This window comes from Bradyrhizobium ganzhouense, from assembly GCF_049949285.1.
GTDB lineage: Bacteria > Pseudomonadota > Alphaproteobacteria > Rhizobiales > Xanthobacteraceae > Bradyrhizobium > Bradyrhizobium ganzhouense.
In genome coordinates, this window is record NZ_CP181318.1 from 1022694 (window position 1) to 1077350 (window position 54657).

General features: G+C 62.7%; 55 protein-coding genes and 1 tRNA gene (2 of these 56 running past the window's edge). 26 read left to right on the forward strand and 30 right to left on the reverse strand.

Annotation, left to right across the window (positions count from 1 at the left end):
* Nucleotides 1-229 carry the start of an MBL fold metallo-hydrolase gene (locus ACLFLU_RS04730; RefSeq protein ID WP_426411178.1) on the reverse strand. 620 nt of this gene lie to the left of the window's left edge, so 229 of the gene's 849 nt are visible here — the first part of the coding sequence; it begins with the start codon at nt 227-229; its stop codon lies beyond the left edge, outside the window.
* A gap of 130 nt (nt 230-359) precedes the next feature.
* On the opposite strand from ACLFLU_RS04730, the gene ACLFLU_RS04735 reads away from it, so the two are divergent.
* A complete protein-coding gene (locus ACLFLU_RS04735; protein ID WP_426411179.1) occupies nt 360-791 on the forward strand; it encodes a DUF3775 domain-containing protein in 432 nt (143 codons plus the stop codon).
* Nucleotides 792-875: 84 nt separating this feature from the next.
* Here the strand turns inward: ACLFLU_RS04735 and ACLFLU_RS04740 are convergent, their stop codons facing one another.
* From ACLFLU_RS04740 to ACLFLU_RS04755, 4 genes are all read right to left on the reverse strand, one after another.
* Nucleotides 876-1658, reverse strand: coding sequence for an SDR family oxidoreductase (locus ACLFLU_RS04740; protein ID WP_254134770.1), 783 nt, complete (start codon nt 1656-1658; stop codon nt 876-878).
* A gap of 197 nt (nt 1659-1855) precedes the next feature.
* The gene (locus ACLFLU_RS04745; protein WP_426411180.1) at nt 1856-2368 is read right to left on the reverse strand and encodes a CvpA family protein; all 513 of its coding nucleotides are present in this window, start codon (nt 2366-2368) and stop codon (nt 1856-1858) included.
* A 216-nt stretch (nt 2369-2584) separates the two neighbouring features.
* Nucleotides 2585-4177: a GMC family oxidoreductase gene (locus ACLFLU_RS04750; RefSeq protein ID WP_426411181.1), complete on the reverse strand. Its 1593-nt coding sequence runs from the start codon at nt 4175-4177 to the stop codon at nt 2585-2587.
* A gap of 134 nt (nt 4178-4311) precedes the next feature.
* Nucleotides 4312-5691, reverse strand: a complete 1380-nt coding sequence (locus tag ACLFLU_RS04755; RefSeq protein ID WP_426414222.1) for a coniferyl aldehyde dehydrogenase — start codon at nt 5689-5691, stop codon at nt 4312-4314.
* Nucleotides 5692-6071: 380 nt separating this feature from the next.
* Here ACLFLU_RS04755 and ACLFLU_RS04760 point away from each other — a divergent pair.
* Both ACLFLU_RS04760 and ACLFLU_RS04765 read left to right on the forward strand, forming a co-directional pair.
* Nucleotides 6072-6148: transfer RNA gene (locus ACLFLU_RS04760), tRNA-Met, on the forward strand.
* Between the two features lie 185 nt (nt 6149-6333).
* The gene (locus tag ACLFLU_RS04765) at nt 6334-7209 is read left to right on the forward strand and encodes a PhzF family phenazine biosynthesis protein (RefSeq protein ID WP_426411182.1); all 876 of its coding nucleotides are present in this window, start codon (nt 6334-6336) and stop codon (nt 7207-7209) included.
* A 29-nt stretch (nt 7210-7238) separates the two neighbouring features.
* Here ACLFLU_RS04765 and ACLFLU_RS04770 read toward each other — a convergent pair whose 3' ends face one another.
* Nucleotides 7239-8195 (reverse strand): LysR family transcriptional regulator, encoded by a 957-nt coding sequence (locus ACLFLU_RS04770; protein WP_426411183.1) that lies wholly within the window; start codon nt 8193-8195, stop codon nt 7239-7241.
* 69 nt (nt 8196-8264) lie between these two features.
* Nucleotides 8265-8405 (reverse strand): hypothetical protein, encoded by a 141-nt coding sequence (locus ACLFLU_RS04775; protein WP_426411184.1) that lies wholly within the window; start codon nt 8403-8405, stop codon nt 8265-8267.
* A gap of 296 nt (nt 8406-8701) precedes the next feature.
* Between ACLFLU_RS04775 and ACLFLU_RS04780 the strand changes: the two genes are divergently transcribed.
* Entirely contained in the window at nt 8702-9124 is a 423-nt protein-coding gene (locus tag ACLFLU_RS04780; protein ID WP_426411185.1) for a DoxX family protein, read from the forward strand.
* A 136-nt stretch (nt 9125-9260) separates the two neighbouring features.
* Here ACLFLU_RS04780 and ACLFLU_RS04785 read toward each other — a convergent pair whose 3' ends face one another.
* From ACLFLU_RS04785 to ACLFLU_RS04800, 4 genes are all read right to left on the reverse strand, one after another.
* Nucleotides 9261-9854 carry a DUF1349 domain-containing protein gene (locus tag ACLFLU_RS04785; RefSeq protein WP_426411186.1) on the reverse strand — a complete coding sequence of 198 codons (594 nt, stop codon included), beginning with the start codon at nt 9852-9854 and terminating at the stop codon, nt 9261-9263.
* Nucleotides 9855-10004: 150 nt separating this feature from the next.
* Complete coding sequence (locus tag ACLFLU_RS04790; protein WP_426414223.1) at nt 10005-10928, reverse strand: substrate-binding domain-containing protein; 924 nt, start codon at nt 10926-10928, stop codon at nt 10005-10007.
* A 37-nt stretch (nt 10929-10965) separates the two neighbouring features.
* The gene (locus tag ACLFLU_RS04795; RefSeq protein WP_426411187.1) at nt 10966-12303 is read right to left on the reverse strand and encodes an ABC transporter permease; all 1338 of its coding nucleotides are present in this window, start codon (nt 12301-12303) and stop codon (nt 10966-10968) included.
* Nucleotides 12300-13940 (reverse strand): sugar ABC transporter ATP-binding protein, encoded by a 1641-nt coding sequence (locus ACLFLU_RS04800; protein WP_426411188.1) that lies wholly within the window; start codon nt 13938-13940, stop codon nt 12300-12302. The genes ACLFLU_RS04795 and ACLFLU_RS04800 overlap by 4 nt, the downstream gene beginning before the upstream one ends.
* Nucleotides 13941-14107: 167 nt before the next feature.
* Between ACLFLU_RS04800 and ACLFLU_RS04805 the strand changes: the two genes are divergently transcribed.
* Nucleotides 14108-14821 (forward strand): GntR family transcriptional regulator, encoded by a 714-nt coding sequence (locus ACLFLU_RS04805; RefSeq protein WP_426411189.1) that lies wholly within the window; start codon nt 14108-14110, stop codon nt 14819-14821.
* Between the two features lie 180 nt (nt 14822-15001).
* Here ACLFLU_RS04805 and ACLFLU_RS04810 read toward each other — a convergent pair whose 3' ends face one another.
* A complete protein-coding gene (locus ACLFLU_RS04810; protein WP_426411190.1) occupies nt 15002-15313 on the reverse strand; it encodes an ArsR/SmtB family transcription factor in 312 nt (103 codons plus the stop codon).
* Between the two features lie 95 nt (nt 15314-15408).
* Here ACLFLU_RS04810 and ACLFLU_RS04815 point away from each other — a divergent pair, with 95 nt between their 5' ends.
* Nucleotides 15409-16161 (forward strand): SDR family NAD(P)-dependent oxidoreductase, encoded by a 753-nt coding sequence (locus ACLFLU_RS04815; protein ID WP_426411191.1) that lies wholly within the window; start codon nt 15409-15411, stop codon nt 16159-16161.
* Nucleotides 16162-16300: 139 nt separating this feature from the next.
* On the opposite strand, the gene ACLFLU_RS04820 is transcribed toward ACLFLU_RS04815, so the two are convergent.
* Both ACLFLU_RS04820 and ACLFLU_RS04825 read right to left on the reverse strand, forming a co-directional pair.
* On the reverse strand, nt 16301-17035 hold the full coding sequence (locus ACLFLU_RS04820) for an AbiV family abortive infection protein (protein WP_426411192.1): 735 nt from the start codon (nt 17033-17035) through the stop codon (nt 16301-16303).
* 160 nt (nt 17036-17195) lie between these two features.
* A complete protein-coding gene (locus ACLFLU_RS04825; RefSeq protein ID WP_426411193.1) occupies nt 17196-17378 on the reverse strand; it encodes a hypothetical protein in 183 nt (60 codons plus the stop codon).
* Nucleotides 17379-17478: 100 nt separating this feature from the next.
* Between ACLFLU_RS04825 and ACLFLU_RS04830 the strand changes: the two genes are divergently transcribed.
* Nucleotides 17479-19845, forward strand: a complete 2367-nt coding sequence (locus ACLFLU_RS04830; protein WP_426411194.1) for a hypothetical protein — start codon at nt 17479-17481, stop codon at nt 19843-19845.
* Between the two features lie 158 nt (nt 19846-20003).
* Here ACLFLU_RS04830 and ACLFLU_RS04835 read toward each other — a convergent pair whose 3' ends face one another.
* The gene (locus ACLFLU_RS04835; RefSeq protein WP_426411195.1) at nt 20004-20546 is read right to left on the reverse strand and encodes a hypothetical protein; all 543 of its coding nucleotides are present in this window, start codon (nt 20544-20546) and stop codon (nt 20004-20006) included.
* 241 nt (nt 20547-20787) lie between these two features.
* Between ACLFLU_RS04835 and ACLFLU_RS04840 the strand changes: the two genes are divergently transcribed.
* The 3 genes from ACLFLU_RS04840 (at nt 20788) to ACLFLU_RS04850 (ending at nt 25870) form a co-directional block, all read left to right on the forward strand.
* A complete protein-coding gene (locus ACLFLU_RS04840; protein WP_426411196.1) occupies nt 20788-23841 on the forward strand; it encodes an ATP-binding protein in 3054 nt (1017 codons plus the stop codon).
* Nucleotides 23842-24113: 272 nt separating this feature from the next.
* A complete protein-coding gene (locus ACLFLU_RS04845; RefSeq protein ID WP_426411197.1) occupies nt 24114-25334 on the forward strand; it encodes an OpgC domain-containing protein in 1221 nt (406 codons plus the stop codon).
* A 41-nt stretch (nt 25335-25375) separates the two neighbouring features.
* Complete coding sequence (locus tag ACLFLU_RS04850; RefSeq protein WP_426411198.1) at nt 25376-25870, forward strand: DUF2059 domain-containing protein; 495 nt, start codon at nt 25376-25378, stop codon at nt 25868-25870.
* A 9-nt stretch (nt 25871-25879) separates the two neighbouring features.
* On the opposite strand, the gene ACLFLU_RS04855 is transcribed toward ACLFLU_RS04850, so the two are convergent.
* The 7 genes from ACLFLU_RS04855 to ACLFLU_RS04885 all read right to left on the reverse strand — a co-directional run bounded on the left by ACLFLU_RS04855 (nt 25880) and on the right by ACLFLU_RS04885 (nt 34893).
* Nucleotides 25880-27376 (reverse strand): sugar ABC transporter ATP-binding protein, encoded by a 1497-nt coding sequence (locus tag ACLFLU_RS04855; RefSeq protein ID WP_426411199.1) that lies wholly within the window; start codon nt 27374-27376, stop codon nt 25880-25882.
* The gene (locus ACLFLU_RS04860; RefSeq protein WP_426411200.1) at nt 27373-28470 is read right to left on the reverse strand and encodes a hypothetical protein; all 1098 of its coding nucleotides are present in this window, start codon (nt 28468-28470) and stop codon (nt 27373-27375) included. The genes ACLFLU_RS04855 and ACLFLU_RS04860 overlap by 4 nt, the downstream gene beginning before the upstream one ends.
* Entirely contained in the window at nt 28467-30590 is a 2124-nt protein-coding gene (locus tag ACLFLU_RS04865; protein ID WP_426411201.1) for an ABC transporter permease, read from the reverse strand. The genes ACLFLU_RS04860 and ACLFLU_RS04865 overlap by 4 nt, the downstream gene beginning before the upstream one ends.
* Nucleotides 30591-30671: 81 nt before the next feature.
* Nucleotides 30672-31688: a sugar ABC transporter substrate-binding protein gene (locus ACLFLU_RS04870; RefSeq protein ID WP_426411202.1), complete on the reverse strand. Its 1017-nt coding sequence runs from the start codon at nt 31686-31688 to the stop codon at nt 30672-30674.
* A 40-nt stretch (nt 31689-31728) separates the two neighbouring features.
* Nucleotides 31729-32700, reverse strand: coding sequence for an ABC transporter permease (locus tag ACLFLU_RS04875; RefSeq protein ID WP_426411203.1), 972 nt, complete (start codon nt 32698-32700; stop codon nt 31729-31731).
* Between the two features lie 20 nt (nt 32701-32720).
* Nucleotides 32721-33473 carry a TetR/AcrR family transcriptional regulator gene (locus tag ACLFLU_RS04880; RefSeq protein WP_426411204.1) on the reverse strand — a complete coding sequence of 251 codons (753 nt, stop codon included), beginning with the start codon at nt 33471-33473 and terminating at the stop codon, nt 32721-32723.
* Between the two features lie 214 nt (nt 33474-33687).
* Nucleotides 33688-34893, reverse strand: a complete 1206-nt coding sequence (locus tag ACLFLU_RS04885) for an ABC transporter substrate-binding protein (protein ID WP_426411205.1) — start codon at nt 34891-34893, stop codon at nt 33688-33690.
* Between the two features lie 164 nt (nt 34894-35057).
* On the opposite strand from ACLFLU_RS04885, the gene ACLFLU_RS04890 reads away from it, so the two are divergent.
* From ACLFLU_RS04890 to ACLFLU_RS04935, 10 genes are all read left to right on the forward strand, one after another.
* Entirely contained in the window at nt 35058-35825 is a 768-nt protein-coding gene (locus ACLFLU_RS04890) for a FadR/GntR family transcriptional regulator (protein ID WP_426411206.1), read from the forward strand.
* Nucleotides 35826-35964: 139 nt separating this feature from the next.
* A complete protein-coding gene (locus tag ACLFLU_RS04895; RefSeq protein ID WP_426411207.1) occupies nt 35965-37578 on the forward strand; it encodes an acyl-CoA synthetase in 1614 nt (537 codons plus the stop codon).
* 344 nt (nt 37579-37922) lie between these two features.
* Nucleotides 37923-38150, forward strand: coding sequence for a hemin uptake protein HemP (gene hemP, locus ACLFLU_RS04900; protein WP_426411208.1), 228 nt, complete (start codon nt 37923-37925; stop codon nt 38148-38150).
* Between the two features lie 150 nt (nt 38151-38300).
* Nucleotides 38301-39299: a hypothetical protein gene (locus ACLFLU_RS04905; RefSeq protein WP_426411209.1), complete on the forward strand. Its 999-nt coding sequence runs from the start codon at nt 38301-38303 to the stop codon at nt 39297-39299.
* An 11-nt stretch (nt 39300-39310) separates the two neighbouring features.
* Nucleotides 39311-39757, forward strand: coding sequence for an FMN-binding protein (locus ACLFLU_RS04910; RefSeq protein ID WP_426411210.1), 447 nt, complete (start codon nt 39311-39313; stop codon nt 39755-39757).
* The gene (locus ACLFLU_RS04915) at nt 39754-40590 is read left to right on the forward strand and encodes an FAD:protein FMN transferase (protein ID WP_426411211.1); all 837 of its coding nucleotides are present in this window, start codon (nt 39754-39756) and stop codon (nt 40588-40590) included. The genes ACLFLU_RS04910 and ACLFLU_RS04915 overlap by 4 nt, the downstream gene beginning before the upstream one ends.
* A 30-nt stretch (nt 40591-40620) precedes the next feature.
* Nucleotides 40621-41010, forward strand: a complete 390-nt coding sequence (locus tag ACLFLU_RS04920; protein WP_426411212.1) for a hypothetical protein — start codon at nt 40621-40623, stop codon at nt 41008-41010.
* Nucleotides 41011-41123: 113 nt separating this feature from the next.
* Nucleotides 41124-41927 (forward strand): MBL fold metallo-hydrolase, encoded by an 804-nt coding sequence (locus ACLFLU_RS04925; protein WP_426411213.1) that lies wholly within the window; start codon nt 41124-41126, stop codon nt 41925-41927.
* 144 nt (nt 41928-42071) lie between these two features.
* A complete protein-coding gene (locus ACLFLU_RS04930; protein WP_426411214.1) occupies nt 42072-43091 on the forward strand; it encodes an alpha/beta fold hydrolase in 1020 nt (339 codons plus the stop codon).
* A 15-nt stretch (nt 43092-43106) separates the two neighbouring features.
* The gene (locus ACLFLU_RS04935) at nt 43107-44054 is read left to right on the forward strand and encodes a fatty acid desaturase (protein WP_426411215.1); all 948 of its coding nucleotides are present in this window, start codon (nt 43107-43109) and stop codon (nt 44052-44054) included.
* 57 nt (nt 44055-44111) lie between these two features.
* On the opposite strand, the gene ACLFLU_RS04940 is transcribed toward ACLFLU_RS04935, so the two are convergent.
* Complete coding sequence (locus tag ACLFLU_RS04940; RefSeq protein WP_426411216.1) at nt 44112-44348, reverse strand: hypothetical protein; 237 nt, start codon at nt 44346-44348, stop codon at nt 44112-44114.
* Nucleotides 44349-44485: 137 nt separating this feature from the next.
* A complete protein-coding gene (locus tag ACLFLU_RS04945; protein ID WP_426411217.1) occupies nt 44486-45466 on the reverse strand; it encodes a helix-turn-helix transcriptional regulator in 981 nt (326 codons plus the stop codon).
* A gap of 87 nt (nt 45467-45553) precedes the next feature.
* Here ACLFLU_RS04945 and ACLFLU_RS04950 point away from each other — a divergent pair, with 87 nt between their 5' ends.
* Both ACLFLU_RS04950 and ACLFLU_RS04955 read left to right on the forward strand, forming a co-directional pair.
* Complete coding sequence (locus tag ACLFLU_RS04950; RefSeq protein ID WP_426411218.1) at nt 45554-46198, forward strand: glutathione S-transferase family protein; 645 nt, start codon at nt 45554-45556, stop codon at nt 46196-46198.
* A 106-nt stretch (nt 46199-46304) separates the two neighbouring features.
* Nucleotides 46305-46649, forward strand: coding sequence for a DUF6157 family protein (locus ACLFLU_RS04955; protein WP_426414224.1), 345 nt, complete (start codon nt 46305-46307; stop codon nt 46647-46649).
* 3 nt (nt 46650-46652) lie between these two features.
* Here the strand turns inward: ACLFLU_RS04955 and ACLFLU_RS04960 are convergent, their stop codons facing one another.
* The 3 genes from ACLFLU_RS04960 to ACLFLU_RS04970 all read right to left on the reverse strand — a co-directional run bounded on the left by ACLFLU_RS04960 (nt 46653) and on the right by ACLFLU_RS04970 (nt 50142).
* Nucleotides 46653-47438, reverse strand: coding sequence for an enoyl-CoA hydratase/isomerase family protein (locus tag ACLFLU_RS04960; RefSeq protein ID WP_426411219.1), 786 nt, complete (start codon nt 47436-47438; stop codon nt 46653-46655).
* 11 nt (nt 47439-47449) lie between these two features.
* Nucleotides 47450-48559: a cyclic nucleotide-gated ion channel gene (locus tag ACLFLU_RS04965; protein ID WP_426411220.1), complete on the reverse strand. Its 1110-nt coding sequence runs from the start codon at nt 48557-48559 to the stop codon at nt 47450-47452.
* Between the two features lie 134 nt (nt 48560-48693).
* Nucleotides 48694-50142, reverse strand: a complete 1449-nt coding sequence (locus tag ACLFLU_RS04970; RefSeq protein WP_426411221.1) for a TAXI family TRAP transporter solute-binding subunit — start codon at nt 50140-50142, stop codon at nt 48694-48696.
* 404 nt (nt 50143-50546) lie between these two features.
* On the opposite strand from ACLFLU_RS04970, the gene ACLFLU_RS04975 reads away from it, so the two are divergent.
* Both ACLFLU_RS04975 and ACLFLU_RS04980 read left to right on the forward strand, forming a co-directional pair.
* Entirely contained in the window at nt 50547-50894 is a 348-nt protein-coding gene (locus tag ACLFLU_RS04975; RefSeq protein ID WP_426414225.1) for a DUF3307 domain-containing protein, read from the forward strand.
* Nucleotides 50895-51165: 271 nt separating this feature from the next.
* Nucleotides 51166-51561 carry a hypothetical protein gene (locus tag ACLFLU_RS04980; RefSeq protein ID WP_426411222.1) on the forward strand — a complete coding sequence of 132 codons (396 nt, stop codon included), beginning with the start codon at nt 51166-51168 and terminating at the stop codon, nt 51559-51561.
* Here ACLFLU_RS04980 and ACLFLU_RS04985 read toward each other — a convergent pair.
* Nucleotides 51558-51881, reverse strand: a complete 324-nt coding sequence (locus ACLFLU_RS04985) for a YkgJ family cysteine cluster protein (protein WP_426411223.1) — start codon at nt 51879-51881, stop codon at nt 51558-51560. The genes ACLFLU_RS04980 and ACLFLU_RS04985 overlap by 4 nt on opposite strands.
* A gap of 18 nt (nt 51882-51899) precedes the next feature.
* Entirely contained in the window at nt 51900-52598 is a 699-nt protein-coding gene (locus ACLFLU_RS04990; RefSeq protein ID WP_027530661.1) for a helix-turn-helix transcriptional regulator, read from the reverse strand.
* Between the two features lie 112 nt (nt 52599-52710).
* On the opposite strand from ACLFLU_RS04990, the gene ACLFLU_RS04995 reads away from it, so the two are divergent.
* Both ACLFLU_RS04995 and ACLFLU_RS05000 read left to right on the forward strand, forming a co-directional pair.
* The gene (locus ACLFLU_RS04995; protein ID WP_426411224.1) at nt 52711-52986 is read left to right on the forward strand and encodes a hypothetical protein; all 276 of its coding nucleotides are present in this window, start codon (nt 52711-52713) and stop codon (nt 52984-52986) included.
* A gap of 38 nt (nt 52987-53024) precedes the next feature.
* The gene (locus ACLFLU_RS05000; RefSeq protein WP_426411225.1) at nt 53025-53753 is read left to right on the forward strand and encodes a glutathione S-transferase family protein; all 729 of its coding nucleotides are present in this window, start codon (nt 53025-53027) and stop codon (nt 53751-53753) included.
* A 77-nt stretch (nt 53754-53830) separates the two neighbouring features.
* On the opposite strand, the gene ACLFLU_RS05005 is transcribed toward ACLFLU_RS05000, so the two are convergent.
* Nucleotides 53831-54657, reverse strand: the 3' portion of a protein-coding gene (locus ACLFLU_RS05005) for an ABC transporter substrate-binding protein (protein ID WP_426411226.1). Its footprint extends 325 nt past the window's final position; 827 of the gene's 1152 nt are visible here — the last part of the coding sequence; the start codon falls outside the window, past its right edge; the stop codon is at nt 53831-53833.

The following is a 54657-nucleotide window of genomic DNA, read 5'->3' on the forward strand; positions in this document are numbered from 1 at the left end:
TGTCGTTGCCAAGGCCGGTATCGACCACGATCCGGCGCGACGGCGTCTCCACCACCAGCGAATGGATCGACATTTTCAGCCGGCCTTCCTCGGTGGCGAAATGCGGGATCAGCCAGGGCAGCTTCTGGATCTCGTCGTTGCTGGCCAGAGGCAGGATGAAGCGGGTCGAGCCGACCGTCTCCAATTCCACCACCTTGGTGATTTTGACTCGGCCTACCTTCCACTGCATGGGCGTGCCCCTCATTTTCTTGCTTTCGCGAAAGATGCGGTCTTCCGCCGTCGAACGCAATGGATCATCTGTCGTGATGTTGCGTTATCCGGGAAGCTGGAACCATCCAAATGACGAGCAGGGGGAGCCCATGCCAGAGCTTGCGATTTCCGCCGACAAGGTCGCCTTCATCATCGAGAAGGCCCGCGAATTCGACGTCAAGGAAGCGGACTCCGATCCGGATTCCGGCTCCAACGCCGCCGACGACGGCGAGATCGACGTGTTGGAGGACAATTCGTCCGATCCGGTCGCAGCCGAGCTTGCGGGCTTCATCGGGGCGCTGAACGAAGACGAGCAGCTCGACCTCGTTACGCTGATGTGGCTCGGCCGCGGCGATGGTGATGTGGAGGAGTGGGACGATCTGCGCGAACGCGCCGTGGAAGCGCGCAGCGAGTTCAAGGCACCCCGGCGTGAGGCCGTGCAATATCTGCTGGGCGAGCCGATGCTCGGAGATCTCCTGGCCGACGGCATGGATGAGCTCGGCATCGACTGGAGCGACGAGCGGACGACGCCGGTTGTGTAGAATGGAATCGCTCTGGGTATTCGATCGGGCCGCGGGCTTCGCCTAACCTCTCCCCGCTGGGGAGAGGTTGAAGCGCGATCGCCGTTACAGCGTGCCGGGGAAGGCGCCGCCGTCGAGCAGGATGTTCTGGCCGGTGATGAAGCCGGCCTTGGCGCCGCACAGGAAGGCGCAGGCATAGCCGAACTCGTCGGGCTGGCCGAAGCGGCCGGCCGGGTTGAGTTTGGCGCGCTCGGCCAAGATCTGCTCCGGCGTCGTGCCGCGCTTGTCGGCCTCGGCCTTCGCGGTGCCGGTCAGACGGTCGGTCTCGAACGGGCCCGGCAACAGGCCGTTGATGGTGACGTTATTGATCACGGTCTTGCGCGACAGGCCGGCGATGAAGCCGGTGAGGCCGGCGCGCGCGCCGTTGGAAAGGCCGAGAATGTCGATCGGCGCCTTCACCGCGGCCGAGGTGATGTTGACGATGCGGCCGAACTTGCGCGCCATCATGCCGTCGACCGTCGACTTGATCAGCTCGATCGGCGTGAGCATGTTGGCGTCGATCGCCTTGATCCAGTCGTCGCGGGTCCAGTTGCGGAAATCGCCGGGCGGCGGGCCGCCGGCATTGTTGATGAGAATGTCGGGCTCGGGGCAGGCCTTGAGCACGGCTTCGCGCCCCGCAGGCGTGGTGATGTCGCCGACGATCTCGGTGACCTTCACGCCCGGATAGGCCTTGCGGATGTCGTCGGCCGTCTTCTTCAGGGCGTCGGCGCCGCGCGCGGTCAGCGTGACGTCAACGCCGGCTTCGGCCAGCGAGATGGCGCAAGCGCGCCCCAGGCCCTTGCTGGATGCGCAGACGATGGCGCGGCGACCTTTGATCCCAAGATCCACAGTTTCACTCCCGTAATGTCAGGCAGGTTTTTGGACGGCCGGCACTCTAGCCAACCTCGGCGGTCCTGATAAGGGATCGAGCCGCGTCAAAATGCATGGCGCGGGCTGCGGCGATGCAAACGAGCATGATCCGGAGCCGAAGGGCGCGTTAGCGAAAAGTGTGTAGCGGTTTTCCGAAGAGATCATGCCCAAACACGTCAGATGCGCCGCTCCTGCTTGAGCCGGTCGATTGCGGCGGCGGCCTCCGGCGGCAGCGACTTGAAGCCCATTTGCCCGACCGCCGAGAACAGCGGCCGCAGCTGCGAGCCGGCGAGGAAGGGCGGCTGGTGATTGGCCGGCACGATCTGGTCGAACACCAGCACCAGCGTGGTGGCGACGAGGCCGACACGGATAGCGCCGAGGGCAGCACCGCCAAGCCGGTCGCCGATCCCGGCATCGCGGATGGTGTCGTCCAGCACGAAGCGGCCGATATATCCGAGCAACATGCCGACCACCAAAAAGATGCCGAAGAACCAGATCCAGTTCTGGACCAGCGGCGCATTCGGATTGCCGGCGACCTGCGGCGCGATCATCGGCATCAGCGAAACCGCAATGGGGGCCGCGAGGAGATAAGCGAGAATGGTCATGGCGCTGCGCAGCAGGCCGGTCTTGAAGCCGAAACCGATCGCGATGGCGAGCGCCGCATAGACCGCGAGATCGAAGCTATTCATGAGCGCAACCCTGCCGATGGAACGAATGAACGCTGAACCGATCGTTCCGGTTTCAGATCGCTAAAATCGTCGGTATTTTTTGGCTCCGAAAGCTGAGAGGGGCGTCTATTTCAGGCTTATTCGAGGCGTGTAAAGAAACCATCCTCTCCGCTGTTGTCCCGGACAAGCGGAGCGCCGATCCGGGACGCCAGCGGAGAATGACGCGGCAGCCTTACGCTACCGCACCTCCGCCCGGATCATGTCCGCCGCCTTCTCCCCGATCATGATGGTCGGTGCATTGGTGTTGCCGCCGATCAGCGTCGGCATGATCGAGGCGTCGACGATGCGCAGGCCGTCCACGCCATGCACCTTCAGCTTCGGATCGACCACGGCCATCGCATCAAGGCCCATCTTGCAGGTGCCGACCGGGTGATAGACGGTGTCGACGCGATTGCGCAGGATGGCGCGGATGTCATCGTCCGTTCGCACATCGGACGTGAACATGTCCTTCTTCTGCAACGCGCGCAGCGCAGGCGTCTCCATCAGCCGCCGCGTGGTCTTGAAGCCCGCGACCATGGCCTCGAGATCTTCCGCTTCCCCTAAGAAATTCGGATCGATCATGGGTACCGCGAGCGGGTCGGCGCTCTTCAGCCAGACGCTGCCGCGGCTCTTCGGCCTGAGCAGGCAGACATGGCATGAAAAGCCTGCCTCCTTGTGCTTCTTGCGGCCGTGGTCGTCGAGCATCGCGATGACGAAGTGGAGCTGAATGTCTGATACTTCGAGATCCGGCCGGGTCTTCAGGAAGCCGCCACACTCGGCGAAATTGGTGGTCATCAACCCGCGCCGCTCCTTACGGTACTGCTGGATGGCGCGGAGCAGGGACGGCAACCGACCAAGCGATGCGTGCACGAAGTGCGGATAGTCGGAGGCGTAGACGAACACGAAATCCGGATGGTCCTGCAGATTGCGCCCGACGCCCGGCAGATGATGCACGACGTTGATACCGTGCTTGCCAATTGCATCGCTATCGCCGATGCCCGACAGCATCAGCAATTGCGGTGACTGGAAGGCGCCGCCGGCGAGGATCACCTCGCGGCGGGCGCGCAGCTGTTTGGTCTGCTTGCCCTGCACATATTCGATGCCGACCGCGCGCCCGCCTTCGAACAGGATTTTCGTGGCATGCGCCCCCGTCTCGACGCGCAGATTCGCGCGCTTGTCCATGTGCGGCTGCAGATAGGCGCGCGCCGCGCTCCAGCGCTCGCCCTTGTGCTGCGTCACCTGGTAGCTGCCGAGCCCTTCGTGATCCTCTTCATTGAAGTCCTCGCGGATGCGGAACTGCGCCTCGCGCGCGGCCTGATGAAAGACGTCATGGATCGGATTGTCCGAGCGCAGCCTGTTGACATGCAGCGGGCCGCCCTTGCCGTGATACTCGCCGTCGAAGTCGCTGTTGTTCTCCGAACGCTTGAAATAGGGCAGCACGTCCGCATACGACCAGCCGGTATTGCCGAGCGAGGCCCAGTGGTCGTAATCCCATTTGTGGCCGCGGATGTAGACCATGGCGTTGATCGCCGAGGAGCCGCCGAGGCCCTTGCCGCGCGGCTGATAGCCGATGCGGCCGTTCAATCCCTTTTGCGGCACGGTGTCGAAGGCCCAGTTGGCCGCCTTGTATGGCAGAGCCAGCCCGAACGGCGTGGTGATCCGCCAGCTGTCGTTGCGTCCGCCGGCATCGAGCAGCGCCACGGATGTTGCCGCATCCTCCGACAGCCGCCCCGCCACCGCACAACCGCCGGAGCCCGCGCCCACGACCACGAAATCGAATGTCTCAGTCACTGATGTTTCCCCCTGCGAATGCTTTTTGTTGTTCTTGTCATTGCGAGCGAAGCGAAGCAATCCAGAATCTTTCCGCGGTGACGATCTGGATTGCTTCGTCGCTTCGCTCCTCGCAATGACGGTGTTTGTAGCTCCTACGACATGAACCGCATCATCTTCTCCAGCCGCGCGATCTTGCCGCCATAGGGCGGATAGAGATCGGCGAGGCGGTTGAACTTGGAGCGGTAAAACACCGGCTTCAGCTTGCTGAACGTCCGAAAACCCCATTCGCCGTGATAGGCGCCGGTGCCGGATGCGCCGACGCCGCCCATCGGCTGGTTGGTTTGCGCGAAGTGAAACAGGCAGTCGTTGATGGTGACGCCGCCGGAGATTGTGCGCGCCAGCACCTCGTCGCGCGCATCGCGGTCCCTGCCGAACCAGTACAGCGCGAGCGGCCGTTCGCGGCGGTTGATGAAGGCAATCGCTTCTTCCGCCGGATCGCGATAACCGAGCACTGGCAGCACGGGGCCAAAGATCTCCTCCTGCATCGCCGCCATCTCCTCGGTGGCACCGACGATCAGCGTCGGCGGAAATTTGCGATGCGCCTTCCAGTTCGGATCGTCAGCCTTGGCCGGTTGCAGGATTTTTGCGCCGCGCTGCGCGGCATCTGCGACCAGCGCTTCGAGCCGTGCGTAATGACGGTCGGAAATAACAGAGGTGTAGTCCTTGTTGGCGGGATCGGCGCCGAACATGCGCCGCATCTGCGCGCGGACCTTTTCGGCAAAGGCCTGCAATGAGCCCTCCGGCACCAGCACGTAATCCGGCGCGATGCAGGTCTGCCCCGCATTGAGCAGTTTTCCGTAGGCGATGCGTTCGGCCGCCTCGTCGAGATCGGCTGACACATCGATGATCGCCGGCGACTTGCCGCCGAGCTCGAGCGTGACAGGCGTGAGATTGCGCCCCGCGGCTTCCGCGACCAGCCGCCCGACCCGGGTCGAACCGGTGAACACGAGGTGATCGAACGGAAGCGTCGCAAAGGCTTTTGCGATCTCGTCCTCTACCCCGGTGACCAGCAACTCCGTCGCATCGAATTTTTGCGCGACGGTCTCCTTCAGCAGCGCCGAAAAATGCGGCACGAGCTCGCTCGGCTTGATGATGACACGGTTGCCGGCGGCGATGGCGCCGATCGCGGGCGCGAGCGTCAGCTGCAGCGGATAATTCCAGGGCGCGATGATGCCGACGACGCCAAGCGGCTGCGGGATCAGCCGGTTGCGCGCGGGGAGGAATTGCAGCGCCGTCGCGACGCGCTGCGGCGCCATCCAGCTTTTCAGATGTTTTGTCGCGTGCCGGATCTCGGAGAACACCATCATCGTCTCGGCGATATTGGTCTCGACCGCAGAGCGGTGGCCGAAATCGGCCGAGATCGCCTGCCGGAAGCGCTCTTCATTGTCCGCGACCACGGCACGCAGCCGCGCCAGCCGGTCGAGCCGCGCGGCGCAATCAGGCGCCGGCTCGGCCCGCGACCGCGCGACCATGGCCTGGAAGCTGTCCGTCAGCGCGGCCAGCGGAGCACTCGCCAAGGGGCGATCCAAGGTGTTGTTCAAGGCGGTCCTCCCCAAATCGGCGTTTCGCCTCTGTTTTGTTGCCGCAAGCTGGCGGTTTGTGGAACTTCTGGCAAGTGTGCGGCAAATCGGCCGGAATCAGCGCCCGCTAGCTGTCATAAAGTCGAAAAAAACGTCCCCTCAGCCCTTTCCAAAGGCGGTCCGGGTTGGTACATACCCCTCGCACCCGACGGGCTTTGCCCCGGGATTGCCTTCCAGGGAAGCCTTCGGGACGGGAGAAGCAAGCCACGCGAGCAGCGTCGGCCCTGATCCACCGTCCCCGGTAGTTTCACAAAGGCAAAGCAACGGTTTAACGCGGGGTGGAGCAGCCCGGTAGCTCGTCAGGCTCATAACCTGAAGGTCATAGGTTCAAATCCTATCCCCGCAACCAAATTCGGACCTCACCGGTTCGGATACGAAAATGGCCCGCATGATGCGGGCCATTTTTGTTTTGGGGCCGCCTCAATCGTGCCGAGCCGCCCGGCCAAATCGGCTTTCTCGGACGTCACAGCAACAGCTATACCATCGCTGTTGTCGCCGCCGTCGCACCTTACCTCCCATGACATGAGCCATCCGATGACCGAGGTCGAGCTTGTCAACGTGTTCACTCACATGGGGCGGGGCGGCAATCCCTGTCCAATTGTCATCGATGCATCGAACCTTCCTGCTGCGGGGATGCAGTCGGTCGCTCAGCATTTTGGGCATGAGTCGGGCTTCGTCCTGCCGGCGCCGGGACCCGACTCCGACTATGTCTTCCGGTTCTGGGTTCCGCGACACGAAATGGAGATGTGCGGTCACGCGACGATCGGCGCGCTCTGGGTGCTCGCGGCCAAGGGGCGCTTGGCCGCTGAACAGGTCCGCATCGAGACCCGCAGTGGATCGGTGACAGGCTATGTCGATCGTGCGGGCTCGGGTGATCCGTCCGTCGAGATCAGCCAGCCGGTCGGAAAGGTCGTTGATCTCTCGCGTGCCGATGAAGAGGACGTTCTGTCGACGCTCAAGCTATCGCGTCGCGATCTGCTCGACCTGCCCATACAGAACGCCGTCACCTCGCGCGTGAAGACGCTCATCCCGATGAAGGGCGTCCGCGAACTCAACGAATTGGTGGCGGATCCGCTGTCGATCGAGGCGTGCTGTGGGCGGATCGGATCGACCGGCCTTTATCCCTACGCCATCGACCACCAGGGCGAACGCCGATTCGAGGCGCGGCAGTTTCCGAAATCGTCGGGCTATCCGGAAGATGCCGCCACCGGCATTGCCGCCGCGGCGCTGGCGTTCGGATTGCTCGAGAATGACCTCGTCGAGCCCAATAGCAAGCGGATCACCATCATGCAGGGCCGCGCGATGGGGGCACTGTCCGAAATCCGTGTGCGCCTCGGCTTCGCCGATGAGAGGCCAGTGGGTTGCCTGCTGGGAGGCTCCGTCGCGCGCGTGGAGCAGCATGTCGTGTAGCTTTGGCAGGCCGGCGCAAAGATGGCGCCCTAGACCTGCGCCTTCAGCGCTGTGGCCAGAAAATCGATCATGGCGCGAACGCCGGGCAGCATGCCGCGGCGGGACGGAAACACCAGATGGATGATGCCGTCCTTTGCGCTCCAGTCCGGCAGAACGTGCACCAGCTTTCCATCGTTTAGCGCCCCCTGGCATTCGAGCTCGGGTAGCAGCGCGACGCCGATCCCGGCCTGGGCCGCCTGAATGAGAATGGTGAAGTCCCCGGCCGAGACCTTCGGTTCGACCGTGACCGCGGCCTTCTGCCCGCGCGGGCCTGACAGCTCCCAGGTCCGCGGTCCCGGCGCTTCGGTCGCATCGAGGATCGGCAGCCGCGCAAGATCGCCCGCCGCCTTCGGCGTGCCGTGCTCTTTCAGGAGAGCGGGGCTCGCGACCAGGATTCTCCGGCTGATCCCGATCTTGCGCATCTGCATCTCGCCGTCGGCATCGAGATTTTCACGGATGCGAATCGCGACATCCACCTGCTCCTCGATCAGGTTGATCGGCCGGTTGGTGATGAGGAATTGCGCCCTGAGGCGGGGATATTTCGTGAAAAGCTCGGGCAGTTTCGGCGCAAGCGCGCGCTGGACCCCGACGGGGCAGCCGATGCGGATCAGGCCTTGAGGCTCGGATTTCATCCGCAGGGCCACTTCATCCACGGCGTCTGCGGCGTCGACCACCGTCTGCGCGTACCGGTAGACGTCGCGCCCCACCGCCGTGATGCTCAGCCGGCGCGTCGAGCGCTCGATTAGGCGAACGCCCAACTGCTCCTCCAGCAGCGCGACATGGCGGCTGATCCTGGACTTCGGCAAGCCGAGTGCCCGGGCCGCCGCCGAAAATCCTTCGTGCTTGACCACCGCTGCGAAGAAGTAGAGATCGTTGAAGTCCCGCATGAAAGGCGCCGCCGGATCAATCCCTCCCGCGCCGGGCGGGATCAGGGTGTTCATCCGCATCACAATCTCTCCCAGATTTCAACGCCAAATCGTCGCGGCACACCCCGCACGGATCGCCCAGCTCGCGCTTTAGACATCATCATCGACGCTGGTCTTCGGCGTGGCGATGTCGCCGTCGTCTCCGTCATCGTCCCGCGGCACCGGTGTCAGACAGGCCTGCTGGAAGCTCCGCAGCGTTTCGATCAGTTTGATTTTCAAGATGTCGAACATGATCCGTCTCCATTCGATGAGGCGGTTATAGCGACGCCTGGCCCGCCGCATTAGCCGCCATGAATCGGACGGAGCGTTCCATGGGCTGAACGACGTGGCGCAAGGCCGGCGACGGCCGGCGATCGTTCACGAGATGGAACGATCCGTCCGAAATTGACCGACTAATCGCCGGGCTCGTTCAGGCCGATAACAGGGGGGAAGCGAACACCAACATGGTTCGCGACCGGCGAGGCGGGTTTGACCAAACCAGGACCTGGCTCCGCCGCATTCAACCAACTCGAGCAAGGATCACGATCATGAGTGTCAACAAATATCTCCCCTTCGTCGGCCGTGTTCTGATCGGCCTCCCGTTTGCCATGAGCGGCCTCGGCAAGCTCGGCGCCTATGCCGCGACCACAGGTCTCATCAATGCCGTCGGGCTGCCGTTCCCGCCGCTCGCCTTTGCCGTGGCCGTCGCCGTCGAGCTCGGCGGTGGCCTGCTGCTGATCGCAGGCTACCAGGCCCGCACTGTCGGACTCGTGCTGGCCGTGTTCTCGATCGCGACCGCCGTTTCGTTTCACAGCAACTTCGCCGACCAGAACCAGATGATTCACTTCCTCAAGAACGTGATGATGGCGGGCGGCTTGCTCCAGATCGCGGCCTTCGGCGCCGGCGCTCTCAGCATCGACAACCGCACGAAGCGCGCGGCGTCCTATGCCGGGGCAACTGCCGCCGGCTGAGCCAATTCAAATCCTATCCCCACAGCCAAATTCTGAATGACCGGTTCCGACAGGAAAATGGCCCGCTTGAAGCGGGCCATTTTTGCGTTTTGGGGCGGTCGCCGTCAACTCTGCTGGGCCACCGCGTGTATCTCCGCTAGCTGAGATCGTGCAGATCCTTGCCGAGCGGCGGCTTCAGGGAAAATCGCGTGAACGTAACCGGCAATCCCTCTCGTTCGGGTGTGCAAGCCATGGGCCCGACCCAATAGGATTGCGCCTTGGTGAAAGGAGCCAATCGGACGAGTGGCCAGATTCTGCCATCAGCCGACGCCTGCAATCGCAGCACGCCGTCCGCGACGGTGACACGCATCCAGAAATCGCCGGTATCGTGCTCATAGGGGGCTGTTGCCCAATCCGACTGTCCGTTGGTCAATACGCTCGACAGCATGGCGCGCCCGTCCGAAAATTCGATTCCAGCTTTGACCCAGTGCTCCGCATCGATGCGCACCATGATGCCGGCTTGATCGTAGAGTTCTTGAAAATCGCACGTGATGCGCAACTCGGCAGTAAACGCCTCCGCGGTCCGAAAACCCAGAAAGTGGCCACTGTCGCGGCAAAACCCGTAGTGGGTTTTTTGCCAGAAGTCGGTGGCCTTGTCGGTGACGATCTCGAGGCGATCGCCCTGCGCGGTCCACCGTTCCGGTTCATTTAGCCAAACACCATCCTGCCTGGCGAAGATGGCAGCGCTCATGTCAAACCTCAAAGATCATTGCCGATTCCGCCGGATGTCGATCTGGCGCGGCAAGACAGCCGCCAAGACAGCCGCCGAGGCAGCCGCGAGGTGAACGGAGAGCCCGGTGCGAGATGAAGCGCCGGCTCTCCGGGGTACCTTTCAACCAAATCAGAGCAATCCGTTCTTCTTCAGGATTTCCGGCGCGTTCTCCTTGGTGATCAGCATCGTCGGCAGAGTGATGACCGGATCGAGCTTCTCGCCCTTGAGCAGCTTTGCAGCCTGCCTCAATCCTTCCGCGCCGGGCGTTGCGTAGAGGAACGTCGCGGCGAGCTGGCCCTTGGAGACCCAGGTGACGCCTTCGTCCGGCAGTCCGTCGATGCCGATGATGAACTTGATGTTCTTATCGCGGCCGGCGTCTTTGGCGGCGAGATAGGCGCCGTAGGCCATCGGATCGTTATGGCCGTAGACCATGTCGATCTTCTCGTTGTTGCGAAGCGCGGTCGTCATGATGTCGTAGGCCTTGTCCTGCTTCCAGTCGCCCGACTGGTTGTTGAGCAGGTACTTGATGCCCGGCTCCTTGTCGGTGAAGGCATGGAAGCCGTCGTGCCGGTCATGCGCAGGTTGCGTGCCCATGCCGCCCCAGATTTCGACGACGTTGCCGGCCGCCTTGCCCGGACCGCCGAGCAGCTTCACTGCGTGCTCCCCGGCGGCCTTGCCGATCGCGACGTTGTCGCCGCCGATGAACTGGGTGATGCGCTTGGTGTCGACATTGCGGTCGAGCACGATAACGGGAATCTTGGCGTCGATCGCCTTTTCGACAACGCCGGTCAGGCCGGCCGATTCCTTGGGCGAGATCAGCAGCACGTTGACCTGCTGTACGATCAGGTTATCGCAATCGGCGACCTGCTTCTCGGTCTTGTCCTGGCCGTCTGTAATGATGAGGTCGATATCCGGATGGTTCTTCGCCTCGGCCTGGATGTCCTTGTTGAACTGCACGCGCCACGGCTCCAGCGTGGTGCACTGGCTGAAGCCGACTTTCGACTTGCCGGCGGCCCTTGCAGGCGTCCAACCGGCCGGCAGATAGATGGTCATTGCGGCCCCCGCCGCGGTGGTCGACAATTTCAAGAATTCACGACGCTTCATCGAGATCCTCCCTTGCGAGTTGAGCCTTTGCGGCGCTTGGCAGCCGATAGGGCTCGGCTGTTTTCGGATCGGCGTGTGCCTCGCCCGACCGGCGGAATCGCCATCGCGCGACGAGTTGGCCGAGATTCTGTTCCTGCACCAGCACGGTGCAGACGATGATCAACCCCTTCATCACGAGCTGGACATTGGAGTCGATGTTCTGAAGCTGCAGGATGTCGGAGAGCAGGCCGAAGATCAGGACGCCGACGAAGGTGCCGGCGAGGCCGCCGCGGCCACCCATCAGACTGGTGCCGCCGATCACGACGGCGGCGATCGCGTCGAGCTCGAGGCCGGTGCCTGCGTCGGGCTTGCCCTGCCTGTACTGCGCGACGAACAGCACGCCGGCGATCCCCGCGAGAAGGCCCGACAACAGGTAGGCCGTGAGCTGCACCTGCGCGACCTTGATGCCGGAAAGCTTTGCGGCCTCGACGTTGCCGCCGATCGCGTAGGCATAGCGCCCGAATGTGGTGAAGCGCAGGATCGCGCCGAACAGGCAGATAGCCGCGAGGAAGAAGACACTCGGGACAGGCAATACGCCCCACAGCATCGAGCGCAGCAGCTCAAAGGCCTCGGTCGCATTGGTGCCGGTGTAAACCGGTACCACGGCGTTGTCGGACCCGGCCGTCAATCGCGCGATGCCGAGTGCGCTGACCATCATCGCAAGCGTCGCGATGAAGGGCTGCAGCCGGCCGGTGACGATCAAGAGCCCGTTGATGCCGCCAAGCATCATCGCGAGGCAGGGTGCGATCAGCAGGACACCGAGAACGCCGAACTTGGCCGGCACCTGGTTCATCGTCCACCACCCGATTGCGATGGCGGCGACAAGGCCGAGCAATCCGGGAATGCCTATGCTCTGCCAGCGCGGCAGCGAGATCTCGCGCCGCCGTCCGGCACTGACATCGCGGCCACGCGCGAGGCCGGCGAACACGAATCGTGCAGCCAGTGCCACGGCAGCGCCGCCGACCAAGATCGCGGCCGGTACGCCCATGACAGAGGCCGAGGTCCATCCGGGCTTGGTCAGCAGCATCGCGCAGATCACCGTCGAGAAGCCCATCACTGAGCCGACCGACAGATCGATGCCGCCGAGCAGGATGACCATGGTCATTCCGGTCGCGACCAGTCCAGTGATCGAGACCTGGCGCAGTACGTCGGTCAAATTGCCGTAGGACAGGAAGATGTTGTGGCCGGATGACGTATGCGGCGAGATGAGGGCGCCGATCAGGCAGATCAGCAGGAGCCCCCAATAGAGCTTGGTGCGGGAGAGCAGGCGGAACAGGGCTTTCATGATGCGACGTCCTGCGCCCAATTCGCCATCCCTGGTGCCGCAAGGCGCATCACCGTCTCTTGCGTCGCGTTCTCGCGTGCGAGGATGCCGCTCTGCCGCCCCTCGCACATGACGAGGATGCGGTCGGACAACAGCAGGAGCTCGGGCATCTCCGAGGTGACCACGATGATGCCGAGCCCCTGCGCGGCGAGATCGAAGATCAACCGGTAGATCTCCTGTTTGGCACCGATGTCGATGCCGCGGGTTGGCTCGTCGAGCAGCAGGATGCGCGGTTCGGTCGCCAGCCATTTGCCGATCACGACCTTTTGCTGGTTGCCGCCGGACAGCGTGGCGGCTTCCTGGCCGATGCCCGTGCAGCGAACCGAGAGCCGCTTGACCATGTCGGCCGCGAGCGCGCGTTCGCGACCGAACGCGCGCAGGCCATATCGCGAGAGCGCGCCAATCGAGGGCAGCGCGACATTATCGCAGATCGAGGCGGCCAGATGCAGGCCGCGCTCCTTGCGATCCTCGCTGACGAGCGCGACGCCGAGATGGTAGGCGTCGGAAGGAGAGTTGATGTCGACCGCCGCACCGTCGATTGCGATGCTGCCGGTCCGCCAGCCGCGCGCCACGCCGAAGATCGACTCCAGGATCTCCGTCCGGCCGGATCCGAGCAGACCACCGACACCGAGGATCTCGCCGCGCTTCAGCTCGAAACTCACGCCGTGCAGCGTCCGCCGCCATCCGTGCGGACCGAGCGTATCCAGCGTCAGGTCCTGCACCGAGAGGACGACCGCGCCGTCCCGCGCCGTCGCGCCGCGTTCATTTGCGGACATCTCGCGGCCGACCATCGCCGAGATGATGGCTCCGCGTGAGAGTTCATCGATTCGTGCCGTCACCACGCGCCGGCCGTCGCGCAGCACGGTGACACGGTCGGCAAGCTCCAGCACTTCATCGATACGATGCGATGTGTAGATGATCGCGACGCCTTCGCTTGCGAGCTGACGCACGATCTTGAACAGCGTGTCGCATTCCGAGGACGACAGCGCCGAGGTCGGCTCGTCCATGATGAGGATGCGCGCATTGAGCGACAGCGCCCTGGCGATCTCGACGAGCTGCTGCTCGCCGACGCGCAGGCCGGCAATCCTGGTGTCAGGCGCGATCGTTACGCCGAGGCGTGCCAGCAGCCGCTCGGCCGCTCTCATCATCCGCCGCCGGTCGATCAATACGCCGCCGATCAGCGGTTCTCGGCCAAGGAAGATATTGTCGGCGATGCTCAGCTCGGGAACGAGGTTGAGCTCCTGGTGGATGATGGCGACGCCGGCCTCTTCGGCATCGCGCACGCCGTTGAAGGACGCCGCATGGCCCTCGACCAGGATGATGCCGTCGTAGCTCGTGTGGACGCCGGCAAGGATCTTCATCAGAGTGCTCTTGCCGGCGCCGTTCTCGCCCATCAGCGCGTGCACTTCGCCGTGGCGCAGATCGAAGTCGACGTCGTGGAGTGCCTTCACGCCGGCGAAGGATTTGGAGACCCGCTCTGCGCAGAGCACGGCATGTCCGCCCGGCACGCTGGCGCGGCTGCCAAGCTCGACCACGCGCGAGGAGCGCGATGCACCGCGCTCGTCGTCTGCCCCGAGCGCGCCGAAGCGTGTCTCCATCGGCTTTTTCCTCCCGGCGTGCCGACAGTCCTTGCAGACATCGAGCCGCAGGTGATCGTTTTGCTTATTACTGATATGCTAGTTATATCAGTCGATGCTCGTCAAGCCTTTTGGTCGCGATTGGCGTTGCGGCGTCGAAATGTGTAGATCGGCCGGGGGAACAGAGCATGCATTCAATCGGCGGGTTCAGTGGCGGCGCGAGGTCAGCGCGCGGGCGCAGCACAGGCGGGTCGAAAGTCGATCAGGCCTATCTTGCGCTGAAGCGCGCCATCGTCTCCGGCACGCTTGCGCCCGAAACGCCGATCGACAAGAACGAATGGTGCGCGCGCTTTGAAGTGTCGAAGCTGTCGATCACCACGGCGATCAACCGGCTCGCCTTCGAAGGACTCGTCGTGGTCGAGCCGCAGCGCGGCTCCTACGTCGCCAGGATTCATCTCGAGGACGTCCGCCAGTGGATGCTGATGCGTCGCGCGCTGGAGGTCGAGGTCGTCGGCGTCTGCGCGGCCAGCATGTCGGACGATGCGATCGGCGCGCTCGGCCAGAATCTCGCCTATCAGAAGGCTGCGATCGCGAGCGGAGACCTCGAAGGCTTCCACGAGCTCGATACCAGGTTTCATCACCAGATGACCGAGAGCCTGAGCCTCGCGCGTGTCGGCGAAGTCCTCGATCCGATTCGAACTCATCTCGAACGCGTTCGCCGCACGCTGCTGCCCGAGCCGGGCCGGCTCAAAGGAACTTACATGGAGCACGAGGCGATCTACCGCAGAATAGCAGATCGCGATCCTGAAGGGGCCAAGGTCGAGATGGCCAACCATCTCGATCGCGTCGCGCGCGAGCTGCATGCCTTCGTGGAGAAGCATCCCGGCTTCTTCGAGAGCTAGCCTTCGGCGTGGGACATGTCGCGCGAGCTCCGGCGATCACGTCCGACCAAACTGTTGCGCCGAGCCTCGTCAGGGCTCGGAAGTGTCGGGCTTGGCGCCGGAGCCTTCGCCCAGGAACTTCTGAGACTACGGTGACAATCTGTGGACTGTAATTCACCAATTTGTCGTGCGCGAATGCTCTCAGTCAGGAAAGCTCAGGATCATCTTCAACAGTTTTGGAAATCGCGCATTGATGTCCTCCTCGCGCACGACATTGCGGTGCTGGACACCTTGCTTTGACGTCCGGATCAGGCCGGCCTCCCGCAGAATGCGAAAATGGTTCGACAGGGTCGATTTCGCCATCTCGGGGCAAGGTGCCGCCTCGGTGCACGACATGCAAGCGTTCTGTGCGACCAGGCTTTTGACGATGCGCAGCCGCATGGGATCCGCGAGGGCTCCGAGCACTCCGGCCAGCGTAATCTCGTCCCGCGATGGGTGAACGAACTGCACCATGCCCAAAATATAGCATGCCCCTTGCACTCGTTCAATAGTTCACTAGTATTGAACTATTGAATATCGGCATCCCGCCGAGCAACGGAAGACATGCGATGACCAAGAGACTCGAAGGCAAAGTTGCGCTCGTGACCGGCGCATCCAAAGGCATTGGTGCCGAAATCTCCGCCCGGCTTGCGGCTGAGGGCGCGGCGGTCGCCGTCAATTACAGCTCCAGCAAGCAGGCCGCCGACCGCGTGGTCGCCGCCATCATCGCCAAGGGGGGCAAGGCCGTCGCGGTCCATGGTAACTTGGCCGACGCCAAGGACGTGAAGAGCGTTGTCGCGGAGACCATGAAGGCGTTCGGCGCGATCGACATCCTCGTCAACAACGCGGGCGTCTACGAGTTCGCCCCGCTCGAGGCCATCACGCCTGAGCATTTCCACAAGCATTTCGACCTCAATGTGCTGGGCCTGCTGCTGGTCTCGGGTGAAGCGGCGAAGCACTTCAACGCCAATGGCGGAAGTATCATCAACATCAGCTCCGGCGTATCGACCATCGCACCGGCGAACACCGCCGTTTACACCGCGACCAAAGCCTCGGTGGATGCGATCACCTCCGTGCTGTCGAAGGAGCTCGCGCCGCGCAAGATTCGCGTCAACGCCGTCAATCCAGGCATGATCGCCACCGAAGGCGTCGTGTCGGCCGGCCTGCACGAGGGCGACATGCGCAAGTGGATCGAATCCACCACCCCGCTTGGCCGCATCGGCAAGGTTGAGGAGATCGCCGCCGCGGTGGCCTTCTTTGCATCGGACGACGCGTCCTACATCACGGGCGAGACTCTTCACGTCACCGGCGGCCTTCGCTGACGAGGCGCATGCTCCGGCGGGTCGACGGCGAAGGCCGTCGTCCCGGCATGCCGGTGAAGTTCCGGTGGCACCGCTCTGAACATTCGTGTTGGTGTTGGACTAAGAATGATTACGAATTACAGTGACTGTCACTGTAATCCTATTTGGTCTTCCGCCTGTTCGGCGGGCGCTTGTTTTCTGGGATGGATTCCATCAGCGTGTCCATCAGCAAGTCAGGGAGCTTGGCTGGATTGATGTCAGGATCATTCATAAGCCGGATCATGGTTTCTTTGAGCGAATTCATGATCGGAATGGCGGCATCGGGATTCTCGTTCCATTTAACCATCATATCCCGCTTGGGGGCCATTAGACCGAGGAAACTCTCGTTCTGTCTGGCCATCGCCTTGACCATGGATTTCGTCACGCGCTCGGCCGGGGCAACGAACGCGCCGTCAACAAGGTCGACGTAGAGGGCTGCGTTCTTTGCGTCGTTCGATTCCCGATGAAAGGCGGCTTGCCTCTCTTTGAAAGCCCTGATCGACGCGTCTACGTCGCCGGCCTTCATGGCCGCTTCTTCCGTTTCCGAATGCGGGAGCATGTAGGCGTTGATGTAGTTTTTGGCTTTATGGTGAGTGAATTGCTTCGTCGCCGCCACGAGATCGACGTGACCTCCTATGAGGACATTGCTCGCTAGCGCGCCTAGCGCCTCCACCTTTGCGAGTTCCTCCATCGAAATCTGGTGAAGAAATAGTGCTCGGCTGTAGGCCTTGGCTCCGGCGAGCACGGTTGCTTCAAAGTAGAGCCGTTCGGCGTTTTCGAACGCGGCCAAGGTCCCTTTGGTGATCTCGGCGAGAGCGGCCCTGTTCTCGTCAGCCAGTGTCTGCTTTTCCGGCATGCGCCCCTGTCCAAGACTTGGGTGTCATGTAACCTAGTACACGACGCTAAAGTTCTGCGAAATTACTTCCCTGCACAAATAGAGGAGAGTTTCTATTAACGTAAGATAGAGCAGCTCAATAGCTAGTCAGGCTCATAACCTGAAGATCGTAGGTTCAAATCTATTCCGCAACCAATAAAAATCCTGCATTGACAACAGAAAAATCAAAAATCCGCTCGTTGAACGGTTTTGTTTGCCCAAAGTCGGCTAGGACAAATGCTGCGCCCTTCAGCGAGGCCGGTTCGGGTCGATTAATTCGAATCCCCCCGGCTTTCACCCGCAGGATTTGGTTAGCAATACACATAAAAGCTGTACTGGAGCCGATCTGCCCGTTGCCAGATATCTCAGGTTCATGTTTGCCTCAAGCTATCGCGTCTTCAAAGGCGATACGAGGAGCCTAGACCTTGCAGATTGTCGATCAAATACCTTCGCTAGCGCAAGCGCAGGGTCCGTACCGAGATCTTGCACTCCACACAATCGGTTGGAAAGCATTCCAAGATCTGTGCGCACATGTGATGGAAGATGTCCTTAGCACACCCGTCGAGGTTTTTCGGGAAGCGCATGACGACGGACAAGACGCGGTATTGAATTCAAAGCGTATTGGCGGGCCTGATCAACTCACGACGGTTCAGTGCAAATTTAGCGCGGTGGCCGGTCGGACATTGAAGCCTAGCGATCTGGCAGTCGAGGAAGAACATATTGCGTTGCTTTTGGAAAAAGGACTGGCTGACCGATACATCTTGATGACCAGCATGTCGGTTTCTGCTCCTGTCGCTGTCAAAATTCGAAAGCGATTGAGGGAACTTGGAGTAAGGCGCCCGCACGTTCTTGGAAAGGAGTTTCTGACGCGTGTTATTTGCAGTAGCAGCAAGCTTCGCGCGTTTGTGCCGCTTGTCTATGGATTGGGTGATCTATCCCTCATCCTCGATGATCGACGCGCAAAACAAGCCAAGGCCGTTCTTGGGCACCTTCAGAGTTCTCTACGAACTTATGTGACGACTACTCCGCACGTCAAAGCCGTCCGCGCCCTTGCGAAGCACAAGATCGTCATGCTGCTCGGGGACGCGGCAACCGGTAAATCAACTATCGCAGCCGTCTTAGCGACGGTCGCGGCCGACAATCCTCGGCACCGCTGCTTTAAGGCGGACGGCCCGATCGAGCTAATGGAGAACTGGAATCCCGACGAAGGCGGCGCACTATACTGGATTGATGATGCGTTTGGCCCGAACCAGTTAAGGCAAGATTTCGTCGATGCTTGGATAAATATGATGCCCAAAGTCCAAGCGGCGATTGCCGGAGGAAACTCATTTGTTCTTACGTCACGGCGACATATTTACGAAGCCGCCAAACCAAAGCTCGGATCACGTAATCATCCACTTTTTCGGAACGAAGAAGCAATAGTTCAAGTCGGGAATTTGACTCCCGATGAACGAAGCCAAATTCTCTACAATCACATCAAGGCCGGAAATCAGCCCACGCAATGGAAAACGTATCTCAAGAATTATCATGTTGAAGAACTGGCCAAAGAGGAATTGTTGATCCCGGAGATCGCGCGACAACTAGGCGATTGCGCTTATACTCAAAAAGTTCAGCTCACTCGCGATTCTCTCGTCCGTTTCATTCGCGCTAACCGCACATTTCTGCACGACACGATCAAGGAACTTTCCAAGGATAGCCGTGCTGCGCTTACGCTCGTTTTCTTGCACGGCGGCAAGATGGCAATTGGAAACCCTTCCGCCAACATGCAAGAATTGGTGATCCGCCATTACGACGTCGATCGCGAGGCGCTGGGCGAAGCGCTAGGCCACTTGAAGGGGTCGTTTCTTGTCGAGAAAGCGGAGGGCGGCCAATCCTTCTGGACGTTCAAGCACCCAACGCTCGCCGATGCGCTTGCCTCCACGCTTGGCGAGACAGAAGGAATGCGTGAACTGTATTTGCGCGGAGTAAAGGTCGAAACGGTTCTGTCGAACACCGCGTGCGCTTCTGAGACTGTGATTGGCGATTTCGTGCTGCTGCCAGAAACACTTGACGGTCTGTTGGTGGAGCGCTTGCTTGAAACTCCGGATGAAGCGAGCTTGAATCGCCAGCTCTTCAGCTATTTGGCCGACAAGGCATCTGATTCGGTTGTGCGCGCTGTATTTGCTAAAGCTCCGGGCTTCTTTGATCGGAAGGCTACTTCAAGTTACCGATCGGCCTATGATCCCAAGGTGCGTGCGTACGCGCGTGCACAAAGCCTCAATATTCTCCCGTCAGAAGCTCGCATGATGATGGCTGGCACCCTGGAATATGATCTCTTTGAAGGCCTTGACGTATCATGCCTAGACGACGAGCGTATCTTGCAGCTTTTCCCAGTGGCTACCTTGCTAAACCTGGTTTCGCGGATAAAGATTGATCTAATTCCCAAGTATGAGGAGGCCATTGAGACGTGCGCCGAGGATGCCGATCTCGACCTGGAGCCGAGCGACAGTTTTGATGATCTAAATTCGGCGGTCACTGATCTTGTGCGCTTTCTTGATGACAAGGGCTCTGAAGTGCTGGAAAGCGCGCAATATCTTTATGGTTCGATCGAGAGTGGTGTCGAGAAGGTCGCAGAACGAAAAGATAAGCGCCAGCGCGAGCTTGAACGCGAACGAAATGATTGGATGTGGGAGGAGTTGTCCGAAAGCGCTCGGTCAGCTTCACGTTCACAACCGATTACGTCAAACACAGCGCGCGAGATGGGCGGCGCGTCTCCTAGCCCCCGTTCAATTTTTAGCGACGTTGATCAGTAACGGCCGGCCGGGCGCGACCATTTTGTCTTAGGAGATGAGGTGCTCAAAACCCCGTAATCACCCTTTGCGTTTCCGACCCACGCAACAAAAAGCGCGAGCCGGCAAAGTCCGACCCGCGCCGTTCAGATCAGAAGATGCCGTTGCGATCTCGCCCCCGCTCAGCCCTTCTCCGGCCTGTGCGGGCAGACCATCGTCAGATGGAGCAGCGTCGGTTTGTCCGAGCCCTTCTTGTACTCCCACTCCAACCGGATCTCGTGCCGGTCTGCATAAGCATCGCTCGGCGCGTGGGCAATGATGTTGGTCTTCATCGGGATTGGCGGCTCGGAGTTGAAGCACTTGCGGACGCAGGCATCGAGCAGGTCGCACCGCGTCAAGGGAATGACCCCGGGCTCGTCCCTGGACAGGGGGACCGTGTTCAGCTGGGCGCTGAGGTCGACGCGAGCCCGGCCCTTCTCCTTGTGCCAGTGCTCGGCGCTGCCCTGCGGCCACCTTGAGGCCGGTGTCAGAATGAGATGGTACTGGCCGTATTCCAAGGTCGGCAGATCGATGTCCTTCGATGCCTTGAGCTTGGCCACGCTCTTCTTCATGTTGGCCAGAGGGTAGTAATTGCTGTTCATCAAATCTCTAAACGGCTTGCCTCTGTAAGGTCTCGAGCCCATCGCCTTTTCCTTCAAAATGTCCTTGGCTTTGCGAAAATGCATACAGCTCCGCGACGCCGGTCGGTTTGCCCAACCTTGCGCTGCCGAAATATATGGCCCCTTTTGACGGGATTTTTTGACGCTACCACTCAGGACTGTGTTTCGTCCAGATCGCCACCCGCGCTGTGCCCAGCTAATGGCGAGGAGCGCGCACGATTGCTAAGTGGTTGTCGATCGGTATTGTCATCAAGAGTCGTTCGCGGATTCTGATCGACAGACGGGCCGCGACCTTTGAGGCGCAGGAATGCATTGCTTCGCGTGTCAGTCGGCGATCGGTCCAGACGATAGCTGGTGCTCCAAATGCGGGGCCGCGGTGCGTCAACGGGTTGATCCCGACAGCGAACGTCGCTTTGTGACGATTCTTCGTGCTGACGTCATCGACTCCACGGGTCTTGTTGCTGAATTGGATCCGGAGGCGGCTGTCTCGCGCCTCGAGCCGGCGCTGGCGGCCATGAGGGCCTCCGTACGTCAGTTTGGCGGCATCGTCAGCAAGGAGTTGGGCGACGGGCTTGCCGCGGTGTTCGGCGCCCCGATCGCGGACGACAACCATGCGCCGCTGGCGTGTCATGCCGCGATCGAGCTGGTCCGGCGCGTTGCCAGCCTCGGTGATCCCGCCCTTCAGGTCCGGGTCGGCCTCCACTCAGGCCACGTCGTCGCCTACATGGTCGCCAGCGAATTCTCCAAGGTCTACGAGATCGGCGGCGCCGCCCAGCATCTGGCCGCGCGGTTGGAGCAGGAGGCCCAGGCGAACCAGATCTACGTCTCGGAAGCCTGCCAGAATCTCGCCGACGGGCATGTCCGATTCGAATCTCTGGGCGGCAAATCGCTGCGCGGCTTCAGCCAGCCCGTGCCGGTCTACCGGATCGTGGGGGCCAGCGATCTGTCGAGCTGGCGGGTCCGGCGCGCCCGCAGCGTCTCGCGATTCGTCGATCGCACCACCGAGCGAGCCCTGCTGGACCGCGCGGCCACGCAGGCGAAAGCCAGCCGGCAGACTGTCCTGCTGCTCGGCGATGCCGGCATCGGCAAATCGCGGCTGGTGCATGAGTTCGCCCAGAAGCTCAGGGCCGAGGGCTGGCGGCTGATCGACGCCGAGTGCAGCCCGAATCTCCAGAGCGCGCCCTTCAGCACCCTCAAGCGAATCTTGCTGTCGGCCATGGACTCGGCCGCAAGGGACCCCGGCAATCCCGGCGATCCCCTGAAGGACCTGCCCGCGATCCAGCAGAGTGCCCTCGACGCGGTGCTCGATGTGCCGATCGCGAACCCGCAATGGGACGAGCTCGAGCCTCATGCCCGCGGGCGCGTGATCTCCGATGCGAGCTGCGCCGTCATCCAGAGCCTGGCCAATCGCCAGCCGACGGTCCTGCTGTTGGAGGATCTGCACTGGATCGACCGGGCCAGCGACGTCGTCGTGGCCGCCATCGCTTCGCTGGCGGTGCCCGATCTCCTCGTGCTGCTCACCTCCCGCCCGAATGGCATGCCGGTCTGGATCGCGCGCTGCCACGCCGAAGTCGTCGCGATGCGGCCGCTCGACGACGATTCGGGACTGGAAATGCTGTCCGACATGCTCGGATCGTCCGCGACCAATGCCGATCTGAAGAGCCGGATCATTTCCCACACGGCCAACGTGCCGCTGTTCATCGAGGAGGTCTGCCGCGGCTTGAAGGAGAGCGGCACCCTGCGCGGCGAGTGGGGCGACCTCGCTTTGGTGCGCCCGATCGACGAGCTCGGTATTCCCACCAGCATTCAGGGCGTGATCGCGGCACGCCTCGACCGTGTGTCGAAGCAGGAACGGTCCGTCTTGCAGGTCGCGGCCGCGCTGGGGGCGCGGTCGAGCGAGGCCACGCTGCGGAAGATTGCGATCCTGCCCGAACATGCCCTGCGCGGCTGCCTCGTCTCGCTCGATCGCGCCGAGCTGCTGGTCCGGATCGATAGCGAATTGGAGGATTCGCTGGAGTTCCGCCACGAGATGGTTCGCCAGGTCACCTACGATTCAATGGTCGAAAAGGCGCGCGAGGACATCCACGCGCGTGTGCTCGCGGCTTTCGAGAGCGACGAAACATGGCGAGATGATCCCGACGCCCTCTGTTACCATGCCATCCGCGCCAAAGACTGGGCGAAGGCATTCAACTACGGGAGAAGCGCCGCCCAGAAATGTCTGGTGCGATCGGCCTATGCCGAGGCGGTCGACTACTTCCAGACCGCGATGAATTCGCTCGACAAGACGCCGTTGACGCGCCCGCGGGAGACGAACGCCATCGATCTCCGGATGGAGGCGCGCATGGCATTCATCTGGTCCGGTCGCGTCGCCGAGTGGATCGATCTCGGAAAGGAGGCCGACCAACGGGCCAGCCAGATCGATGATGTCGGCAGAAGGGTCGCTGCCATGACGGTCATGGCGGGTGGGCAGAACTTCTATGGGACGCCGGCCGAGGCTGTCATTCTTGGCGAGGAAGTCGTCGATCTTGCCGAGGAGTCGGGCAATCCGGGGTGGCGCAACCTTGCGCAATACAATCTCGGCCAGGCGTATTTCCTTGCCGGACGATATCGCGAGGCCGAGCAGACATTCGCGCGAGCCCGTAACCATCTCATAGGGCCGGAAGCGAGTGCGCCGTTCGGCACGCCGCCGAAATACACACTCCTGCTTTGCTGCATGATGAAAAGCTTCACCCACACCGTCATGGGTGAGCTCGACGCCGCCGAGCAGCTCCAGCGAGAGGCCGTTGCGATTGCGGACGAGACCAGCCGTCCCTATGACCGCGCAGCCGCCGCCTATAGCGGCGGCTGGCTGATGCTTGGCCGGGGCGATCCGGCAGCGGCCGCTTCCATTCTCGAAGACGGTTTTGTGCTGGCGCAAAAACACGGCATCCGGCTGTTCGTGCCGGTGCTCGCCTGCCATCTCGGCATCGCCTATCTGGAGCAGGGCCTGTTCGACCGGGCGCGCGGCATGCTGGCCGAGGCGCGCGAAGAGGCGCGCAGTGTCGGTTACACCTCGGCGGTGCTGCGCTCGTCGATCTACCTGGCGCTGGCGACCAACCGGCTCGGCGATGCCCGGGCGGCCCAGAACATGCTGCGCGAAGCGCGCAACACCGCGCGCCAGCAGGGCTTCTCCGGCCTCGAGGCCGAGGCCCTGTTCGGCGAGGCCGTGGTGACGCCATCGCGCGAGGAGAACCGGACCATCATCCTCTCCGCCTTGCGCGCCGCAATCGCGATCGCCTCCGAGAGCGGCGCGAAGCCGTTGCAACAGAAGGCCGAAGCGATGCTGAACGGCATGCTCGCTGCGGGCGATCAGCTGACCTGAGCCTCGGTCGCGGTCGGCTGCGTTCTTGCCCGACGGGTCAACTAAGTTTCGCAAGCGGCCCAAGCACTTAGCTACTGTGCATGGGGTTGTTTTCGTCGCCCTTTGTGGGGAGGCCGGCGCGTTGTCATGACAAAGTCCCTTGCGCGCGCGCCAAGGTCGGCTACCGTTGGCACGCTAGTCGCCGGGTCAGGTGACGATTTGATTGATCTATTTTAGCATCCGAGTTCATCGGCGCCGCGACGGCGCGACGCCCACCGGACCGAGGCGGGGCCATGACCATACGGGACCAGCAAGCTCTCTTGGCTCCGGTCGAGCGCGATTTGCGGCTCGACCTCTTCCGCGGCATCGGCCTGTGGATGATCTTCCTCGACCACATCCCGCACGACGTCGTGGCCTGGCTGACCTTGCGCAATTACGGCTTCAGCGACGCCGCCGAGTTCTTCGTCTTCATCTCCGGCTATCTGGTCGGCTGGATCTACGGGCCGATCATCGCCGGCGGCTGGTTCCTCGCCGCGCTGAAGCGGCTGTGGCGGCGGGCGGCGGAAATGTATGTCGCCCACATCATGCTGTTCCTGCTGTTCACCGCGCAGATCGCCCGCACCATCAGGAGATTCGACAACCCGATGTATGCGGACGAGTTCAACGTTCACAATTTTCTCGACCATCCGGACATCCTGATCGGGCAGGCGCTCACGCTGCGCTACAAGCCGGTCAATCTGGACGTGCTGCCGCTCTATATCACGCTGGTGCTCGCAGCGCCCTTCATCGTGTGGTGCCTGGTGCGCCGGCCGAACCTGACGCTCGCCGCGTCCGCGGTGCTCTATGTGCTGGCGCGCTGGTTCGACTGGAATATCGCTTCCTATCCGCCGGGCACGACCTGGTATTTCAATCCATTCTGCTGGCAACTCATGTTCGTCGTCGCCGCGTGGTGCGGCGTCGGCCAGATCGAGAAGATCGCCAAATGGGTCTGGTCGAAGCCGGTGATGAGCCTGGCGGCGGCATGGATTGCGTTCGCCTTCCTGATCGTGATGACATGGCACATTCACGCGCTCGAGGCCCTGATCCCGAAATGGATGATCAAGGCGATCTACCCGATCGACAAGAGCGACCTCGACATGCTGCGCTTCACGCATTTCCTGGCGCTCGGGATCTGGGTGACCTATTTCGTCCCACGCCACTGGAAGGCGTTGCATCTGAAATGGTTGCGCCCGGTCATCCTGTGCGGCCAGCACTCGCTCCCGATCTTTTGCCTCAGCGTGTTCCTGTCGTTTTCGGCGCATTGGATCCTGATGCAATACACAAGGGGCGTCTGGGAGCAACTCGCGGTCTCCTTCGCTGGCTTCGTCATTATGGTCGGGGCGGCGTGGCTGCTCGACCGCGCCGAGCGGGTGCCTAGCCTGTTCGTCAAGGTGACCGATGTCGACGACGAGCCGGAGCCCGCTGCCGAAGGCGCACCGGTTACGGTCATCGCCGCAGCTCCCGTTGGCCGCTAAGGACCTATCGCGCCGCGCGAACGATTTTTCAGGAGATATCCATGCCGAGGCTCTTGTTGACGATTGTCGGCGCCCTTCTGCTCCTCGTCTGCAACGCATCGGTGCAGGCGCAGGCGCCGTCGCCCGAGGCGATGGATGCTGCGCGAAAACTGGTGACCACGCTGAAGATCGCCGATCAGTATCGCGCGGCTCTCCCGCAGCTCATGCTTAAACTGCGACCCGTGGTCGCCCAGGACAGGCCGGAGATCGAGCACGATTATGATGCGATGACCGCGCCGGGCTCCGACATCTACGCACCGTTCGCCGCTGCCATGATCGACCAGATCGCCGCCCTCTATGCCGCCAGCTTCACCGTGGAAGAGCTGCGCCAGATCGAGGCGTTCTATGTCCAGCCGGCTGGCCGAAAGCTTTTGGAGAAATCGGATGCGCTGGCGCAAGCGAGTGCGCAGATCGGCCAGGACGCGAACCAGAAGGCCGTCGACGAACTGAAGCAGCGTCTCACCGAGGCGCTGCGCCAGAAGGGACACAAACCGTAGGCGCCGCCGCTAGTGAATAGCCGCGTACATGATCTTCTCTTCCGTCGCCTCCAGCGCGGAAAACTCCTCCACGACCTTGCCCTGGCGTGAGACCAGGATGCGGTCGGACAGCGCCATGATCTCGGGCAGGTAGGACGAGATGACTACGACCGCCTTGCCCTCGTCGGCGAGCCGGTTGATCAGTTCGTGGATCTCGACGATGGCGCCGACATCGACGCCGCGGGTCGGCTCGTCGAAGATGATCAGGTCGGGCTCCTGAACCAGCGACTTTGCGATCACGACCTTCTGCTGATTGCCGCCGGACAGCTCGACCACCTTGCCGTCGTCGCCGATGGCGCGAACCTTGAGCTTCTGGATCCAGGTTTTGCCGACCGTGTCGGTTTCTCGCCGCGACAGCATCATGCGGCCCTTCGGAAACTTCGACAGCAGGCCGAGATAGATGTTGCGTGCGATCGAGGACGTCTCGAAGAAGCCCTCGACCTTGCGGTCCTCGGTGACATAGGCGATGCCGGCCTTGACCGCCGGCGCCGGCACCCGATAGCGCACCGGCTGGTCGTGCAGCAGGATTTCGCCGCCGTGGAAGAAGTCGCGCTTGAGCACGCCGGCGACGATCTTGAACGTCTCGGTGCGGCCCGCGCCGACGAGGCCGAACACGCCGGTGATCTGGCCTGCGAATACCGATAGCGAATTGTTCTTCACCATCGGCGCCATCTTCAAATTCTGCACCGTGAGAACGCGCGAACCCGCCGGCCGGACGCTGCTCTTCCGCGCGCCATAGAGCGTGTTGGAGAGGTCGCGCCCGACCATGGCCTGCACGATCGCGGCGCGGTCGAACTTGGCGACATCGTCGGTCACCACATGCTTGCCGTCGCGCAGCACCGTGATGCGGTCGGCGAGCAGCAGGGCTTCCTCCAGGGCGTGCGAGATGAAGACGATCGAGACGCCGCGCTTCTTGAGATCGCGGACGAGGTCGAAGAAGTATTTCTTCTCTTCCGGCGTCAGCGATGCGGTCGGCTCGTCGAAGATGATGACCTTGGCGCGATGCAGGACGGCGCGTGCGATCTCGACCATCTGCTTCTTGGCCGCGCCGAGGCCGCTGACGGTCGCGGTCGGCGTAACGTCGAAATTGAGCGATTGCAGGAATTGCTGGGCGGCGATGTAGATGCCGCGCAGGCGGTTGTAGAATTTCTCCTGCCCGAGAAACAGATTCTGCGCGACCGTCATGGTCGGCACCAGGCTGTTCTCCTGGAAAACCATGGCGATCCCGAGATTGCGCGCCTCCAGCGGCGTCTTCGGCGCGACATCGGCGCCGTCGACCATCATGGTCCCCGAGGTCAGCGTCACCACGCCCGCCATCACCTTGGTAAGGGTCGACTTGCCGGCACCGTTTTCTCCGACCAGTGCGTGGATCTCGCCGCGGCGGAGGTCGAAGTCGACCCCGTCGATCGCGGGCACGCCGGCGTAGAGTTTTGTCGCCTTGCGCAGCGAGAGTGCAATGTCGCTCATGGGCGAAACTCCTCGGCAAGGCCAGCAAGTGGCAATCGCAGGACGCGGCCCGGTCCTTTGGCGATCAGGATGAGATCGTTGCCCATCTCGATGGCGGCGACGATGCCGTGGTTGATGCCGTCGACCCGGCTGTGCAGCGAATAGAGCGGCTGGCCATTCGCATCGAGACGGATGACAAGGCCATAGGAGCGCGGCGGCGCCCACGGCTTGATGACGCCCATGGTCTTGATGTGCGCGCCCTGCATCGGCTCCTTGAACGAACGCCCCGAGCGCAGGCGCGGCGCAACCCAATAGGCCGGATCGATCTCGGCCATCATGCGGCGCCGGTAGCCGGGCTCACGCAACACGAACTCGACGAGCTGGGTCCGCGCGGTGAAAGCGGTGAGCCAGTAACCGCCGCCTGAAGCCTTGGACAGCCGAGACGGGTAGACGGGGAGGTGAGCAAGCACGACCTTTGGCGATGCGCCGGGCGAGACAAGAACGAGGCGATGACGCCAGCTCTCGCTGACCAGCATGGCGTTGCCGTGGGCGCAGGCGCCGAAGGCATAGCCGAATCCCTGGGCCAATCGTGTCACGGCCTTGCTGCCGGGATCGAGCTTGAACACCCTGCCGGTCCGATTGAGCTCCAGCAGGTCACGTGCCCAATCGTCGATGCCGCATGTCGTCGAGCCATCCGTTGCAATCAGTGTGTTGTCGTCCGCGAGCGCCAGCGCATTGACGGCGTTGAACGCGGCATCGGCGAACGTCACGCTCGGCTGTTCGGCCGAGGGGTTCGCGTATACACGCACCTCGCGTCCCCCGAGCGCGACGGCAAGGCCGCCGCCGGGAAGTGCACGGAGCGCCGATATCGGCTGCTCGAAGCTGCGCACCTCCGATGCCGTGCCGCCGCTCAGGCACATCAGCCGCCGGCCGTCCGCGATGAAGAGGTTGATTCCATCGGTGGCGATATCTTCCGGCGCCTCGCATGTCAGCAAGGTCTCGGCCGATTCCAGCTTCTGGTTGGGCTTCAATGCGCCGTCGAAGGATGGCACGGTGATGGTGGCGTCGCCGCGCCCGAGAAAGCGGTTGGCGAAGTCTCTGACGGCAGCGATCACGACTGCTTCCCCCACCGCTTGTCATACTGAACGAAGTTCGGATCGGCGTTGTCGAGCTTGTAGCGACCGATCCGGTTGTTGAGGATGCCGCCGAGATAGAGATAGCCGCGATGCTCGCGCATCGAGGTGATCATCGGATGGTTCTCGCCGTGCAGGTCCCAGAACGATTCGACGATCTTGCCCTGCTCGTTGAATTTGACCACGCAGCCGGTGTTGATGTTGGGGAACAGCCATTCGTCGACCGGCACGCGCTTGGCCATGCGACGGCGGAAGCCCGGCATCTTCCAGGCGAGGTCGAGCGAGGGACTGCGCATGCCGACCAGCGCCAGCCAGTAATTGCCGTCGGAGGCGAGGTTGATGTTGTCGGGGTAGCCCGGCAGATTGTCCATGACGATTTCGACCGCGCCCTTCTTCGGGCCTGCGAACCAGTAGCGCTTGATCGAGCAGCCAAAGGTCTCGGCGAACAGGATCGACTGGCCGTCGCTGGCGACGCAGATGCCGTTGGGGAATTTGAGGCCGCGCAGCTCGGTGCGTGTCGTGCCGGTCTTGGTGTCGTAGGAGATGATGCGGCCGTTGCCGCGCGCTTCGAGACCATCGATAGGCCACTCGTCCATCTCGTAACGCACAGTCGCTTCCGAGAAGAAGATCAGGCCGTCGTCGGTGATGTCGAGGTCGTCGGCGAGCCGCAGCCGGCTGTCGTCGTTGACCGAGCGCATGCTGCGATTGGTCTCGTCGGTTGCCTTTTCCACCGTGCCGTCAGGCTTGATGCGATAGAGGCCCATGCCGCCGATACAGACGTAAAGATTGTCCTCGCGGTCGAAGGCCATGCCGAGCGGCTGGCCGCCGATATGGGCGAACACCTCCATTTTCTGGTAGTCGGGCGCGAGGAAGCGCATGATGTCGCCGTGGCGCGAGCCGGCATAGAGGTTGTCGTGGCGATCGAGGATGACATCCTCCGGCGCCTCGATGCGGCCAAGGCCGATCGCCTCGACGTCACGCAGCTTGTCGTTCTGCTCGAACGGCCCGCCATGTCCAATTTCGGTTGGTGGTGGCGGCGGCAGCTCGTGGTAGGTCGGCGCGACATAGACCTTGCTGATGATGCGGGTCCGGTTCTTCTGCCAGCGGATGTCGACCATGGCTGCGACGAGCAGGATTCCGGCGAGCGCCATGCGGTTGACGCCGCCGCGCGCGTTCATGGTCGTGAGACCGTTGGTGATCAGGAGCACGATCAGCACCCCGACCGCCGATTTTGCGACGGAGCCCTTGCCGCCGCCGAGCGTGATGCCGCCGAGCACCGTCGCGGTCAGCACGATCACCTCGAGGCCGACGCCGATGTCACCGCCGACGGTGCCGAGCCGGGAGGCGAAGAACAGCGCGCCGACGCTGGTCAGCACGCCACTCGCGACGTAGCAGAGCGCGATGGTGCGGCGAACGGGAATGCCTGAATTATATGCCGAGCGACGCGAGCCGCCGATCGCGGTGATGTGCCAGCCCGGCCGCAGCCGCGTCATGAAGATATGGCCGAAGATGGCGATGACGATATAGGCCAGCGCCACGGTCGGAATGCCGAGGACGCTACCTGCGCCAATGAAGTCCCAGGACGGGATGTCGGGGAAGGCCGAGGCGATGGCGTTGGAGTAGCGCTGGATCAGAAGATCGTAGGCTGAGCGGTAGATGATCAGCGTGATCAGCGTGGTGATGAAAGCGCGCAGCCGCAGATACCCGACCAGGATGCCGTTGACGGCGCCGAGCATCGCGCCGCACAGCAGCGTGGCGATCACCACGGCCGGAACCGGCCAGCCTGCGACGTCAAGCAGATAGAGCGCGCAGAAATCGGTCAGCGCGAAGATCGAACCGACGGACAGATCGATGCCGCCGACGATGACGACGAGCGCGAGCCCGAGCGCGATGAATCCGATCTCGCCGGCCTGTCGCGCGGTGTCAGCGAGGCTCGCCGGCGACAGGAAGTTGTCGATGGATCGGCTGAACGCAAAGCCAACGATCAGGAGAAGGATGACCGGAATGGCTGTTTCGGTCCAACGCTTGGACAGAATTTCACCGAGCAGATGATCCGGCCAGTAGCGGTAACGCAGGCTTGTCAGGGTATCGCGCATCGGCATTCCAGCGGGGCATGGGAAAAGTTGGGAGCGAGGTCCCCGGGACCTGAATAGCCGCCGGGGACCTCATACGTCAGCGTCGAACTATTTCTTGAGGTCGCTGAGATTCCAGCAGGCCGTCTGGCTGTCGGCGTTCTCCTTGGTGATCGGAATCAGCGTGGTGTATTCCGAGCCCTTGATCGAGCCGGGCTTGGCGCCCGACGACAGTAGCCACTTGATCGTACCGGCCATCTGCGCCGCCTGGGTCGGCACGTCGTAGCTCATGTTGAGGTCGAACGCGCCGGATTTCACCAGCTCGCAGGCGCCCTTGCGCTCGCCGCCGCCTGATGTCGCGAGGAACACCTTGCCGGTGAGGCCTGCTTCCTTGACCGCGGCTGCGGTGCCGATGTCCATGCCGTCCCAGAAGCCGACGATGCCGCAGAGATCCGGATTCTGCTTCAGCACCGTTTGGGTGATCGCCTTCGCCTTGGCGGCATCCCAGTCGGCGGCCTGGCTCGACACCACCTTGATCTCGGGATGCTTGGCGAGAACGTTCTCGACACCCTTGAGCGTATAGGCGCTCGCGGCGGCCGACAGCGCACCCTGGATGATGGCGATCTTGTTCGACTTGCCCTCGCAGGCCTTGACGACGCCTTCGGTCTGGCGTTCGCCGATCTCGACCCAGTTGGCGCCGACGAAAGCGGAGCTGCGGTAGGCGGAGCCCATGTTGATCTGGATGACGTAGATGCCCTCGGCCTCGGCGCGCTGGAGCAATTTGGCGTAAGTCTGCACGTCCGGATTATGCACGACCATCACCGCCGGTTTCTCGGAGATCAGCGAGGTGACGGCCTGCGCGCCGGCATTGGTGTTCCAGTTGGCGTCGCGGATCACGAACTTGACGCCGAACGGCTCGAGCTCCTTCTTCAGGCCGGCGTACCAGCCCTCAGTGAGGTCGAAATTCATCGCGACCGGCACATAGGCCACGGTCTTGCCGGCGAGCGCTTCCTTGAACGGCTTCTGGAACGGCTCGTCCAGGCCCTGCTGGGCGAGAGCAGGTCCAGTCAGTGCCGCGAGAGCCAGTCCGGCGAGGGTTGTCTTTGTCAGGCTGCCAAAGGTCTTCATTGCTTCCTCCTTGGTTATGGATGTCGTTCTTGTCGGTCGTTCAGATGTCGCCTTGCTGTGCCGTTTCTTCGTTGCGCGGATTCAGGAAGGAGTCCGTGATGACGGCGAGCAGCAGGACAACACCCTTGATCAGATTTTGCCCGGCGTAGGAGATGTCCATGATGGTCATCCCGTTGAGCATGGTGCCGATCAGCAGCGTGCCGATGATGACGTTCAGCACGCCGCCACGCCCGCCTGATAGCCCGATGCCGCCCAGCACGACGACCAGGATCACGTCGTAGATCAGCGTCGAGTTGAAGATGCGGGTCGGCATCGAATTGACGGAGGCTGCCAGCACGAGGCCGGCAAAGCAGCCTATCAGAGCGGTGATCACATATTGCAGGACAATGATCGGACGGGAAGGAATGCCGGTCACGCGCGCGGCGTAAGGATTGTCGCCGATCGCGTAGATATAGGCGCCCCAGCGGGTCTGGCGCAGCAGGAATGCGACCACGATGCAGGCGATCGCGAACATCCAGATCGACGTCGGAATGCCGAGAACTGTGCCCTGTCCGAGCCGTTCGAAGCCGTTCATGCCCGGGCTCCATTGCACGACGTCGAGCTGGAACAGCGCAGCTTGCCCAAGTCCGGCGAGCAAGAGCCCGGTTGCCAGTGTCGCAAACAGCGAGGGCACCTCGGCATAGGCGATCAGCCAGCCATTGACGAGGCCGAAGGCGATTGTGAGCAGCACCGCGATCAGCAGCGAGAACGGCAGCGAATGGCCGTTCTGCACCAGCTGAAGCACGAGTCCCGGGGGCACGGCGAGGGCCGCGATCAGCGAGATGTCGATGCCGCGGCCGATCACGACGATTGCCATGGCGAGGCCGAGGATGCCGAGCACCGCCACGTTCTGGAGCAGCGTCAGCATGTTCTCCGCCGTCAGGAAGCCGTTCAGGAAGATCGAGAACACGAGGAACAGCAACGCGAAGACAGCGAAAACGATCTCCTGCTGATTGAACCGAAAGCGCTTCATCGTCTGGTCTTTCCTGCGTTCTATGGGTGCGCCGTCTGCTTCAGCCTCGATCGAGCCCCGGCGGACGAGCGTCCGTTGATGCTGTTGCCGCTCGACAAGGCGGCGCTCACGAAATTGCCGACGCCGTCGATGTATCCGTCGATCGACGTGCCGCGTCTGCGGTACTTGGCGCGTTTCACGTACCAGTCCTGCAGCAGCGGCTTGATCAGCGACGCCGTGAGCCTGACGTGGTCGATCGTGAAGGCGCCGCTGGCGACGCCCTGCTTGAGAACGTCGGCGATGATCTTCTCTGTGGTGGCTTCCATGTCGATCGCGCGCTGACGTTCCGCTGGCGGGAAGGACTTGGCCTCCATGAAAGCGAACACGAACCAGGGCTGCATTGCCTCGCTCATGCGGATGTGGGTCGCGATGATCCAGTCGAGGTGCTTGCAGGCGTCATCTCTGACCTCCTCGGGAGGCGCGGTCAGCACCTCGGTCGCTGTTGCCGCGACCTCGCCGAGGATCATCGCGAGCAGCCTGGGTTTGCTGTCGATGTAGGTATAGAGACCGCCCATGCTGAGGCCGGAGGCCTCTGCGAGCTGACGCAGCGTGGTGGCGTGAAACCCCTGCTTGTTGGAGAGCGCGAGGGTGGCGCCGATGATGCGTGTCAGATTCGCGACGGCGAGCCGCGGCTTCTGCACGCGGATAGAGGCGCGATGACGTTCCAGAATGCGCGTGCACAGCGCTTCTGTCGAGAACGCGTTCTTCCAAGGTCGTCGGCGCGCGAGATTCACGCTGCCTCCCCAAATTTCTTCCTGGATTTTTTGGCGTTGTTGTTGATCCAGGCGTGGGCTTTGCGCCCTTGTCGTCATTCCTAGCGCAGAGAGTGGCTGTCGGGAAAGGGGGCTGCCATAATTTTCTGAGAGAGCGCTCGCTCGCTTTTTCCGCGCCATGCAATGTGGCGGACCCGCACTCCGCGAAGGGAGGCAGGTCCGTCGTAGCGAAATCTCACTTCACCAGCGGACAGCCGCCGTCCTTCAACGGACGGAAGGCCTGGTCGGCCGGCACCTCGGCGAGCAGCTTGTAATAGTCCCACGGCGCCTTGGATTCCTCGGGCTTCTTCACCTGGAACAGGAACATGCTGTGCACCATGCGGCCGTCTTCGCGAAGGATGCCGTTGTCGGTGAAAGCATCCTTCACCGGCAACTCGCGCATCTTCGCCATCACGGTCTTGGTGTCCTTGGTGCCGGCGGCCTGCACGGCCTTGAGGTAATGCAGCGTCGCGCTGTAGGTCGCGGCCTGGTTCATCGTCGGCATGCGCTTGACGCGCTCCATGAAGCGCTTGCCGAAGGCGCGGGTCTTGTCGTTGAGATCCCAGTAATAGGCCTCGGTGATGATCAGCCCCTGTGCGAGCTTCAGGCCCAGGCTGTGCACGTCGGAGATGAACATCACGATCGCCGCCAGGTTCTGCCCGCCGGCGACAATGCCGAACTCGCCGGCCTGCTTGATCGCGTTGATGGTGTCGCCGCCGCCATTCGCAAGCCCGATGATCTTGGCCTTGGAGGCCTGGGCCTGGAGCAGGAACGACGAGAAATCAGCGGTGTTGAGCGGGTGCTTGACGCTGCCGAGCACCTTGCCGCCGGCCGCCCTCACGACGTCGCCGGTATCGCGCTCAATGGAGTGGCCGAACACATAGTCGGCGGTGAGGAAGAACCAGCTGTCGCCGCCGTTCTTGACGATGGCGCTGCCGACCGTATGGGCGTTGGAATAGGTGTCGTAGGTCCAGTGCGCGGTGTAGGGCGAGCAGGATTTGCCTGTGATGTCGGAGCTCGCCGCGTCCGTGACGATCATGATTTTCTCGTACTGCTTCGACAACTCCATCACCGCAAGCGCAGTGGCCGAGGTCGGCAGGTCGATGATCATGTCGACGCCGTCGGTCTCCCACCATTTGCGGGCGATGGTGGAGGCGACGTCGGGTTTGTTCAGCACGTCGGCCGCGACCATGTCGATCGGCTTGCCGAACATCTGCCCGCCAAAGTCCTCGATGGCCATCTTTGTGGCCTCGACATTGCCCTGGCCGCCGATGTCGGAATAGACCGAGGAGAAGTCGGAGAGTACGCCGATCTTGAGCGGGGTCTGCTGGGCGGAGGCGGGGGTGATCAGGGCAGCCGACAGCAATGCGGCCGCAGACACGAGTGCTGCGATAGGTCTCATGGACACGTTTCCTCTTGCGGGACTGTTCCGTCTCTTTGTCCGACAAAGTTAGAGTGAGGTTCTGCAGGAGTCAATTTGCTGCAGATGCGGCATCAATAACCGGGTTTGACGTGCTTTTCGGCAGCCCCTATAGTTTGTCGGACAATCGCCATTAGGGAGCTATCGTGCGACTCTCGCCGCTCTTCCGTCCGATCGATGTCGCGCCGGCCTATCAGAAGGTCGCCGACGCCATTGAACGCGAGATCGTCAATGGCCGTATCAAGCCCGGCGATCCCATCGGCACCGAGCATGATCTCGTGCGGCAGTTCGGCGTCAACCGCTCGACCATTCGCGAAGGCATTCGGGTGTTGGAGGAGGGTGGGCTGATCAGCCGCGACTCCTCGCGCCGTCTGCACGCGTGCCTGCCGCGCTACAGCAAGCTGACGAGCCGCCTCAGCCGCGCGCTGGTGCTGCATGAGGTCACGTTTCGCGAGCTCTACGAGGCTTCGATGACGCTGGAGGTCGCAAGCATCGAGGGTGCGGTGGAGCGCGCAACCGAGGAGGATCTTGCGGAGCTCGCTGACAACCTTGTGCGCAGCGAGGCGGTGGTTGGCGATCCCGCGGCGCTTGCGGAATGCGATGCCGAATTCCACGTGCTGGTCGCAAAGGCCTCGCAGAATCGCGTGCTCCAGCTCGCCCGCGAGCCGGCAGCGCAGCTGTTCTATCCGACCACCGAGATGATCGTGACGGGTGTCGCCGAAGGTGGCCCGCGCCTCGTCGACGCACATCGTCATCTCATTGATGCGATCCGTCGCCGCGATCGCGAGGCCGGTGTGCTCTGGACGCGCCGGCACTTGCAGGACTGGCGCCGCGGCTTCGAGAAGATCGCTTCGCTCGATCGATCGGTCGAGCACATGTACATGGAGCACGCGCAGGCGACCCGGCGCAAATAGCGCCGCATGATCCGGACTCGAAGGGCCGCGCCAGCGCAAAGTGTGAAGCGGTTTTTCGACAAGATCATGCGCAAGAAAGACAAGACGCAAGATCTCAAACAATAAACTCAGCAAGTAAAAACATCACACGGAGGGACATATGACCGGCGATATCGGAGCCACCATCTCGAAAGCGCGCGAGCATTCCATCGGCGATCTCTTGCGCCGCGCAGGCAGCCGCGAGCCGACCAAGCTTGCGGTGAGCTGCGGCAGCGTGAGCTGGACCTTTGCCGAGATGGATACGATCTGCAACCGGCTCGGCCGCGGCCTGCTCGCGCTTGGCGTCAAGAAGGGCGACCGCCTCGCCGTGCTCTCGCGCAACTCGCATGCCTTCGCCGCCCTGCGTTTCGCGGTGGCCCGGATCGGCGCGGTGCTGGTGCCGATCAATTTCATGCTCAATCCGGACGAGATCAATTTCATCCTGAAAAGCTCCGGCGCAAAGCTGCTCGCGGCCGGCCCCGATTTCGTCGAGCCGGCGCGCGCCGCGAGCGCGAAGGATTGCGCTGTCGAAAAGATGGTCTGGCTGCCGGGCGAGGATCCCGCCACGGCGCCTGCTGGACTCACCACCTTCGACGATCTGCTTCATGCCGACGGCTCGTACCTCGAGGCGTCCGTCGACAGTCGCGATCTCGCGCAGATCGTCTACACCAGCGGCACGGAATCCCTGCCCAAGGGCGCGATGCTGACCCATGAAGCCGTGATGTGGCAGTATGTCAGCTGCATCATCGACGGCGGCATGAGCGTGGACGACAAGTTCTTGCACGCGCTCCCGCTCTATCACTGCGCGCAGTTAGATGTGTTCTTGGGGCCGCAGATCTATCTCGGGGCCTCCGGCGTGATCACGGGGAAGCCTACCGCCGACAACATTCTGGCGTTGATCCAGGCGCACAAGATCACCTCGTTCTTTGCGCCGCCGACGATCTGGATCGCGATGCTGCGCTCGCCGAGTTTCGACAAGACCGACCTGTCGACGCTGCAGAAGGGCTATTACGGCGCCTCCATCATGCCGGTGGAAGTTCTGCTCGAGCTGCAGCGCCGCCTGCCGAATGTAAAGTTCTGGAATTTCTACGGTCAGACCGAGATCGCGCCGCTCGCGACCGTGCTGCGGCCCGACGACCAGCTGCGCAAGGCCGGCTCGGCCGGCAAGCCTGTGCTGAATGTCGAGACGCGCGTGGTCAACACGGCGATGGAAGACGTCGGGGTTGGCGAGGTCGGCGAGATCGTGCACCGCTCGCCGCATCTGCTTTCCGGCTATTACAACGATCCCGTCAAGACCGCGGCGGCCTTCACGGGCGGCTGGTTTCACTCCGGAGATCTCGCCACCGTTGACGACGAAGGCCACATCACCGTGGTGGATCGCGTCAAGGACATGATCAAGACCGGCGGCGAGAATGTCGCCAGCCGCGAGGTCGAGGAGATGGTCTACCGCATCCCTGAGGTCTCCGAGGTCGCCGTCGTCGGCCTGCCCGATCCGCGCTGGATCGAGGCTGTGACTGCGATCGTCGTGGTCAAGACCGGCGAGAAGCTGGATGAAGATGCCGTCATCCGGCATTGCGCCGGCCAGATGGCGCATTTCAAGGTGCCGAAGCGCGTCATCTTCGTCGACAGCCTGCCGAAGAACCCCAGCGGCAAGCTGCTCAAGCGCGAGCTGCGCCAGCGCTTCGTCGGCGGCGAGACGCTCGACAAGGCGATCCAGAAGAATTTCGGGACGTGACCAAGTGGCGCAGTGGTGGGTGCTGCGTCCTCACCACTCGCATCTCGATTTAGATTAGCTCCAAATCGATCAACTCACATATCGTCGCGGCGGTGCGTGGCCGTGGTTCGGGAAGCCCAACCAATTGATCCGGTTGGCGAAGCTGGGCGGACATATTTGGAAATGCTCGGTCTTTCGAGGCTGGATGTTAGATCGATTCTAGCTGAGGCATATTGTCTCAACATCGCCTCGCAGTTTATTTCGATGCCGGGGCAGCCGCTCGGGGGCCCGAGTTCATACTCGGCAGCGAGAATTCCTGGCTGAAAATTCTGAATCGGAATCGGTGAGTCGGCCGGCGCTTTGCCTTGGCGGAGAGCGATGCCGGCTGGCTGATGGGCGCATACGGGACTGCAGTGGCGGACAAATCAGATGACGATGACCGTTCAAACGTTGCGCCGCCGGCCGCGCGGACGCCGCGAACGGTCAGCAGCCGAGACCTCCTGAGAGGCGAGAAGCTCCTGGTCATCGAGCACGAAGAGGAGGTCTACCGGCTGCAGCTCACCGCTGCAGGCAAGCTCATTCTGACGAAATAGCGGGCGGGAACGGGAGAAGTCCCGCCGGCACCGAATATCAAATCAAAGCAGGTCACGTTTTCAGCCAGCCACCTCTGCGACAGCGGAGGAAGCCAGCCACAGAACAGATCATTGGAACTGGTCTTGGCACGAGTCCCGAGGAGGGTGGTGATGGTTGGAAGAATTGATCTGTTTACGTCCCGGCGAGGAGGGCAGACGCGCGGCGCAGCCTCCGAAACGGTCATCAGAAGTATGTTCGCATGCTCAGCCCGTGCTGTCGTCGTTGCGGCGATGCTCGCGACGGCTAGCTCGGCTGTCTCTGCCGAAGAATCGATCTTCGCCTACGTTTACACCACCGACTTGTTGCCGCAGGGTGGCAAGGAGGTCGAGCAATGGGTGACGTGGCGGCATCAGAAGAACAGTGGCACCTATGACCAGATCGAGGGGCGAACTGAGTTCGAATATGGTCTCGCCAGCAACCTGCAAGCCGCAATCTATCTCAACTATGCCTGGACGCAGGCCTATCACAACGGCCCGTTCGGCGCGACGACTCCACCGGAGCAGTTCTCCGATTATGCGGCGGGCTCAGACGATTTCTTCAACGCAAAGCGCTTCACCGGTGTCTCGGGCGAGTTGATTTACCGGATCCTCAGTCCCTACACTGACGGCATTGGGCTTGCGCTGTACACCGAGCCGACGGTGGGTCAGAATTTCTTCGAGCTGGAAAACAAGATTATCGTCCAGAAGAACTTCATGGACGATCTCGTCACCGTGGCGTTCAACTTCACCTGGGCGCCAGAGTTCCGCAACACGCCAAGTGATCCCACTGATCCCACTTCCGTCAAAAGCTGGGGCATGGAGACCGATATCAATTTCGGTCTCGCGGTCTCCTACCGATTTATGCCGAACTGGTCAGCGGGCTTCGAATTCATGAACGAACACGAGGTCAATAGCTTTTGGTTCAATCACGAGTCGAACAACGGCTACTATCTCGGCCCCACCTTGCACTATGGCGGCGAACGCTTCTTCCTGACCGCAACGGCGCTCTGGCAGATGCCTTGGGCAAGCAGTCATACGGACACAGTGCCGGGCGCTCTGGTGAACGGTTACATCGGGGACAACGATTTCGAAAGATTCCGCTTCCGGATGAAGGCCGGCTACACGTTCTGAGGGGTTGAACTATGAAAGCAAGTCATTGGGTCTGGCTGCCGGTTGCTGCGATCAGCACCTCGGCCTATGCGACGACCTATTTCAGCGTCGAGCAGGCGCAGCGGGCGATCTTCCCGGGCGCCGCGTTCACGAGCACGGGCAAGCCGAATACCTGGCGGACCTCCAATGGCGGCTATTTCGTCGTCGAGCGCGTGGTGGGCAAGCATGAATTCATCACGATCGGGGTCGGCATCAATTCAAACGGCACGGTCAAGCAGATCGAGATCATGGACTACCGGGAGTCTTATGGTTACGAGGTGCGCGAGGCCTCGTGGCGCGCGCAGTTCGTCGGCAAGAGCGCGAGCTCGCCGTTGGAGCTCGGCGCCGACATCAAGAACATCAGTGGCGCGACGCTGTCGTCCAAGCATATCACCGACGCCGTGAAGCGGGTTCTACAGGGCCTGAAGGCCAACGGATGAGACGGCTGCGCCCGTTGCTCGGGACGTTCGTCGAGATCGAGGCGAGCGGCCTTGCCGAGCCGCTACTCGAGCGGGCCATCACGCATGGGTTCGAGGCGATCGAGCGTGTGCATCGACTGATGAGCTTTCACGACCCGGAGAGCGATATATCGCGCCTCAACCGCCATGCCGCATCCGCGCCGGTAGTCGTCGATCCCTGGACGATGAAGGTCCTGCGCAAGGCAGCCGGCCTGTACCAGGCGACCGATGGATTGTTCGATTGCGCGGTCGGGTATGAGGCGATTCAACGCGGGTTGTTGCCCCCGGACGGTCTCGACCACGTCGAGCGCGGGACATTTTCGGCGGTCGAGTTCGTATCCGACATGACGATCAGATTCTCGGCCAAGATCGCCATCGACCTCGGGGGCATCGCCAAAGGATTTGCCGTCGATCGCGCTATCGCAGTGTTGCGGGCGCATGGCGTACGCGAGGCGCTGGTCAACGCCGGCGGCGACATGCGGATGATGGGCGAAACGCCGCGGCCCGTCTACATTCGTTGTCCCGGCGAGCCGCGCCACGTCCTTCAGGCTGGTCTCCTGCGCAACGCCGCGATCGCAACCTCCGCGGCGGCAACGACGATGCGCAAGGGCAATGCGCAGGCGCAGCCGGCGGCAGCGCCCGCGTCCGATCCCGACGGCGCTGCCTATTCGGTGGTCGCTCCGACGTGCCTGCTGGCCGACGCCTTGACGAAAGTCCTGGTCCAGCTTCGCGATCCCCATGCCAGCTGCTTTGCCGGCTTCGGAGCCATGGCCTTCGTCATGTCTCCGGATGCGATCAAGGGCAGGGCGGCCTGACCCATGAGTCTCGGGCGTTGGCAGAGAGCGATGGTCTTCGTCACGGTCGCCATGGTCGCTCTGTCGGGCCTGCTGTGGTTCGTGCTGCACGATATGTTGGCCGAAGACTGGAGCGAATCCACGCGCATTCTGCTCACGCTGCATGGCGTCACGTCCTATGCGCTTCTGGTGGCCATCGGTTCGCTGCTGCCGCTTCATGTCCGTGCGGGGTGGCTCCGACGACGAAACCTCGTCACCGGCATTCTGGTGACAGCGTCCATGACCGTCCTGAGCGTCACCGCGCTCGTGCTGTATTACGGCAGTGAAGAGACGCAGGTGGTCGCGAAGTGGGTGCACCTGGCAGTCGGGTGCTGCTGTATCTTGCTATTCTTGGCGCACGCATTCCTGAAAACGAGCCCGCGCGCGTCCGGCAATCGGTGAAGAGGCGCGCGATTCAGCCGCCGGGCGCGTTGGTTCCGGTATCCTGCGTGTGGCAGCCCTTGCCGTCACCGCTGCTCAGCCTTTATTGAGGTGTGTCTTCATGGAGTGAGGCTATGCCCTTCTGGACTTGCGAAACCTGCGGCGCCCAATTCCCGGTCAGCACAAATCCGCCGGCATCCTGTCCGATCTGCGAAGACGAGCGGCAATTCGTGAACTGGAAGGGCCAGATCTTCCTCACGCCCGGGACGCTCGCCGAACGTCACCGCCTGGTCTGGCGCGATGATCTCGGCCTCACCGGGATCGCGCTCGAGCCGAGCTTTGCGATCGGCCAGCGCGCGCTGCTGGTCCCCGATGGCGGGGGATACGTGATGTGGGACTGCATCCCGCTGGCAACCCCGGAGGCGATCGCGCATGTGCGCTCGCTCGGCGGCCTGACAGCGATTGCGATCTCGCACCCGCATTACTATGGCGCGCTTGCCGACTGGAGCGAGGCGTTTGGCGGTGTGCCGGTCTATCTCCACGCTGATGATCGCCAATGGGTGACGCGTCCGCATCCGTCGATTGTGCACTGGACCGGCGATCATCATCGTATCTCGGACGATGTGTTGTTATTGCGCACCGGCGGCCATTTCGCCGGCGCCACCATGCTGCACCATGCGAGCGGCGCCGGCGGCAAGGGAGCGCTGCTGACCGGCGATATCGCGCAGGTGACGATGGACCGCCGCTTCCTCAGCTTCATGTATTCCTATCCGAACTACATGCCGCTCAACGCCGCCGCGGTACGGCGGATCGCTGCGGCCGTCGAGCCGCTCGCCTTCGATCGCATCTATGGCGCCTGGTGGGGCCGCAATATCGCCTCAGGCGCGAAGGCCGCCTTTGCGGCATCGGTGGAGCGATATATCGCGGCGATCGCCTGACGGTCGGAATCCCGTTGCCTTTGTCTAATAATTGTACTATTGGTACAGTTATTGACGCAACGATGCGTTTGCTGGTCCGGCACGATCGATGCATCGTGGTCGTGGCGGGCGCATTCTGCGGCCGCGTGAGCGGGAATTGGACGCATGACGGGGCAGCGCGACTACGAGATCTTCGAGGCTGGCGATGTAACGCTTCAATCCGGTGCTGTCTTCCCTGCGATGAAGCTCGCCTACAAGACCTACGGCACGCTGAGCCCGGCCAAAGACAACGTCATTCTCTACCCGACCTCGTTCAGCGCGCAGCATTTCGACACTGAATGGCTGATCGGGCCCGATGGCGTGCTCGATCCCACCCGCTATTTCATCATCATCCCGAATCTGTTCGGCAACGGCCTGTCGTCGTCCCCGTCAAACTCCGGCAACGGGCCGTTCCCGCAACTCACCTATCACGACGCCGTTGCAGTCCAGCATCGGCTGCTGACCGAGCGCTTCGGCATTACAAAGCTCGCGCTGGTCTATGGCTGGTCGATGGGCGGCATGCAGGCCTATCATTGGGCGGCGCTGCACCCCGATATGGTCGAGCGCGCCGCGGTGGTCTGCGGCAGCGCGCGGTGCGCGCCTTACAACTATGTTTTCCTCGAAAGCGTGAAGGCGGCGCTGACCGGCGATCCCGCCTTTCGCGACGGCCGCTTCGTCGAGAAGCCTGTCGCCGGCTATCGCGCCATGGGGCGGGTCTATGCCGGCTGGGCGATGTCGCACGGTTTCTATCGCGACGAGCTCTGGCGAGAGGCGGGCTTCACCTCGCTGGAGGACTATCTCGTTCGCGCGTGGGACGCGACATTCGCCCGGCGTGATGCCAACGATCTGCTGGCGCAGGTCGGCATCTGGCAGCGCGGCGATATCAGCGCTTGCGCGGCATTCGACGGCGATTTCGATCGAGCGCTGGCAGCAATCAAGGCGCACATGCTGCTGATGCCGGGCGCGACCGATCGCTATTTCGACGTTCGCGACAACGACGATGAGCTAGGCAAGCTGGTTAACGTGAAATCGGCCGTGCTGCATCCGATCCCGTCTCTGCACGGCCATCGCGCCGGCAATCCCGTCAACACTCCGAGCGACAAGGCCTTCCTCAGGGGCGAGATTGCAACTTTGCTCAGCAAGTAATGCAGGCATCCGATCATGACTGACGCGACTGTTTCAGAGCCCGGCCATCGTCTGAAGCCGCTGAGCCCGGCCATGCTGCGCGAATTGTCGGTGCGCTCCAATCTCAGGGGTGTGGCGCAAAGCCTCAGTCACTACGGAATGATCGTGCTGGTCGGCGTGCTGATCTGGATGGTGTCGTCGCGCCATGGCTTGCTCTGCGCGCTGCCGCTGATGGCGGCGCAGGGCTATCTCGTCGCCTTCCTGTTCATGGCGGTGCATGAGACCGCGCACAAGACCGCGTTCAGGACTCGTGGCCTCAACCTCGCGGTTGGCTATCTCTCGGCCTTCATCATCGGACTGCCATACGAGTATTACTGCCTGTTTCACTGGGATCATCATCGCTACACCCAGGATCCGGACAAGGACCCGGAGCTGATCGTCGGCGTGAAGCCGACATCCGATGCGCAACTCGCGATCGCCTATAGCGGATTGCTCCAGGTTGCCGGCCGCCTCCGGCTGATGCTCGGCCATGCTATCACCGGCAAAGTGGTCGTGTCCTGGATTCCCGAGAACAAGCGCGGCACTATCGTGACCGAGGCGCGGGCCTATGCCGCGTCCTACGCATTGTTGCTCGGATTGTCGCTGTGGTTCTCGTCGGCGCTGCTGCTGTGGGTCTGGATCGTGCCGCTGATGATCGGGCAATTCTTCCTGCGACCCTATCTCTATGCCGAGCACACCGGTTGCGACCGTACCCGCAGCGCGTTCCAGAACACCCGCACCACTTACACCGGCGCGATCGTCAAATGGTTCGCGTGGAACATGCCCTACCACGTCGAGCATCACGCCTATCCCTCGATCCCGTTTCACGCGCTGCCGAAGCTGAACGGAATCGTCGATAGTGAAATCGTCTATCGCGGGCGCGGCTATATCAGAACGACGCGCGAGACCTGGGCCTGGTTTCGCCGGCATCGGAAGAGCGCTTAATCTCAACGCAAAACTCCGGCCGCAGCGCGACCGGAGCTTTGTCGTGACGGCGCGATATCAGTAGATGCCGTAGGCGCAGACATTCACGACGCGAACGCGCATGCCGTGGCGGGTCGGGACGACGCGCTCCTGGTAGCAGTTGCTGACGCCGGTGTTGACGTAGAGACCGCCGTAACCGAAGCCCCAGCCGGGACCCCAGTGGTGGAAGCCGTGGGCCGACGCAGCGGTGGGCGCGAGAGCGGCAGCACCGAGGGAGCCGGCGGTGATCAGACCAAGTGCGAGCTTACGAAACATCTTCATTCTCCAGTGTGGCGCAAGGCCGTTGTTGTGTCCCTGCATCTCGGTCGGGTCGAAGCGCGAACGCGTTCACACGGAGGAGGGAGAATCGTGTTTCGGGATTGTTTCGTCGGTTGCGGCGAGATGCGCCGCCGTCAGGCTTTCCGCGCCGCGCGATAGCGCGCGGCCATCGCCTGCGTCGTCTCGGCCATCTTCTCGCGGAGATCCGCGGGCTCCAACACCTCGACCTCGGACCCGAGCCGCAGCAATTCGGCTGCGGCATGCCACGATGTCTTCCCGGTCGGCACCCTTGCGATGCGCCAGCCGTCGGCATCAGCCGTCTCTTCGATCCGCGTGCGCGCCCTGATGTAAGGCTGGCTCAGCGCATCGAGCAGTTTTACGCCCAATGGCGACAGCCGCACGATCGCGACATTCGGATGCATCTCGGCTTCGAGCCGCAGCGTCGCATCCTGCCAGTAGGCGGCGAGATCGAAATCGGCGGGACGATCGAAGCGGTCGTCGAGCGCTGTGCAGTCGAGCACGCGCGCGACACGATAGGTGCGCACGCTGCCATCGACCTGTCCCGCGAGATACCAGCTCCCGCCCTTCAGCACGAGGCCGAGCGGGGCGACCCGGCGCTGCTTCTCGGCGCGCCAGCTCTGGTAGCGGATTTTGATGAGCGTCCCGCGCAGCGCCGCGTCGGCAATGGCACGCAGATGCCTTGGCTCTTCCGCCTCGCCGAACCAGCCGGGCGCATCGAGGTGAAAGCGCTCCTGCATCCGGCCGGCATCTTCGCGCAAGTTGGCGGGCAGCGCGGCCATCAACTTGTTCTGCGCGGCGATCATCGCGGCATCCAGTCCGAGCGCTGCGGCAGGGCCTGGGAGTCCCGCGAGGAACAGTGCGCCCGCTTCGCTCTGCGACAAGCCATTCAGGCGCACGCGATAGCCGTCGAGCAGGCGATAGCCGCCCTCCGCGCCGCGATCGGCGTAAACAGGGACGCCGGATGCCGCGAGCGCGTCGATGTCGCGATAGATCGTGCGCACCGAGACCTCGCAGGATTCCGCGAGCTCAGGCGCGGTGACCTGCCCCCTGGCCTGGAGGGTGGTGAGGATCGACAGCATCCGGCTCGCGCGCATGATCCCTTAAACCATACCTGACACAGGATGTCAGGTATGGTCCGCTACAAGATGCGCCATCGCCAGCCGGCCCGAGGGAGATCCGCCATGACCGATCCGAACCGCATCACGCTGTATTATTCGCCGCAGAGCCGGGCCACCGGCACGCGGGTGCTGCTGGAAGAGCTCGGCGCGCCCTATGACCTTCACATCCTCAACATGAAGGCCGGCGAGCAGCGGCAGCCCGCCTATCTCGGCATCAATCCGCTCGGCAAGGTGCCGGCGATCCATCATCGCGGGGAGCTCGTGACCGAGCAGGTCGCCATTACCATCTATCTCGCCGACTTGTTTCCGCAGGCCGGCCTGACGCCCGCACTCAACGATCCGCTGCGCGGTCCTTATCTGCGCTGGACCGCCTATTACGGCGCTTCCTTCGAGCCGGCCCTAATTGACAAATTCATGCAGCGCGAGCCGGCGCCGATTACACAGTCACCCTATGCTGACTACGACACCATGCTCGGCGCGTTGGAGGCTCAGTTGTCGAAGGGCCCGTATCTGCTCGGCGAGCGCATGACGGCCGCCGATATCTTGTGGGGTGTTGCATTCAGCTGGACGATGATGTTCGGTATCGTGCCGAAGAAGGATGTTTTCGTCCGCTATGCCGAACGGATGACCTTGCGGCCCGCATTCGAGCGCATCAATGCGGCGGATGATGAGATGGCGGCGCAGCATGCTGCTGCTGTTGGGGGTTGAGCGATCCAGGTTGCAGATGACGAAACCGATGCACACCACCAACTGATTCAATACCTTCATCCGGGTTGCTGAAGACTGTCCCGCGCGTACTGGCGAGGAACCGCTGCTGCGCGCGGGGAAGCCGACGGTGGCGTGCCTGCAATACGGGATGATCGCCAAGGCACCCTACAAGTACACGTCCGACGACGTGATCTTCGCGACTTCCGCACCGGGTCGGGAACTCGATGCCAAGGCGACCAAGGCGGAGAAGAGCGCCGCTCGCGCAGCGTACTTCTCACGCGGGCAGGCCTGCATGCGTGCCTCAAGCCTCGGCAAGCGCTTCGGCTGGGGCGTGCATGCGGACAGCGAAGGCCGCATCGCAATCTACGCCGTCGACAGCAAGCGCTATCAGGCGCTGGCGCGCGACCCAGAGCTCGCGCAGGTGCGCGCGATGCGGTCGAAGCGGGGGTAGCCCTCAAAACCGCGGCGGCCGCTTCTCCGCGAATGCCTTGATGCCTTCCTTGATCTCGTCGCCGCGCATGCTGTCGCGGTGGCGCTGGTCAGCGGCTTCCTGGTCGAGTTCGCCGCGCGCGAATTCGTTGATCGCACGCTTCATGCCGCGCATCGCCTGGGGCGCGTTGCCGGCGAGGACGCCAGCGAGCTTGTCGACTTCCTCGTCCAGCAACTCCACCGCCACCATCGCAGTGAGATAGCCGATGCGCAGCATCTCCGGCGCGCCGATCTTCTGCGCCGTGAGGAACAGCTTCTTCGCATTGTCGACGCCGAGCCGTGTCACGTAGCGCTTGATGCCGCTCCTGTAATAATGCAGCCCGAGCCGCGCCGCCGGCATGAACATCTCGGCGGTGTCGACGCCGATACGGAAATCGCAGGCCAGCGCGAGATCGGTCGCGCCGCCATAGACGCCGCCGTTGAGCCGGCAGATTGTCGGCAGTCCGAGATCCTCCAGCCGGTTGACGACCACCTCGAACGCCGAGCCCGCGCTCTGCTGCTCGTTGGCGCTCACGGCCCGCTCGGCGACCGAATTGAGGTCGTAGCCCGCGGAGAAGGCGCGTCCCGTGCCGGTCAGGACCAGCACCCGGATCTCCGGATCGGCCTCGACCCGGTCGAACAGCTTTGTCAGTTCGCCGAGATCCTCCGCCTGGAGCCGGTTGAGATGCTTCGGCCGGTTCAAGCGGATGGTGGCGCGCGCACCATCGATTTCGAGCACGGGGCCACTGGCCGCGTCGGCTGTGTCCGACATTCTTGTCTCCATTACTTGTTTTCGAGCGTGCGGCGCTTCGCCTCGGCGTCGATGGTCTCGGCGAGGTCTGGGTGCCGCGCCATCAGCACGCGGAAGTCGACGAGGTCGAGCACCAGGAGCCGCGACACTTTCGTGGTCGAGACGTTGGCGCCGCGCATGTTATTGCCGAGCAGTGCCATCTCGCCGAAGAAGGCTCCCTCGCCGAGCTGGACTTTCTTGCCGGGCAGGTCGACCTCGACCGCACCGGCCGCAATGAAATACATGCAGTCGCCCTGCGCACCCTTGCGGATGATCATCGTGCGCGCCGGCAGCTCCATGGTGCGCAGCATGTGGGTGACGTCGGCGATGGCGGCGGGCCCGAGCGATGCGAAGAACGGCACCTTGCTGACCGATTCCCACGTCTTGAGGAAATTGTCACGCCGCGTTTCCGCCGCGAACCCGGTCGCCAGAATACCGGTCCAGAGGCCGAACACGCCGAGGCCGGAGATCATCACCAGCGCTGCGACCATGCGGCCGAGTGGCGTGATCGGCACGACGTCGCCATAGCCTGTCGTCGTCAGCGTGACGACCGCCCACCACAGCGCAGCAGGGACGCTGCCAAACGTCTGCGGCTGCACGTCCCGCTCCAGAAAATATTCGGCGACGGAGGCCAGGAAGACCACCATCAGGAAGATCACGAGCACGCTGATCAGCGGCCCCGATTCCAGCACCAGCACGCGGCGAAGCTGACGCAGGCCGGGAATGCCCGGCACCACCTTCAGCACCCAGAGCACGCTCAGCAGCCAAGCCGTCTTGGGCTCGGCGCCGAGGACCAGGGCGACCGGCACAGCCAGCGCCCCCAATGCGTCGACCAGCCCGGCGGAGGAAGACAAGTAGAGGGCGAGCCGCCCCTGCCGCGCCATGTGGCGCAGCCGGACCAGCCATTCGAAAACGAAATAGACGAGACAGGCCCACAGCAGGAAATCGACCCAGCGGTGGGCCGTTTCATAGGCCGGATCGAGCGTCAGCAGCACCATGCTGAGCACGCCGACAGTCACGGCCACATAGGCCGCCTTGGTCATGTTGCGACCGGCGGTCGCGGCAACGAACTGGGCCAGTGCTGGAAACATCGGCTTGGACATGCGGAATGGCGGCTCGGTGCTGGCTCTTGCGGTCCCGGGCTGGGACCTCAGCGCCAAAGTGCCCGCCCGCACCGGAGCCGTCAACGACGGGCAGGCGCCTCACCATCGCCTGGATCAGGGCGCGAATCGATAGGTCAGGCACTCTGAGCCGTCTTAACCACCACGACATTGCTGTCTTCGGGCGGGGGAAGCGCGGCGGGGGCGGCCATCTTCTCGAGCTCGCTGGCGTGGCGCTTCAGGTAGTCGCGGCGCATCCCGATGTCGTCGCGGACGAATTCATAGCCGAGCTTGAAGGTATCGAGGCCGTCGGTACTGATGGTGCCGTCACGCAAGCCGATCACCGCGCCGCGCAAGATGCCCTCGAGCTCGTCCTGGAGGCATTCGAGCTGATCCAGCGAATTGGCATGCTCGATCCTTTCGCCGATGCAGAGGATGGCGGTGGAGAGTTCGCTGGCCTTTTCCGGCGCGATGCGGGTGATCTTGGCGTAGATCGCGGCGAAGATCGAGCCGATGACGCTGAGCGCGGCGGCGCCCAGATACATCATGTCGCTGTACTTATCCATGAACGACTTGGTGTCGTCGTTGATGTAGTCAGCGGCGCCCTGATGCGCCATCACGTAAGCGTCCTTCTCGACGGAGGCCGGCTCGATATGGGTCGCAAAGCCGTTGTCGAGCCCGAGCGCGGACTTGTTTTCGTAGACGATGCGGGCAATGTCGCCAGCGGTGGTCGCCGACATCTTGGATTGCGCGACCAGCAGCCATTCGAGGCCGATCGTGTCGAGATCGTCGTCGGGAATCTCGGGCGAGGCCGACAGCGTGCCGGCTGTCAGCGTCTCGTCGGAAATGCCGGGGAATTTGCGTGCCAGCGCCTTGGCTTCGTCGATTGCATTGAGCGTGAAGCCGCCGCGCCTGGCGACCTGCTCGTAGGCCTTGTCGCGCACGGCCTTGGAGGCGTGGACGACGGCAATCACCGCGCTGAAGCCGTTCGCTGGCGCGAACAGCTTGTCCAGTGTCGCCCCCTGCGGCGCCAACTGGATCTTCGCGGCGTCGGGGCTGTCGGCGGGAATGTCGAGGATGCTGCGGACGAAGGCGAGGGATGAATCATTCTCGGCGACGACCGCGACCTTCTTCTTCTTGAGCTCGGCGAGCGACTTGATCTTCTTGTTGCCGGGGCCGAGCAAGAGCACGAGATCATGCTCGAGGATCGCAAGCGTGCGCGCCCGCAGCGGCACCTTGGCGTCGGTGCGCAGGACGGCAAGATCGGCTTGCCTGCGATCGAACTGCGCGAGCGCCTTGGCATTGTCTCCGTTGTTGAGGATCTTGATCCGGAAACGCGAGGCGTTGTTCTTCAGCAGTGTGGCGAGCTTGGTCGCGAACAGTGCTTCGTCGCTGTTGGGAGCGCCGACGGCAAAGGTCAGCGTCTCCGAATTGTGCAACCAGGTGCGCCCGGCCCAAACGGTGGCAAGCGACAGCAGCAGGGTCAGCACGACATACAGCAGGACCTGCTGCTGATTGGTCTTGATCACCTTAGGGCGCCGTGGCGGCGGGAGCTCGGTCGACGAGGTCGGGCCTTCAGCACTCATGGCAGCACTCTGGCCTTATTCCTGGCATGGCGGGCGGCACGGCCATCGCCGGCGGCACGCTCGAAAAATTCGTAAGCTTCTGAAAAAAGAACGATAATCCTCTACCTGAGAATGATAGCGCTCCAGCGAGAGAATGCAAATTCCGCGCCGAAGGTAACCTTACCCAACCGATCCGCGTCGTTTGGTCATGCTATCACCGTTTAGCCACAGTTGGCGATTTTCCAGTTCCCCCGGCTGCATTCCGTCGCGGGAGATGTCATAAATCAGCGGACCCGATGTTCTGACGGGTCCAAGAAGAAGTTGCGCTGAACGCTCCATTTTTTCTTTTCGAGTCAACGAGGGCGTCAGCTTTGTCGTTTCCATCTCTGTCATCGGCGGTTCCGGTCGAAGCGCTCATTGGCTGGATGTTGCTGCTCACCTTCAAGCACATCATCGCCGATTTCGTGCTGCAGACCGCCTGGATGGCGCAAGGCAAGGACCAGAAGCACGGCTGGGCTTTGCCGCTTTTGGTGCACTGCCTGATTCACCTTGCGGTTGGTCTGCCGCTGATCCTGATCGTCGCGCCGAAATTCTGGTTCGTGGCGCTGATCGACTTCGTCATCCACATCACGATCGACCGCGCCAAGGGACTCGTCTCGGCCAATTTCGGTGTCAACCAGGAGCACCCCTGGTTCTGGACCCTGATCGGCGTCGACCAGGCGCTACACCACCTGACCGGCTTCGGCCTCTCCATCTTCATGGCGGCGAACTGAGGGTAGTGGCTCCCGGGGCCCGGCGGCCGATTTCGTAAGCCCGGATGGAGCGCAGCGCAATCCGGGATCGTGCCACGCACTGCGACCTTCCCGGATTGCGCTGCGCTCCATCCGGGCTACGCACCTCTTTACGAGCCTTGTCTTTACGAGCCTTGGCCCGGTCCCCTGGTTCGCGGCTCACGCGCAAGCACCCCGGGTGACTACCGCCCGGGGTGGTTAACCTTTCATTAGAGAATTGCGCTGCATCTTCCCCATACGAGGGAGAACTGCAATGTTTTCAAGCCGCGACGCTTATGAAAGCGATTTCTGCCCGGTTCGCGACGAGCTCCTTGGCGAGATGTATCGCGCCAGCGAGAGTGGCCTGCCGAGGCTGGTTGAGAGTGTTTCCCCTGACGCGCGCGCCAGGCTGGCGCTGTTCTGCTATCGCCGCAGCCATCTTCATTCGCTGGCCGTCGCGATCGCAGCCAGTTGCGGCGAGCGCGACCTGATCGAAAACGGCGGCCGTGTCGGCTCGACGCTCTATGCGCTGTCGCGCCAGGGTTCGGCCAAATCGTCGCCGTCGCTGGGTGGCCGTAAGCCGATCACGCTGTCGACCAAGCCGCTCTCGGTGCTCGCACCGCTGGACGACGAAATCGACGACGAGATCAGCGAAGCCGTCCCCGCTTAAGCGGTCTCGATCACAGGCAGTCCGAACTTCCGCCGCGCCATCGCGCATTCGGCGTCGCCCGGCATGCAGGTGCGGCACACCTCCGGCCGCACCGCATAGATGCCGCACGCGGTCGCCTTACCGATCGCGCCCTGCAACGCTGAACAGCGATCGCCCTCGCAGCGCATGCCGGATTGACGCGCGTTGACGAGCGCCTCCGGGATCAACGCAAGCTCTTCGTCGCTCTCGATCGAGAAGCGCGGCCAGTTCTGCGAATAGCCGCAGCAAGCGCCGCAGCTCTGGCAACAGCTCGACAGGTCGACCGCGGACGTTTCATCCATCGTCGTCATGTATCCTTATCAGGTATCTTTGGGCGGGCCCCAGACCAGGCTCTGCCGCCATTTCGCGCGCAGCACGTCGCGCCGCTCCGGATATCGTTCGTCGAGATAGGTCGCATCAACGACGCGGTCAGTGCGGAAGCTGCGGAAATCGCTGCGCAGCTCGCACCATGCCGCGAGCAGGCGCACGGCTTCGAGATAGCCGACCGAGATGGGCCAGATCATGCGCTCGCTGGGGCGGCCCTGCTCGTCGCGATAACGCAGCATGATCTTCTTGCCCTCGTGGATCTGGGTGCGCGTGCGCGCCATGTCCAGGCGGTCCGGCTCCCTGTTCCAGCTTGGCCGCGCGCGGCTCGCAGGCTCCAGCACGAAGGGACGCAGGCGCTCGGGCACGGTGTCCGCGATCTTGGCCATCAGATCTTCGGCCGCGCGCGCCAGCGTGGAATCGGCATGGCCCGCGACCCATTGCGCGCCCAGCACCGCCGCTTCGATCTCGTCGGGTGTCAGCATCAAGGGTGGCAGGTCAAAACCCTTCTCGAGAATGTAGCCCATGCCGGCCTCGCCGCGGATCGGCACGCGCTGGCCCATCAGCGTTGCGATGTCGCGATAGATCGTTCGCTTCGACGTCTCGAGCTCGGCCGCAATCGCGTCCGCCGTCAGCGGCTTACGGGTGCGCCTCAGCACCTGGATGATCTGAAACAGCCGGTCGGCGCGTCTCATGACAATTCTCTCATCGGGGACGGATCAGAAGATGGCGCGTGGCTGCTGACAGGATGTTGGCAGCAGGGGAGTTCTATACCGGGACAACACGTCGACTGAAGAGGATTTGTCCATGATCATTCCAACCCATCTCGGTCCGGCCGGTCCGTTATGGCGGAGCCAGGCCCCGTTGCGCGCCTCGTTGTCTACCCGGGCCTTCGGCCGCCTCACGTTTTTCGATCTCACCGTCGCCGACCTCCGCGTTGCGCTCGCGACCATGCTGACACGCTCGCTGGTCCAGGCTGCGGACGCGCTGGTCCGCCATGTCATGAGCCGCGCCTGGCGGGGGGCCCGTTTCGCAGAAGATATCACGGCTGCTGCCACCATGGTGGCAGCAGCCCGGCACTAGGTTCCATCAACTCTTTCGGTAGGTTCAGGAGAGCTCCAATGATCACGCTTTACGGCTTTGGCACGGGCTTCGGCCTGCCGGAAATCAGCCCCTTCGTCACCAAGACGGAGGTGCAGCTCAAGATGGCGGGACTGCCCTACCGGAAGGAGCGTGCGATGCCGCCGGCTTCGCCGAAAGGGCAGCTGCCTTTCATCGATGACGGTGGCGAAGCGGTGGCCGATTCCACCTTCATCCGCGCCCATATCGAGCGCCGCTATGGCTTCGATTTCGACGCCGGCCTTTCCTTGCAGGAGCGCGCCCAGGCCTGGGCGTTCGAGCGCATGGTCGAGCACCACGTCTATTGGTCGCTGGTCGGCGCGCGCTGGGTCGATGCTGCCAATTTCGCCAAGGGCCCTGCGCATTTCTTCGACGGGGCGCCCGAGCACAGCCGCGAGAAACTGCGCGAGGACGCGCAATTCCGCGTCGCCGAGAATTATTTGCTCTCCGGCCTCGGCCGTCATGCGCCCGATGACGATGTCGAACTCGCGGTCCGCTCGTTGTTTGCATTGTCGGTGCAACTCGGCGACAAATCCTATCTGATGGGCAACAAGCCCAGTGGGGCCGACGCCACCGCGTTCGGCGCGCTTGCGGGCATCTTGACGCCGTTCTTCGAATCCCGTCTGCGCGAGCGCGCGGAAGGATTTCAAAACCTCACCGCTTATGTCGACCGGATGATGGACACCTACTATCCGGAGTTCGCCTGGACGCCGCTGCGACAGGCGGCCTGACGCAATCGCGCGGGTAGCGCAAAACAAAAGAGCCGGCCCATCGGGCCGGCTCTCGTCGTCCTGGAAACTGACGCCGCCTACTTTGCAAGCGTGTATTTGCCGTCCTTGACGGTGAGCAGGATGCGCGAGCGGTCGTCGAGGCCGTAACGATCCTTCTCAGTGAAGTTGTAGACGCCCTGGCTCGCGGCGATTTCCCGCTCCGACAGCAGCGCCTGGCGGATCGCCTCGCGGAATTCCGGCGTGCCGGGCTTGGCCGTCTTCAGCGCGACCGGAATGACGCGCTTCAGAATCTCGAAGGCGTCGTAGGAATGGCCGGCGAACTGGCTGCGGCTGTTCGGGCCATACTTGCCCTCATACGCAGAATTCAGGGCCATGCCCGGCTTCTTGGTGAGGGCGCTGTCCGGCTGATCCTCGGGGTCCATGACCGGGCCCGACGCCATCAGCACGCCTTCGGCGGCCTTACCGGCAATGCGGATGAAGTCCATGCTGGCAGCGCCATGGGTCTGGTAGATCAGGCCCTGATAGCCGCGCTCGCGCAGCTCGGTCTGCGGCAATGCCGCGGCCGTGCCGGAGGCGCCAACCAGGATCGCATCGGGATTGGCAGCGACGAGCTTCAGCACCTGTCCAGTCACCGACGTGTCGGGGCGGGCAAAGCGCTCTTCATCGGCAAGGGTCAGGCCCATCGGCACACCCTGAGCCTTGAAGTCGTTGAACCAGAGGTCGCCGTAGCTGTCGGAATAGCCGATATAGCCGACCGACTTCACGTTGTGAGCCTTCATGTGCTCGTAGAGCACCTTGCCCATGATCGGAATCGGCTGCGGCATCGCGACCGACCACTTCATGCGCTCCGGCGTGATCGGGAACGGCGAGAGGCCGAAATGCGGAATGCCGGCTTCGTTGGCAA

What these genes read in the sequence shown, in the direction of transcription:
- ACLFLU_RS04735 (WP_426411179.1), top strand. Translation starts at nt 360, where the DNA reads ATGCCAGAGCTTGCGATTTCCGCCGACAAGGTCGCCTTCATCATCGAG.
- ACLFLU_RS04745 (WP_426411180.1), bottom strand. Translation starts at nt 2,368, where the DNA reads ATGAATAGCTTCGATCTCGCGGTCTATGCGGCGCTCGCCATCGCGATC.
- ACLFLU_RS04755 (WP_426414222.1), bottom strand. Translation starts at nt 5,691, where the DNA reads ATGGTCGCGCGGTCGCGGGCCGAGCCGGCGCCTGATTGCGCCGCGCGG.
- ACLFLU_RS04765 (WP_426411182.1), top strand. Translation starts at nt 6,334, where the DNA reads ATGACCGAGGTCGAGCTTGTCAACGTGTTCACTCACATGGGGCGGGGC.
- ACLFLU_RS04770 (WP_426411183.1), bottom strand. Translation starts at nt 8,195, where the DNA reads ATGCGGATGAACACCCTGATCCCGCCCGGCGCGGGAGGGATTGATCCG.
- ACLFLU_RS04775 (WP_426411184.1), bottom strand. Translation starts at nt 8,405, where the DNA reads ATGTTCGACATCTTGAAAATCAAACTGATCGAAACGCTGCGGAGCTTC.
- ACLFLU_RS04780 (WP_426411185.1), top strand. Translation starts at nt 8,702, where the DNA reads ATGAGTGTCAACAAATATCTCCCCTTCGTCGGCCGTGTTCTGATCGGC.
- ACLFLU_RS04785 (WP_426411186.1), bottom strand. Translation starts at nt 9,854, where the DNA reads ATGAGCGCTGCCATCTTCGCCAGGCAGGATGGTGTTTGGCTAAATGAA.
- ACLFLU_RS04790 (WP_426414223.1), bottom strand. Translation starts at nt 10,928, where the DNA reads ATGACCATCTATCTGCCGGCCGGTTGGACGCCTGCAAGGGCCGCCGGC.
- ACLFLU_RS04795 (WP_426411187.1), bottom strand. Translation starts at nt 12,303, where the DNA reads ATGAAAGCCCTGTTCCGCCTGCTCTCCCGCACCAAGCTCTATTGGGGG.
- ACLFLU_RS04800 (WP_426411188.1), bottom strand. Translation starts at nt 13,940, where the DNA reads ATGGAGACACGCTTCGGCGCGCTCGGGGCAGACGACGAGCGCGGTGCA.
- ACLFLU_RS04805 (WP_426411189.1), top strand. Translation starts at nt 14,108, where the DNA reads ATGCATTCAATCGGCGGGTTCAGTGGCGGCGCGAGGTCAGCGCGCGGG.
- ACLFLU_RS04810 (WP_426411190.1), bottom strand. Translation starts at nt 15,313, where the DNA reads ATGGTGCAGTTCGTTCACCCATCGCGGGACGAGATTACGCTGGCCGGA.
- ACLFLU_RS04815 (WP_426411191.1), top strand. Translation starts at nt 15,409, where the DNA reads ATGACCAAGAGACTCGAAGGCAAAGTTGCGCTCGTGACCGGCGCATCC.
- ACLFLU_RS04820 (WP_426411192.1), bottom strand. Translation starts at nt 17,035, where the DNA reads ATGCCGGAAAAGCAGACACTGGCTGACGAGAACAGGGCCGCTCTCGCC.
- ACLFLU_RS04825 (WP_426411193.1), bottom strand. Translation starts at nt 17,378, where the DNA reads ATGTGTATTGCTAACCAAATCCTGCGGGTGAAAGCCGGGGGGATTCGA.
- ACLFLU_RS04835 (WP_426411195.1), bottom strand. Translation starts at nt 20,546, where the DNA reads ATGCATTTTCGCAAAGCCAAGGACATTTTGAAGGAAAAGGCGATGGGC.
- ACLFLU_RS04840 (WP_426411196.1), top strand. Translation starts at nt 20,788, where the DNA reads ATGCATTGCTTCGCGTGTCAGTCGGCGATCGGTCCAGACGATAGCTGG.
- ACLFLU_RS04845 (WP_426411197.1), top strand. Translation starts at nt 24,114, where the DNA reads ATGACCATACGGGACCAGCAAGCTCTCTTGGCTCCGGTCGAGCGCGAT.
- ACLFLU_RS04850 (WP_426411198.1), top strand. Translation starts at nt 25,376, where the DNA reads ATGCCGAGGCTCTTGTTGACGATTGTCGGCGCCCTTCTGCTCCTCGTC.
- ACLFLU_RS04855 (WP_426411199.1), bottom strand. Translation starts at nt 27,376, where the DNA reads ATGAGCGACATTGCACTCTCGCTGCGCAAGGCGACAAAACTCTACGCC.
- ACLFLU_RS04865 (WP_426411201.1), bottom strand. Translation starts at nt 30,590, where the DNA reads ATGCCGATGCGCGATACCCTGACAAGCCTGCGTTACCGCTACTGGCCG.
- ACLFLU_RS04870 (WP_426411202.1), bottom strand. Translation starts at nt 31,688, where the DNA reads ATGAAGACCTTTGGCAGCCTGACAAAGACAACCCTCGCCGGACTGGCT.
- ACLFLU_RS04875 (WP_426411203.1), bottom strand. Translation starts at nt 32,700, where the DNA reads ATGAAGCGCTTTCGGTTCAATCAGCAGGAGATCGTTTTCGCTGTCTTC.
- ACLFLU_RS04885 (WP_426411205.1), bottom strand. Translation starts at nt 34,893, where the DNA reads ATGAGACCTATCGCAGCACTCGTGTCTGCGGCCGCATTGCTGTCGGCT.
- ACLFLU_RS04895 (WP_426411207.1), top strand. Translation starts at nt 35,965, where the DNA reads ATGACCGGCGATATCGGAGCCACCATCTCGAAAGCGCGCGAGCATTCC.
- ACLFLU_RS04905 (WP_426411209.1), top strand. Translation starts at nt 38,301, where the DNA reads ATGGTTGGAAGAATTGATCTGTTTACGTCCCGGCGAGGAGGGCAGACG.
- ACLFLU_RS04910 (WP_426411210.1), top strand. Translation starts at nt 39,311, where the DNA reads ATGAAAGCAAGTCATTGGGTCTGGCTGCCGGTTGCTGCGATCAGCACC.
- ACLFLU_RS04915 (WP_426411211.1), top strand. Translation starts at nt 39,754, where the DNA reads ATGAGACGGCTGCGCCCGTTGCTCGGGACGTTCGTCGAGATCGAGGCG.
- ACLFLU_RS04920 (WP_426411212.1), top strand. Translation starts at nt 40,621, where the DNA reads ATGGTCTTCGTCACGGTCGCCATGGTCGCTCTGTCGGGCCTGCTGTGG.
- ACLFLU_RS04925 (WP_426411213.1), top strand. Translation starts at nt 41,124, where the DNA reads ATGCCCTTCTGGACTTGCGAAACCTGCGGCGCCCAATTCCCGGTCAGC.
- ACLFLU_RS04930 (WP_426411214.1), top strand. Translation starts at nt 42,072, where the DNA reads ATGACGGGGCAGCGCGACTACGAGATCTTCGAGGCTGGCGATGTAACG.
- ACLFLU_RS04935 (WP_426411215.1), top strand. Translation starts at nt 43,107, where the DNA reads ATGACTGACGCGACTGTTTCAGAGCCCGGCCATCGTCTGAAGCCGCTG.
- ACLFLU_RS04940 (WP_426411216.1), bottom strand. Translation starts at nt 44,348, where the DNA reads ATGTTTCGTAAGCTCGCACTTGGTCTGATCACCGCCGGCTCCCTCGGT.
- ACLFLU_RS04945 (WP_426411217.1), bottom strand. Translation starts at nt 45,466, where the DNA reads ATGCGCGCGAGCCGGATGCTGTCGATCCTCACCACCCTCCAGGCCAGG.
- ACLFLU_RS04950 (WP_426411218.1), top strand. Translation starts at nt 45,554, where the DNA reads ATGACCGATCCGAACCGCATCACGCTGTATTATTCGCCGCAGAGCCGG.
- ACLFLU_RS04960 (WP_426411219.1), bottom strand. Translation starts at nt 47,438, where the DNA reads ATGTCGGACACAGCCGACGCGGCCAGTGGCCCCGTGCTCGAAATCGAT.
- ACLFLU_RS04965 (WP_426411220.1), bottom strand. Translation starts at nt 48,559, where the DNA reads ATGTCCAAGCCGATGTTTCCAGCACTGGCCCAGTTCGTTGCCGCGACC.
- ACLFLU_RS04970 (WP_426411221.1), bottom strand. Translation starts at nt 50,142, where the DNA reads ATGAGTGCTGAAGGCCCGACCTCGTCGACCGAGCTCCCGCCGCCACGG.
- ACLFLU_RS04975 (WP_426414225.1), top strand. Translation starts at nt 50,547, where the DNA reads ATGTTGCTGCTCACCTTCAAGCACATCATCGCCGATTTCGTGCTGCAG.
- ACLFLU_RS04980 (WP_426411222.1), top strand. Translation starts at nt 51,166, where the DNA reads ATGTTTTCAAGCCGCGACGCTTATGAAAGCGATTTCTGCCCGGTTCGC.
- ACLFLU_RS04985 (WP_426411223.1), bottom strand. Translation starts at nt 51,881, where the DNA reads ATGGATGAAACGTCCGCGGTCGACCTGTCGAGCTGTTGCCAGAGCTGC.
- ACLFLU_RS04990 (WP_027530661.1), bottom strand. Translation starts at nt 52,598, where the DNA reads ATGAGACGCGCCGACCGGCTGTTTCAGATCATCCAGGTGCTGAGGCGC.
- ACLFLU_RS04995 (WP_426411224.1), top strand. Translation starts at nt 52,711, where the DNA reads ATGATCATTCCAACCCATCTCGGTCCGGCCGGTCCGTTATGGCGGAGC.
- ACLFLU_RS05000 (WP_426411225.1), top strand. Translation starts at nt 53,025, where the DNA reads ATGATCACGCTTTACGGCTTTGGCACGGGCTTCGGCCTGCCGGAAATC.